This is a genomic window from Hymenobacter sp. HSC-4F20 (assembly GCF_019599275.1).
GTDB lineage: Bacteria > Bacteroidota > Bacteroidia > Cytophagales > Hymenobacteraceae > Hymenobacter.
This window is the reverse complement of the sequence record NZ_JAHZTD010000001.1, coordinates 2,233,697-2,278,206: the sequence shown is the minus strand read 5'-3', so window position 1 is coordinate 2,278,206 and position 44,510 is coordinate 2,233,697. Positions and strand designations below refer to the sequence as shown.

40 protein-coding genes (1 of these 40 cut by a window edge) are annotated in these 44,510 nt (G+C 59.0%); 15 read left to right on the top strand and 25 right to left on the bottom strand.

The features are described from left to right. Window positions 1-131 precede the first annotated feature (131 nt). Window positions 132-1,145, top strand: coding sequence for a bifunctional heptose 7-phosphate kinase/heptose 1-phosphate adenyltransferase (locus K3G63_RS09700; protein WP_220613831.1), 1,014 nt, complete (start codon window positions 132-134; stop codon window positions 1,143-1,145). Between the two features lie 149 nt (window positions 1,146-1,294). Here the strand turns inward: K3G63_RS09700 and hemE are convergent, their stop codons facing one another. From hemE to K3G63_RS09685, 3 genes are read right to left on the bottom strand one after another with little or no spacing between them, the layout of a single operon-like run. Next, on the bottom strand, window positions 1,295-2,320 hold the full coding sequence (gene hemE, locus K3G63_RS09695) for a uroporphyrinogen decarboxylase (RefSeq protein WP_220613830.1): 1,026 nt from the start codon (window positions 2,318-2,320) through the stop codon (window positions 1,295-1,297). Between the two features lie 50 nt (window positions 2,321-2,370). Next, complete coding sequence (locus K3G63_RS09690) at window positions 2,371-2,919, bottom strand: hypothetical protein (protein ID WP_220613829.1); 549 nt, start codon at window positions 2,917-2,919, stop codon at window positions 2,371-2,373. Window positions 2,920-2,946: 27 nt separating this feature from the next. Then, entirely contained in the window at window positions 2,947-3,573 is a 627-nt protein-coding gene (locus K3G63_RS09685) for a MarC family protein (RefSeq protein ID WP_220613828.1), read from the bottom strand. Between the two features lie 150 nt (window positions 3,574-3,723). On the opposite strand from K3G63_RS09685, the gene purE reads away from it, so the two are divergent. The 7 genes from purE (at window position 3,724) to K3G63_RS09650 (ending at window position 13,357) form a co-directional block, all read left to right on the top strand. Then, complete coding sequence (gene purE, locus K3G63_RS09680) at window positions 3,724-4,281, top strand: 5-(carboxyamino)imidazole ribonucleotide mutase (RefSeq protein WP_220613827.1); 558 nt, start codon at window positions 3,724-3,726, stop codon at window positions 4,279-4,281. A 66-nt stretch (window positions 4,282-4,347) separates the two neighbouring features. After that, complete coding sequence (locus tag K3G63_RS09675; protein WP_220613826.1) at window positions 4,348-5,508, top strand: endonuclease/exonuclease/phosphatase family protein; 1,161 nt, start codon at window positions 4,348-4,350, stop codon at window positions 5,506-5,508. Between the two features lie 169 nt (window positions 5,509-5,677). Then, the gene (locus K3G63_RS09670; protein ID WP_220613825.1) at window positions 5,678-6,325 is read left to right on the top strand and encodes a hypothetical protein; all 648 of its coding nucleotides are present in this window, start codon (window positions 5,678-5,680) and stop codon (window positions 6,323-6,325) included. Then, window positions 6,306-7,454 carry an AAA family ATPase gene (locus K3G63_RS09665; protein ID WP_220613824.1) on the top strand — a complete coding sequence of 383 codons (1,149 nt, stop codon included), beginning with the start codon at window positions 6,306-6,308 and terminating at the stop codon, window positions 7,452-7,454. Before K3G63_RS09670 ends, K3G63_RS09665 begins: the two co-directional genes overlap by 20 nt. Next, the gene (locus tag K3G63_RS09660) at window positions 7,451-8,200 is read left to right on the top strand and encodes a hypothetical protein (RefSeq protein ID WP_220613823.1); all 750 of its coding nucleotides are present in this window, start codon (window positions 7,451-7,453) and stop codon (window positions 8,198-8,200) included. Before K3G63_RS09665 ends, K3G63_RS09660 begins: the two co-directional genes overlap by 4 nt. Further along, a complete protein-coding gene (locus tag K3G63_RS09655; RefSeq protein ID WP_220613822.1) occupies window positions 8,184-10,622 on the top strand; it encodes a hypothetical protein in 2,439 nt (812 codons plus the stop codon). Before K3G63_RS09660 ends, K3G63_RS09655 begins: the two co-directional genes overlap by 17 nt. Window positions 10,623-10,627: 5 nt before the next feature. Beyond that, window positions 10,628-13,357, top strand: a complete 2,730-nt coding sequence (locus K3G63_RS09650; RefSeq protein WP_220613821.1) for a hypothetical protein — start codon at window positions 10,628-10,630, stop codon at window positions 13,355-13,357. A 4-nt stretch (window positions 13,358-13,361) separates the two neighbouring features. Here K3G63_RS09650 and K3G63_RS09645 read toward each other — a convergent pair whose 3' ends face one another. After that, a complete protein-coding gene (locus tag K3G63_RS09645) occupies window positions 13,362-14,510 on the bottom strand; it encodes an FAD-dependent monooxygenase (protein WP_220613820.1) in 1,149 nt (382 codons plus the stop codon). A gap of 183 nt (window positions 14,511-14,693) precedes the next feature. On the opposite strand from K3G63_RS09645, the gene K3G63_RS09640 reads away from it, so the two are divergent. Continuing rightward, on the top strand, window positions 14,694-15,122 hold the full coding sequence (locus K3G63_RS09640; RefSeq protein WP_220613819.1) for a hypothetical protein: 429 nt from the start codon (window positions 14,694-14,696) through the stop codon (window positions 15,120-15,122). An 83-nt stretch (window positions 15,123-15,205) separates the two neighbouring features. Here the strand turns inward: K3G63_RS09640 and dnaK are convergent, their stop codons facing one another. After that, window positions 15,206-17,152 (bottom strand): molecular chaperone DnaK, encoded by a 1,947-nt coding sequence (gene dnaK, locus K3G63_RS09635; RefSeq protein ID WP_220613818.1) that lies wholly within the window; start codon window positions 17,150-17,152, stop codon window positions 15,206-15,208. A gap of 290 nt (window positions 17,153-17,442) precedes the next feature. On the opposite strand from dnaK, the gene K3G63_RS09630 reads away from it, so the two are divergent. Next, the gene (locus K3G63_RS09630; protein ID WP_220613817.1) at window positions 17,443-17,823 is read left to right on the top strand and encodes a hypothetical protein; all 381 of its coding nucleotides are present in this window, start codon (window positions 17,443-17,445) and stop codon (window positions 17,821-17,823) included. Window positions 17,824-17,888: 65 nt separating this feature from the next. Here K3G63_RS09630 and K3G63_RS09625 read toward each other — a convergent pair whose 3' ends face one another. The 6 genes from K3G63_RS09625 to K3G63_RS09600 form a co-directional block, all read right to left on the bottom strand. Then, the gene (locus K3G63_RS09625) at window positions 17,889-18,926 is read right to left on the bottom strand and encodes a hemin-degrading factor (RefSeq protein ID WP_220613816.1); all 1,038 of its coding nucleotides are present in this window, start codon (window positions 18,924-18,926) and stop codon (window positions 17,889-17,891) included. Window positions 18,927-18,965: 39 nt separating this feature from the next. After that, window positions 18,966-19,802, bottom strand: a complete 837-nt coding sequence (locus K3G63_RS09620) for a heme ABC transporter ATP-binding protein (RefSeq protein WP_409070864.1) — start codon at window positions 19,800-19,802, stop codon at window positions 18,966-18,968. Window positions 19,803-19,931: 129 nt separating this feature from the next. Then, window positions 19,932-21,071, bottom strand: coding sequence for an iron ABC transporter permease (locus K3G63_RS09615; protein ID WP_220613814.1), 1,140 nt, complete (start codon window positions 21,069-21,071; stop codon window positions 19,932-19,934). A gap of 10 nt (window positions 21,072-21,081) precedes the next feature. Next, window positions 21,082-21,921 (bottom strand): hemin ABC transporter substrate-binding protein, encoded by an 840-nt coding sequence (locus K3G63_RS09610; RefSeq protein WP_220613813.1) that lies wholly within the window; start codon window positions 21,919-21,921, stop codon window positions 21,082-21,084. 98 nt (window positions 21,922-22,019) lie between these two features. Further along, window positions 22,020-22,667 carry an HmuY family protein gene (locus K3G63_RS09605; RefSeq protein WP_220613812.1) on the bottom strand — a complete coding sequence of 216 codons (648 nt, stop codon included), beginning with the start codon at window positions 22,665-22,667 and terminating at the stop codon, window positions 22,020-22,022. Window positions 22,668-22,716: 49 nt separating this feature from the next. Continuing rightward, complete coding sequence (locus K3G63_RS09600; RefSeq protein ID WP_220613811.1) at window positions 22,717-24,897, bottom strand: TonB-dependent siderophore receptor; 2,181 nt, start codon at window positions 24,895-24,897, stop codon at window positions 22,717-22,719. A gap of 196 nt (window positions 24,898-25,093) precedes the next feature. Between K3G63_RS09600 and K3G63_RS09595 the strand changes: the two genes are divergently transcribed. Further along, window positions 25,094-25,612: a hypothetical protein gene (locus K3G63_RS09595; protein ID WP_220613810.1), complete on the top strand. Its 519-nt coding sequence runs from the start codon at window positions 25,094-25,096 to the stop codon at window positions 25,610-25,612. A gap of 515 nt (window positions 25,613-26,127) precedes the next feature. On the opposite strand, the gene K3G63_RS09590 is transcribed toward K3G63_RS09595, so the two are convergent. The 7 genes from K3G63_RS09590 to K3G63_RS09560 all read right to left on the bottom strand — a co-directional run bounded on the left by K3G63_RS09590 (window position 26,128) and on the right by K3G63_RS09560 (window position 33,896). Continuing rightward, window positions 26,128-27,213, bottom strand: a complete 1,086-nt coding sequence (locus K3G63_RS09590; protein ID WP_220613809.1) for an adenylate/guanylate cyclase domain-containing protein — start codon at window positions 27,211-27,213, stop codon at window positions 26,128-26,130. Window positions 27,214-27,366: 153 nt separating this feature from the next. Further along, window positions 27,367-28,194, bottom strand: coding sequence for an AraC family transcriptional regulator (locus K3G63_RS09585; RefSeq protein ID WP_220613808.1), 828 nt, complete (start codon window positions 28,192-28,194; stop codon window positions 27,367-27,369). Window positions 28,195-28,200: 6 nt separating this feature from the next. After that, window positions 28,201-29,016, bottom strand: a complete 816-nt coding sequence (locus K3G63_RS09580; protein ID WP_220613807.1) for an oxidoreductase — start codon at window positions 29,014-29,016, stop codon at window positions 28,201-28,203. Between the two features lie 279 nt (window positions 29,017-29,295). Beyond that, window positions 29,296-30,267: an alpha/beta hydrolase gene (locus tag K3G63_RS09575; protein WP_220613806.1), complete on the bottom strand. Its 972-nt coding sequence runs from the start codon at window positions 30,265-30,267 to the stop codon at window positions 29,296-29,298. 8 nt (window positions 30,268-30,275) lie between these two features. Further along, entirely contained in the window at window positions 30,276-31,151 is an 876-nt protein-coding gene (locus tag K3G63_RS09570; RefSeq protein ID WP_259404324.1) for a pseudouridine synthase, read from the bottom strand. Between the two features lie 115 nt (window positions 31,152-31,266). Beyond that, a complete protein-coding gene (locus tag K3G63_RS09565; RefSeq protein WP_220613805.1) occupies window positions 31,267-31,671 on the bottom strand; it encodes a hypothetical protein in 405 nt (134 codons plus the stop codon). A 149-nt stretch (window positions 31,672-31,820) separates the two neighbouring features. After that, entirely contained in the window at window positions 31,821-33,896 is a 2,076-nt protein-coding gene (locus K3G63_RS09560; protein ID WP_259404323.1) for a vWA domain-containing protein, read from the bottom strand. Between the two features lie 279 nt (window positions 33,897-34,175). Here K3G63_RS09560 and K3G63_RS09555 point away from each other — a divergent pair, with 279 nt between their 5' ends. Next, window positions 34,176-35,351 (top strand): energy transducer TonB, encoded by a 1,176-nt coding sequence (locus tag K3G63_RS09555; RefSeq protein ID WP_220613804.1) that lies wholly within the window; start codon window positions 34,176-34,178, stop codon window positions 35,349-35,351. Here the strand turns inward: K3G63_RS09555 and K3G63_RS09550 are convergent. From K3G63_RS09550 to K3G63_RS09530, 5 genes are all read right to left on the bottom strand, one after another. Further along, entirely contained in the window at window positions 35,332-35,853 is a 522-nt protein-coding gene (locus K3G63_RS09550; protein WP_310794574.1) for a YiiX/YebB-like N1pC/P60 family cysteine hydrolase, read from the bottom strand. The two genes, K3G63_RS09555 and K3G63_RS09550, sit on opposite strands and share 20 nt — an antisense overlap. A 428-nt stretch (window positions 35,854-36,281) precedes the next feature. Further along, window positions 36,282-37,466 carry an MFS transporter gene (locus tag K3G63_RS09545; RefSeq protein ID WP_220613803.1) on the bottom strand — a complete coding sequence of 395 codons (1,185 nt, stop codon included), beginning with the start codon at window positions 37,464-37,466 and terminating at the stop codon, window positions 36,282-36,284. Window positions 37,467-37,613: 147 nt separating this feature from the next. After that, window positions 37,614-38,387, bottom strand: a complete 774-nt coding sequence (locus tag K3G63_RS09540; protein ID WP_220613802.1) for a DUF4262 domain-containing protein — start codon at window positions 38,385-38,387, stop codon at window positions 37,614-37,616. 5 nt (window positions 38,388-38,392) lie between these two features. Next, a complete protein-coding gene (fabG, locus tag K3G63_RS09535; RefSeq protein WP_220613801.1) occupies window positions 38,393-39,142 on the bottom strand; it encodes a 3-oxoacyl-[acyl-carrier-protein] reductase in 750 nt (249 codons plus the stop codon). Window positions 39,143-39,234: 92 nt separating this feature from the next. Further along, window positions 39,235-39,636 carry a hypothetical protein gene (locus tag K3G63_RS09530; protein WP_220613800.1) on the bottom strand — a complete coding sequence of 134 codons (402 nt, stop codon included), beginning with the start codon at window positions 39,634-39,636 and terminating at the stop codon, window positions 39,235-39,237. 241 nt (window positions 39,637-39,877) lie between these two features. Here K3G63_RS09530 and K3G63_RS09525 point away from each other — a divergent pair, with 241 nt between their 5' ends. Beyond that, complete coding sequence (locus K3G63_RS09525) at window positions 39,878-41,119, top strand: NAD(P)/FAD-dependent oxidoreductase (RefSeq protein ID WP_220613799.1); 1,242 nt, start codon at window positions 39,878-39,880, stop codon at window positions 41,117-41,119. Window positions 41,120-41,252: 133 nt separating this feature from the next. Here K3G63_RS09525 and K3G63_RS09520 read toward each other — a convergent pair whose 3' ends face one another. After that, window positions 41,253-41,987: a tetratricopeptide repeat protein gene (locus K3G63_RS09520; RefSeq protein WP_220613798.1), complete on the bottom strand. Its 735-nt coding sequence runs from the start codon at window positions 41,985-41,987 to the stop codon at window positions 41,253-41,255. 235 nt (window positions 41,988-42,222) lie between these two features. Between K3G63_RS09520 and lpdA the strand changes: the two genes are divergently transcribed. Continuing rightward, window positions 42,223-43,617, top strand: a complete 1,395-nt coding sequence (gene lpdA, locus K3G63_RS09515; RefSeq protein WP_220613797.1) for a dihydrolipoyl dehydrogenase — start codon at window positions 42,223-42,225, stop codon at window positions 43,615-43,617. A 97-nt stretch (window positions 43,618-43,714) separates the two neighbouring features. Then, complete coding sequence (locus K3G63_RS09510; RefSeq protein ID WP_220613796.1) at window positions 43,715-43,936, top strand: hypothetical protein; 222 nt, start codon at window positions 43,715-43,717, stop codon at window positions 43,934-43,936. Window positions 43,937-44,026: 90 nt separating this feature from the next. On the opposite strand, the gene K3G63_RS09505 is transcribed toward K3G63_RS09510, so the two are convergent. After that, window positions 44,027-44,510: the 3' portion of a TetR/AcrR family transcriptional regulator gene (locus K3G63_RS09505; RefSeq protein ID WP_220613795.1), read on the bottom strand. It continues 53 nt past the right edge of the window; only the last 484 of its 537 coding nucleotides appear in the window; its start codon lies beyond the right edge, outside the window; the stop codon is at window positions 44,027-44,029.

Here is a 44,510-nt window from a genome sequence, read left to right as displayed (position 1 = left end):
GGGGGGCGGGTTTTTGGGCCCCCCCCGCCTCTCTTTTTACTGGCATCTCAGGAGTCCGGAAGGACGTCATGCCGAGTTGTTTCGGGCGGTAAGTTACCTTTGCGGCCTTTACACCTCCTGAATCTGTTGTAATGCCCGCTGCCCTGCCCGCTTCACTACCCGAGTTGTTTGCCGCGTTCAATAACCTGACTGTCCTGATTGTGGGCGACGTGATGATGGACGCCTACGTGTGGGGTAAGGCAACCCGCCTCTCACCCGAGGCCCCAGTGCCGGTAGTAAGCGTAAGCCGCACGGAGCAGCGCCTGGGCGGGGCCGCCAACGTTGCCCTGAACGTACAGGCCCTGGGGGCTACCCCGCTGCTGTGCGCCGTAATTGGGAAGGACCAGGGCGGCGACCAGCTGCTGGACCTGCTGCACGCTACCGGCCTCTCTGCTGAAGGTATCGTGCGCTCAACTTACCGGCCTACCACCGTGAAGCAACGCATCCTGGCCCAGGGGCAGCAGCTTCTGCGCATCGATTCGGAGGTGGAAACCGACCTCAATGCCGCCGAAAACGCCGAGCTGACTGTTCGCTTCGAGCAGCTGCTCAGCCAGGCCGACGTGGTTATTTTCGAAGACTACGACAAAGGCGTCCTCAACGAAACCAGTATTCAGCACTTCATCAGCCTGGCCCGGCAACGCACTATTCCGACGGTCGTGGACCCCAAGAAAAAGAACTTCTTGGCTTACCGGCACTGCACCCTATTCAAGCCTAACCTGAAAGAGCTGCGGGAAGGGTTAAAGCTGGAGTTTGGTGACACCGACGCCGACCGGCCCTACTTTGAAAGCGCCGTAGCCCGCCTGCGCGAAGTGCTTACCCCCGAAACGGTGCTGGTAACCCTCTCGGAGCGGGGCGTGTTCGTGGAGGATGACGCCCTAACCCGCACTTACATTCCGGCCCATCTGCGCACCATTTCTGACGTATCGGGCGCCGGCGACACGGTCATCAGCATTGCCGCCCTCTGCGTGGCTTTGGGCCTGCCTGCGCCGGTAACTGCTGCCCTGGCGAATCTGGGTGGGGGCCTCGTGTGCGAGCAGGTAGGGGTGGTGCCTATTGAAAAGCAGCAGCTACTGGCCGAGGCCGAAGGAGTAGGGCTGGCGCTGTAGGCAGCCTGCTAAAACAACTCATTCCAAATGCCGAGCATTCTGTACAGCACAAGCAGAGACGAGGAACCTGGGCGAGCCTATGCCGGGCCTCCCGATTCCTCGTCTCTGCTTGCTGCTTAAAAGGACGGCTCTGCTGCGGGATACGCTACCTACCGGCGGCTGTACTCCTTTACTGTTTCGATGAACACCTTCACATTGTCGGGGTTCGTGTCGGGATAGACGCCGTGGCCGAGGTTGGCAATGTGGCGGTGTTTGCCAAACTGGTCCAGCATCTGGCGGGTAGCCGTGCGTACCTGCTCCGGGGTGCCGTAAAGGGCGCAGGGGTCAAGGTTACCCTGCAAGGTTTTGTCGCCCACGAGGGGACGCACGGCGCGGGCATCCTGGTTCCAGTCAAGGCCAATGGTGCGGCAGGGCAGCTGGGCAAAGTCCTCCACGGCCCAGAAGGCACCTTTGGCAAATACCGTTACCGGCACCTCAGGAATGGCCGCGCAGATTTCGGCAATGTAGCGGGTGCTAAACTCCTTGTAGTGAGTAGGGGGCAGAATGCCAGCCCAGGAATCGAATACCTGAATGATATTGGCACCGGCTTGCACCTGAGCCTGGAGGTAGGCAATGGTTGTGGCGGTGATTTTGCGCAGCAACTCGTGGGCCAGTTCCGGCTCGGCGTAGAGCATGCGGCGGGCTTTGCTAAAGGTTTTCGAGCCGTGGCCCTCTACCATGTAGGCCAGAATCGTCCAGGGCGCGCCGGCAAACCCGATGAGCGGCACCCGCCCGTTGAGGGCACGCTTGGTTACCCGAATGGCTTCGAGCACGTAGCCCAGGTGCTCCTCGGGGTCGGCCACGCGCAAGCGGGCTACATCGTGGGCCGACTTCACCGTTTCCGGAAACAAGGGGCCACGGGCTTCCACCATCTCGTAGGTCAGGCCCATAGCCTCGGGTACCACCAGAATATCGGAGAAGATAATGGCCGCGTCCACGTCCAGGGCATCAACGGGCTGAATAGTGACTTCGGCGGCCAGCTCGGGAGTTTCTACCAATTCTTTAAAGCCACTGAGGCGGGCGCGCAGGGCGCGGTACTCGGGCAGGATGCGCCCGGCCTGGCGCATCAGCCACACGGGGGTGCGCTCGGTTTCTTCGCCACGGGCGGCGCGGAGGAGGAGGTCGTTCTTCAGCATAGGAGGCGCAAAGATACGTCTCCCCACTATGTTGTCAGCCGCTCCGGTATTCAAATACTGAATCGATAGATAACAAGTGACTTCCCGTCATTCAGTAAACCGACATATAACAACTCAAATGGGCCTCTCTGGGCATAACCGTGTGCGTAGCGGGTACAAGAAATAGTGCCCGCCACCTTTTCAAACGGCAAATCATCGTAGTACTCGTCACCCAAAATGCACGAACGGGGCGAAAACCGCGGGTTATTAGCCAGGTACTGCTGCAGCCGCTGATAATCCTGCGGTGCCACTTCTACCAAGGCACAGGCTCGGTAATGGCCTTGAGGAACATCGGGATAAGAAGCATCTTTCTTAATGAGGCGGCCTGACGCCGGGAAGGGAAGCAGCGTTATTTGCTCATATTTTTCCTGATAGAATTCATCGGCAGGATATAGTGCTGTGTAGAACGTATAAGAGACCAACAGACCTACCCCAACTAGGAACAGGATACTTGCGTGCTGCCCAATACGCCGCTGAAGCCACCTATATACTGCCCAGCACATGCCGAGTAGTGTCAGGATAAGCAGCAGAGGTGCAATAGGTGCAAGTGTCCAAGCCATTCAACTACTACCTACCTACCGGACTACCTACCGGCTTAATCCCGGAAACAGGGCTCCGATAGCCGTAGCCAGAAAATTCACCCCAATGGCCAGCGTGATAAAGCCCATAATGCGCGCCAGGGCGGCCATGCCGGGGCGGCCCAGAAAGCGCGTGAGCCGGAGGGACGACATCAGGATGAGGTAGGCGGCCAGGGCCACCAGTACGAAGCCCAGGAAAATCAGGGCCATATCTACATACGTCAGGCGCTCCGTGAACAGGCCAATGCACACGGCCATAGAGCCGGGCCCCGAGAGCATGGGCATAGCCAGGGGCGTGAAGCTGATATCGTCCTTGTGGCGGCTTTCGTCGAGGGTCGCGTCGGATACTTTGCTGCGGTTGCCGCCAGGCGTGAGCAAATCGAAGGCCGAGCGCATGAGCAGAATGCCGCCCGCAATGCGCAGGTGGTGGATATTGATGCCGAAAAAGTTGAGCACGTACTGGCCCGCGAAAAAGGAAACGGCCAGTACCCCCACCATATACATGCACGCCCGCAGGGCAATGCTGGCCCGGTGAGCCGGCGTGTCTTCCTCCGTCAGGGTCAGGAACACGGGCATGGCACTGAAGGGGTTCACCACGGAGAAGAGGGTAGTGAACGTAGCAAGCAGGATTTCCATAGGCAATAAGCACACCGGCGACGGGTAAAGGTACGAGCCTTTAAGAATCAGCAAGCAGGGAAAATGCTATGTTTATAGGCTCAACCGCCGTTCTGAGGGACCGTAAAAGCCAATCCTAGTTAGGTTGATCCTGTTTCTTTGTTTTCTCCTATGCCTACCACTCTTCCCGCCGCTGCGGCGGCCGATGTTCCTGCTCCCCACGATACTCCGCTGGTGGGGATTATCATGGGCTCCCAGTCGGATCTGAAAATTATGTCGACGGCGGCCGAGCTGCTGCAGCAGTTCGGCATCACCTATGAAATCACCCTGGTTTCGGCGCACCGCACCCCGCACCGCCTAGTGGAGTATGCCGAATCTGCCCGCAAGCGGGGCCTGCGCGTTATAATTGCCGGGGGTGGGGGAGCTGCCCATTTACCGGGTATGCTAGCTTCCTTTACTACCCTACCCGTTATTGGGGTACCCATCAACTCCACTACCTCCTTCCACGGCCTCGACTCCATCCTGTCTATGCTCCAGATGCCGGCGGGGGTGCCCGTAGCCACGGTAGCCCTGGACGGAGCCGCCAACGCCGCTGTGCTGGCTACTCAAATCCTGGCCCTGCATAATGCCCGCCTGGCGGATGTATTGGAAAAGTACCGTACCTCCCTTAAAGACAAGGTGATGCGTACCATTGAAGAGTTGCGCAAAGGCGGCTTCAATGATGATTGAGCCTGCCTGTCCCTGTTCCACCCCTTCTGCTCCCGCCTGATTCCCCACGCCTACTCTCTCCCTTCTGTGCCTGACCTTGATGTTCCGCTCTGGCTGCAAATTGCCCACGGCCTGACGCTGCTGTTGGCAGTAGCCGCGCTGGTTGCCACCTGGCTTCCTCTGCTTCGCCAAACGGCTTGGTGGATTCGCATTTTTGATTTTCCCCGCTTGCAGATTGTGGGCGTACTGGTGGTTGTCTTAGCCACCGGCATACTGCTGCAATGGCACCGCCCCGCCGATAACACGTACTGGGGGCCGGTGGTCTTGCTGGCCCTGGCGGCGGCAATCGTGTACCAGACGCTGCGCATTATGCCCTATACCCGCCTGGTACGCAAACAGGTGGGCGACAGCACCCTCAAGGACGAACGGCGCCGTCTGAGCCTGACCATGATGAATGTGCTACAATACAACAAGCAAGGGCAGAAAGCCTTACAGGTGTTGCAGCAGGCAGATTCCGATTTGATAATGGCGGTAGAAACTGACCTCTGGTGGCTGGAGCAACTCAAACCCCTGGAGCAAACCCACCCCTACACCTGCCACGAGCCGCTGGACAACACCTACGGGCTGCTGTTCTTCTCGCGCCTACCCCTGCACGGCTGCGAAGTAAAGTATCTACTGGACGATGATGTGCCTTCCATCCATACCTTGGTGGAGCTGCCCGACGGCAAAACCTACGTGCGCGTGTACGGCTTGCACCCCAAGCCACCGGCTCCGGCTGAGGCTAAAACCAGCACCAAGCGCGACGCCGAGCTGCTGCTGGTAGGCAAAGCCATCGACCAGAAAGATGAGCCCACGATTGTATTTGGCGATATGAACGACGTAGCTTGGTCACATACTTCCGAGCTGTTTCGCCGCATCAGTGGCCTGCTCGACCCACGGGTGGGGCGCGGTCTGCTCCCCACATTTCACGCCGAATATGCCCTGATGCGTTGGCCCCTCGACCACGTATTCGTCTCGCCCCACTTCAAGGTTGATGACATGGAGCGCCTACCCTACGTGGGCTCCGACCACTTTCCCATCTATATCAGGCTCAGTTACGAGCCCCACGACAAGGAGGAGCAGGAAGAAAACGCCGAGCAAGCGGATGTAGAAGACCATCAGGAAGCCATTGAGAAAATTCGGGAAGGCTTTGAGGAGGAAGACGAAGAAGAACAGGAGGAAACCAGCCGGCAACGTACCGGAAATTAACCCCTAACTCAAGGCTCCGGGCAACATGGCAGGGCCATTTTCAGCAGCTCCGACAGAGGTGAGCGGTATGGAATGAGGACCAAAAAAGGCCTGCCGGGGCTGTTTGCGCCTACTCCGATTTAACGGTGTATAATAGTTTGCGAGCATATCCTGTACGGTATAAGAAGGCATGACGCTGGCTGATTTTATCGAAGAACTACTGACGCGGGGCGACGTAACGGTGACTTCTGAGCCCATGCCGCCAACCGAAGAAGCGCAGCCCGTGGTCTTGGCCCTGCTGCAGCGCTACCACACCCAGGACGCGCAGCAGCAGCCCTATACTGCCCCGGCCTTCGATCCTGATGCTGCGCTGTGGGCCGCCCGTTACCTCTACCGCGCCGCGCAGCTGGCCGTGGTCCGGGAGCTGGACGAAACCGCCGTGCAGGTGTGGCTGCAGGACTATGCCGGGGCCCTGACCCCCGAGGCTGTTTACTCCGCCGACCTCACGCTGCGCTACCTGCCCGACTTGCTGCACCTGGCCAAAGGACTGGCCCCCGGCGACGCCCTGGTAAGCCACCTGCAAACTACTGCCCGGCAGTGGCCCCTTTCCTTCGTGGGAGGCGACATCGTGGGGGAAGTGCCCGTAGCGGTGCTAGCTCACCCCAGCCTCCGCGCCGCCTACGTAGACCGCATCATAGGTGCGCGCGACCTGCGCCGGGCCCGGCAACCGGAGGTAGCTGAGCTAGTGCGGGCGGCTTTGGGCCGCTACGCCGCCGAACTGTGGCCTGAATTTGAAGACCTTTTCTCAACCCCGACGAATGCAACCGAACCTGACTAGCGAATGGCTGTTGGTGGATAAACTCAATGCGGTAGCCCGCCACCTTAAAAGCACCTTTGTGGGCAAAGATGACATCATTGACCTGATGAGCATTTGCCTGGTAGGCCGCGAGAACCTGTTTATGCTAGGGCCGCCCGGCACGGCCAAAAGCGCCTTGGTGCGCGAGCTGGCCCGGCTGGTGCAAGGCCGCACCTTTGAGTACCTGCTGACCCGCTTTACGGAGCCCAACGAGCTGTTCGGCCCCTTTGATATTCGGAAGCTGCGCGAAGGCGAACTGGTGACCAATACGGAAGGTCTGCTGCCCGAGGCTAACCTTATTTTCTTGGATGAGCTGCTAAACGCCAACAGCGCCATCCTGAACAGTTTGCTGCTGGTGCTCAACGAGCGGGTGTTCCGGCGCGGCCGGGAAACGCGCGCCCTGCCCGCCCTGATGATTGTGGGGGCCAGTAATCATCTGCCGGAGGAGGAAGCCCTGCAGGCACTGTTCGACCGTTTTCTGGTGCGGGTGCACTGCGACTACGTGGCCCCCGACCAACTAGCCGAAGTACTGGAAGCCGGCTGGACCCTGGAGCGCAAAACAGCGGCCGAAGCGCCCACCATTACCGCCGAGGAAATCCTGCAGCTGCAGCAAGCCATTCCGGCCGTAGATCTGCAAGCCGTGCGCCCGGCCTACGTCACCCTGATTGGGCAGCTGCGCAATGCGGGCGTGCCCGTCTCCGACCGGCGGGCCGTGAAGCTGCAGAGGCTGTTGGCCGCCAGTGCTTTACTGTGTCAGCGCACCGTGGCTACCCCCTCCGATATGTGGGTGCTGCGCTACAGTTGGGATACCGACGAGCAGCGGGAAGTTATTGCCGGCATAGTAGATGCCGTGGTGGCCGCCGACGAGGAGCCCGGCCGCCACCCCCGCGCCGCCGGTAGCACCCTGCCCGATGCCGATGCCCTGTTGCAGGAAGTAACCGCCCTCGGCATCCAGTGGGACCAGCCCGAAACCTCTCTGGCCGAGCGCACCGCCATCAAAGACCAGCTCCGCTACCTAAACGGCCGCTGCCAGTGGATCGGTAGTGAAGTGCAGCGGGCTTACGTGCAGCAGCCGTTGGATGCGCTTTGGCAGAAAGTATTGCAGGCATGAGTACTACCGAGCGGGTTCTTCTGCTGAGTGAAACCGGCGGCCTGGCTTTGGCCGCCGTGCGCAGCCAGCCCGGGTTGCGCGTAGCCCGGGAGGCCGCCGGGGCCGAAAGCCGCCTGTGGGTGCGGGGCCTGCCGCCTACCGGGCAGTTGGCCCTGGCCGTTCGGCAGCTGCCCACCATCAGCACGTTTGGCCTGGATGCGGAAGGACGCTTGTTTCCGGTGGCCAGCCTGACGCCCACCACCCAGTTGCCAAGCGAACTTGAGTGGCAGCCTATCCAGGAGTTTCTACGCCTGGAGCTACCCACCGCAGCCCTGCCCGGTCAACTGCCCGCTCCGCACCCGCTTCGGCTGGTACCGGCCAGCCGCGCAATGGAAGGAGCCGCGTTGCTCACCACCCTGGCTGCCTGGCAGACCTACGCCAGCTCGGCCCCGGAAATACGCCTGCAGCGCCTACGCTTTGCCGTGGCTGGGCCTGAGCGGGTCCTGGTGCTGGGTACGCCGCTGCCCTCCGTGCCCGGCCAGGAGCACTGGCTGCATCACAACGTGCTGCTGCCCGCCGGGCTTGAGTTCGAAAGTCCGCTGCTGGCTTTGTTAGTAGCGCAAAAGTATAACCCGCACGGCAACGCGCTGCTGTTGTTTGCCGCTGATGGCAGCCTGGAGCGAATCCCGCATGCTTACCTGGTGCCTGCTACCCGTAGCGCCGCGCGCCTGACTACTGGAAGCTCAGAACATGACAAGCACGTTTAATCCGGTCCCGCTGGCCCTCACGTACTTCCGGGCACCGCAGGAGTATTTCTGGCACTGGGTAGAACAAGGGGAAATACTGGAGTGGCGTAGCGGCGCTACCATCTGCTACCGCGCCGAGCTGGTGCAAGTGCTACAGGCACTAGCTCCTTCCGGCCTACCTTCCCTCGGGACGCTGCTGCTCCTGCTTGCGGCCTGCCAAGGCGGTTGGCCCGAAGCCAGCGGTGGAGTAGGCCTTCTGCACGGGCTGCTCCAGGGGCTGCCCCCCGATGACACCGACACCATTGAGGTAGCCCAGATGCTGGAAGAGGCTCTTGAGTTTCTCCACACAGTAGGGGGCCTACCCCAGGAGCTGCGCTCCGGCCCACGCAAGCCGCATCTGCTGCACGAAGTTCTGCGGGGCGAGTACCGGCAGATAACGGCCGACTGGGCCGGCAGTGTCGTAGACGAGTGGACCAGCGGCCGCCTTGATGCCGGACTGCTTACGCCGGGACCACCCCCCACGCGCCAACGGTTTCTGGTCGATATTGGGCTGCTGGCCCGCGCCGCGCGCCGGTTCCCAACGGTAGCCAGCTTGGAGCTGCGCGTGCGTACCGGCCTCAATCAGCTACCCGAGCCCCTGGCCTTAATCGTGCCCAATCGGCCCACAGAGCTGTTCGAAGAGCTGGCTCTGGATGAACGCACGGCCGGGCTAGCCCGCCTGGCGCAACGGTTAGGGGCCGCCCTGCGCATTCCGCTGCACGCCCACGGAGCCAGCAACCAACCCTTCGGCGGCGTGTCCGACGTAACCAACCGCGGCAGCTTCGACCGGCTGCTGCTCAGCGAGCTAGCTTACGACGACCTGACTTTTACGGCCCGCTTAGTAAACAATGAGGCGCTGTACCTGCGCCGCGAGGAGCCCCCGCACAACCAGCCGCGCCCGCGCACTATTCTGCTCGATACCAGCCTGCCCATGTGGGGACTACCTCGGCTAGTTGCGCTGGCGGCAGCGTTGGCCTGGGCTCGTCAGTCTGCTCTCAGCCGGCCACCGGCTACCGTGGCGGCTTATGCCTTGGGAGGCCAGGCTGCCGAGGTACTTACTCTGGAAACCAAAGCTGGCGTTATACAAGCCCTGACCCTGCTTGACCCTGCCCTGCACTGTGGGCTGGCGCTAGAGCGGCTGATGAGCGAAGTGCCAGCGGCGGCGGAAACCGATACCCTGCTGATTACCGATGCGGGGCAGCTGCATCAGCCTGCCTTTGCGCCTTACTTGGCCGCAGCGCGCCCCAGTTTACGGTTCCTGCTCACCGTAGACCGCGGCGGACAAGTACACCTCTACGAGTACGTAAATAGTCACCGGGTGCCTGTCAGCACCAGTTGCTTGGAGCTGGATGAACTGCTATTCCGGTCTGCTACTACCCCGGTGCGGCCCGCGGCGCACCCCGCTGGTACCCCCGCTTTTCTGCTGCGCCACCCCAGCCCGCTGTACTTTCCTACGGTGGGCATGTACAACGTTACAGGCTACACCTTCCAACACGCCCATCTGGGAGTAGTCGGAATTACCGAAAAACGAAGGGTGCTGTTCTGGCCCAAAAAGGAATGTGGGGCGCGGGAACTGCTCCCCCTCATTGAGGAAGGGGAATACCGCTTCGGCTCAGATGAAAAGTCGTGGGTGTTTATTGTGGTGAGCAACCCCAAACAGAAGCGCTTAGTGTTTTACCGCCTGCCCCTGGGCGGACCTAACGAAGCCGCAACGACCGTTGACCTCTCCCCGGAATTCGGTACGCTGACAAAGATGCCCCCCATCACCTGGCGCGACACCAGTCTTGCCCTGTGGATCAACGGAGAATCGGTAGTCTTTGACTACTTGGCGGGCACTATTGTAGAGCGGACTCCGGCGCCTCTTCCTACCAGCCCTGCCCTAGCTGCTTGGCAGCTGAGTAGTGGCGTCGTGAAGCGCCATATCAACAACGGCTACAACGTGTTGCGGCGGGTAAATCGGCTCGGAATAAGCAATGGGCAACTGCTGATAGAAGGCTATGTGGTGCAGGTGGTAGAGAACGTGCACCTGAAGCTGCACGCTCATCAACAGCAGCTTCCTAACCTCCACCTGGCCACCTTGGAGTTGGATACCCTACAGCTTACCGGTAACCCGCGCCTGCTGTTTCGGCGGCTGGCCTGGCCCGATGGCAGTGCAGCCATTGTTGACCCACGTGGCCTGCTGCACCTGCGCAGCTCCGACGCATCCATCCCGGAAATAACCCTGGTTCTGGTGCTAAACAAGTCGTCGGCGGCCTGGGCTGCTGATGAGGCCGTGTGCGGTTCTTCGTACTTTACGGGGGTAGACCAGCCGGCCGGCAACGGCCTGGAGCAGAGCCGGGCTATGCGGGTACCGGACTTTTATACGCATTATCTTCAGCGCTTCATTGACCGCATTATCGCCTAGCCGTTATGCAACTCACTCTCCGCTACACTACAACTGCCCAGCGCCCCGCCTGCGCGGCCTTTCTGCGCGGCCCCGACCCAGGGGCGTGGCTGCGGGAACTGGGCCGCTGGAATGTAGCGCCCGAGCAACTGGCGTGTTACGTGGTGCCCCAGTCTATCCGGAATTTGCGGGCTGCCGGGCTGCTAGTCGTGTTCAAGGAAGGCCCGATGCCCACCGACTGCCTGGAGCCTTACGGGGTGGTAGCCAACCGGCTCTACGTACCCGTAACGGCTGAGCTATGGCCGGAAACCACCCCCGCGGAATTAAGCTCCATGCTGCTGTGGCCCCGCCAGCTGCTGCATCCCAGCATCGGTATGGTCGGGTTTGGAGCCGCAGACGAGGTAGCTCTGCTGGATCTGTTGGACACCCCTGCTCCCCGCGCCACCCGCTGGGACCTGGCTCATCCGGGCCTGCCGGCGCGCCCTCGCCTGCAAACCATCCGGGTACAGTCCCGCCCGCCCGCCGACCTGCTGGAATCCATGCGCGAAACCATCGGTACGGAACCGCTTACGGAGCTAACTAAAAAGGAGAAGGAGCAGGACACGCCCGTGCAGAAAGCTCTGGACTACCTGAAGGAAGGAGCATTGAAAACGGGGCTGCGGGTAGTGCAGGGGGTAGGAGGGGCGCTGGCGGGCCTGGCCGATATGCGGACAACGCACAGTGCCGGTGCGGGTGGGGCAGACAATGCCGGCCCCGGTTTGCTGCAGAAGCTGGAAAACTGGCTGGCCGGTAACTTAGCCAACCTGGAGCAAAAGCGCCAGGGCGAAATTGAGCGGCTGCTACGCTTGTTTGGCGACAACCCGGAGGAAGCCCTGAAATACGCTATTCCCCTCGGCGGGCCGTACCTCAACCGGGGTGCGGCGCCGCCTTCGGCCCGATTGGGTTCCCGTAACACCACCTTCGACCTACGCCGGCTGGGGGGCGGGCAGCGGGTGGATAGCTGGGACCTAGGGCCTTACGAACACCAGCTACGGGCCCAGTATCAGCGGGCGGCCCAGCAGGAATTGGCCGCGGGGCACTGCAAGAAAGCGGCCTACATCTACGCGCAGCTGCTGGGCGACTACCATTCCGCAGCCAAGGCGCTGGAGCAAGGCCAGTTCTACCGCGAAGCCGCCACCCTTCACAAAGAACACCTGCACAACTCCGTCGCCGCAGCTGGATGCCTGGAGCGGGGTGGTCTGCTGCTGGAAGCTGCCGAGCTATACACCACCCTGAACCACCACGAAAAAGCGGGCGACCTATATGATCAGCTTCAGCAGCCCGGAGCGGCAGCTCAGCAGTATGAGCTAGGTGCCGCTGGCTTTCTTACGCAGGAGAACTACTCCGAAGCGGCGCGCCTCCTGCACCGCAAACTGCACACTTCTGGCCGGGCCAAGGCCGCCCTGCTGCAGGGCTGGCACAACTCTCGCCAGCCGGAAACCTGTTTACGGCACTATTTTGAGGTAGTGGCCGCCGACTCCGCCGAGGAAGTTAGTGCCCACGTACGGGAGCTATACCGGGAGCACACGCCGGCTACCCGGCGGGCTGCGTTTCTGCACGTGCTTGTGAGTGTGAAGGAACGGTACTCCACCATCCCCGATTTCGTGGCTACCTCCCGCGAGGTGGCCTACGAAATCATCAGCCAGGAAGCTCAGGTCGGTAATCAGAAACTCCTTTCCCTGCTGCCAAACTTCCTGCCCAACGACCCGTTGATAGCCGCCGATTGTAGCCGGTTCCTGACTACGCAGGCCGCCGGGCCAAAGCCAAGTGTGCCATCAACACCTAAAACAGCAGCCTGGCAGCTTACCCCTGAAGTGACTTGGTACAGCGCTACTGCGCACCGCAACCAGTTCCTGGCACTGGGCCGCCGCGACAACCACCTGCACCTGGCCCGGGGCAATTGGTATGGCCACATCGAGTACTACTCCTGGCCCGACGTACTCTCGGCACACAGTCAGCCTGTGCTGTACGCCGATGCGTTTCATACCACCAACATTATCTTATTTGCCCCGCATCAAACGGGCTTTGCTACCCAGTACTTAGCCCGAAACAAGCATTTCGAGGAGGCCTTGTGCATCTTCAGCCCCAACCTGCCTTCTAATGTTATGGGAGTGGGGATGCTGCCCGACAATGTAGTGGTAACGCTTCTGCCCGACGGGGCAGCGCTGCAACGCAGGCACTACACCATGCAGGGCGGGCTTATCCAAACCGTGCCATGCCCAACCCCAGAAGGGGTAGTAGATGGGGTGAAAGGGTACGGTGCAGCGCCAATTTTTGCGCGCGGACAGCAGTACTACACCTACCTGAATGAGTACCTGCTGAAAGTAGCGCCCGATGACACAGTGCAGCTGGAACACCTGTACGAGGGTTCTGTTGGCGACTTGGTCATTTCTCCCTATCAGGCGAGCCCACTGTTTGCCGCTGTAACCAGCAAAGACATCTGCCTTATCAGTAACCTGGGCAAAGAGGAGGAGCACATCTTGCTTGATACCGATCCGCAGGATGACCTGCTGTGCTTTGTTGGAACTGGCCAGCTGGTAGTAGCGGGCGGCAGAGCGGCGGCTCTGTACGCCGCCACTAAGGCAAGCAAGAAGCCGCTGCAAACTTACACTAGCGCAAGCCGGATCGTCGCCGTGCTGCCTACCCTTGACCGCCAGCGGTTTGCCCTCTTAGATACAACGGGCCTGATTACCCAGTACGCCATTCCAAGTGAGTAAGCCGCTATAGCTCTTGATACAACCACGCCATCTGGCTTCGACTCACGGCCGGGGGTAGCAGGCGCATCACGGAGTTGCGCAGCGTAGCCAGCCAAGGGGTTTCAAGCTGTCCGACGCGGCCTAAGTGCCAGGAAGTAGTGACAATGCGCCTAGTGCGCAGGAGGCGACGCTGCTCAAAGTGGCGGAAGGCAGCTGGCACATCGGTGGTTGCGGTAAGGCACTGGGCCAACACGGCGGCGTCTTCCACGGCCATGCCGGCTCCCTGGCCCATGTTGGGGGTAGTAGCGTGCGCCGCGTCGCCGAGGAGCAGCACGTGCCCGTAAGCAAAATGGCGTAGCGGTTGTAGGTCGAGGATGTCATTCCAGAGCAGTTGATCGTCGCGGGTAAGCGCCAGCAGCTCTGACACGGGCGCGTGAAACCCGGCAAATTCCCGCTCTAGGTCCGCCACCCGAAACGCCCGCAGCCTCGGGTTCTGAGGGTGGGGGCTGTTTAGGCAGGCAAACCAGTACACCCGGCCCCCGCCTACCGGCACGTAGCCGAACCGCCGACCCCGCTCGCCCCACGTCTCGCACGATTCGCCCACGGGCAACCGGAGCCGACTGGCTTCTACTACCGCTCGCCAGCAGGTGTAGCCAGCATAGCGGGGCTCGGTCTGGGGAAGTAGTTGGCGCCGCACCCGGGAGCGTAAGCCATCGGCCCCAATTAGGGCGTCGGCCCGCGCAACGTGGCCATCCGCGAAGTAGGCCACTACCCCTGTTGCCTCTTCCTCAAACCGTTCAAAAGCACAGCCCAGCTTTATCAGCCCCGACGGCAGCCCGCGGGCGAGTGCCTGGTGCAGGGCTGCCCGGTGCACGCCCAGATTCGGGAAGCCCAGGCGGGTAGTAAACGCCGACGTATCGGCGGCTTGCAGCAGATGACCCTGCTGGTCGCGTAAGTCCAGGCGCGTTACTGCCGAGCCATGCGCCAGGACGGCCTCCTGCAGGTGCAGCTGGTGCAGCGCCCGCATGGCATTGGCTCCCAGCACCACGCCGGCCCCAACCTCGCGCAACTCCGGCGCCGCTTCGAACACGCGCACTTGGTGGCCCTGTTGCAGCAGGGCATGCGCCGTAGTGAGCCCGCCAATGCCGGCCCCGATAATCAGAAAATCAGCCATGTTGTTTCCTTCTAGGTGCTACCGGAACGAGGCTGCGCAAGGTCAGGAGTATACGCGGATTTTGTATAAAAAATGCGTATACAGTTCTGCTACGCAATTTTTACATGAAAAAAATGAGTAACTAGCTTACTGCCCCCGAGCCGGTGTTGGCACATCCGCCCTTCTTTCCCTTCTGTGCGTCTTATGTCTTCTTTCCATGCTGCTGGTCAGGTACAGCTATATTTTGAAAACCCCGTTGGGCGCTTGCTAGAGCACCCGAGCGGATACCTGGTTGTGCAGTATGGTGCTGGCAAGCGCAAGTTTGAAGACATGCAAGTATACCTGACGAAGGCACGGGAGCTGTTGCAGCGCCGAGGGTGGTATAAGGTGTTAGGCGACCAGCGCAACATGACGGCTTTCACGCAGGAGGAGCGTAGCTGGATTACCGAAAACTGGCTTAACAAAGCTGCCTCACCCGGCCAGCCGTACTACGGAGCCGTCCTGTTGTCCCACGACGTGTTCGCCCGCCTCTCCATGAACCTGGTAATGAACGAGGCCCGCGAATCGGGGCTAGTCTATCGACTGTTCGAGGATGAGGCCGCGGCCGATGCATGGCTCCGGCAACTATCCTAGCCTCGGCTTATTGGCCGAGCAATACCTAAAAAGGCCCGGAGCGCAGCGCTCCGGGCCTTTTTAGTAGTCAAATGTTCCGGCACTTACTTGCCTACTTCTTCGTAGTCAACGTCCGTCACGTTGTCGTGCGGCTGGCCTTGCTGGCCGTTGCCGCCGGGCTGGCCGGCTCCACCGAAGGGGTTGCCACCGTCAGCACCAGGCTGGCCGTCGGCGCCACCTTGGGTAGCGGCGTACATTTCCTGCGAAGCAGCCTGCCAAGCAGCGTTGATAGCGGCCATGGCGGTGTCAATCTGGCCGAGGTCTTTGCTCTCGTGGGCCTTCTTCAGGTCGGCGAGGGCATTTTCAACGGCTGTCTTGTTGCCAGCGCTCAGCTTGTCGCCGTACTCGTTCAGCTGCTTCTCAGTCTGGAAGATCATCGAGTCAGCTTGGTTAACTTTCTCAATGCGCTCCTTCTCCTGCTTGTCAGCTTCAGCGTTAGCAGCGGCTTCGTTGCGCATACGCTCGATGTCGGCGTCGGTGAGACCCGACGAAGCTTCGATGCGGATTTTCTGCTCCTTGCCGGTGCCTTTGTCTTTGGCCGAAACGTGCAGAATGCCGTTGGCGTCGATGTCAAAGGTTACTTCGATTTGCGGAACACCACGGGGTGCTGGCGGAATCGAGTCGAGGTGGAAGCGGCCAATGGTGCGGTTCTGCGAAGCCAGCGGACGCTCGCCCTGCAGTACGTGAATCTCTACCGAAGGCTGGTTGTCGGAAGCTGTCGAGAAGGTCTCGGACTTCTTGGTCGGAATGGTCGTGTTCGACTCGATGAGCTTGGTCATCACGCCACCCATCGTTTCGATACCCAGCGAAAGCGGGGTTACGTCGAGCAGCAGTACGTCCTTCACTTCACCGGTCAGTACACCACCCTGGATGGCAGCACCTACGGCTACTACTTCGTCGGGGTTAACACCCTTCGAAGGCTTCTTGCCGAAGAACTTCTCTACTTCTTCCTGAATGCGGGGGATACGGGTCGAGCCACCTACCAGGATTACTTCGTCGATGTCGGAAGTGCTCAAGCCAGCGTCTTGCAGAGCCTTTTTGCAAGGCTCCATCGAGCGGCGCACCAGCGAGTCAGCCAGCTGCTCGAACTTGGCGCGGCTCAGCTTTACTACCAAGTGTTTCGGGCCCGAAGCGGTAGCCGTTACGTAGGGCAGGTTGATTTCAGTTTCGGTCGAAGAAGACAGCTCTACTTTGGCTTTCTCAGCGGCTTCTTTCAGGCGCTGGAGGGCCATAGCATCTTTGCGCAGGTCGAGGCCTTCGTTCTCGCTGGCGAACGTTTCAGCCAGGAAGTTGATGATTACTTGGTCGAAGTCGTCGCCACCGAGGTGGGTGTCACCGTTGGTGCTCAGTACTTCGAACACGCCATCACCCAGCTCCAGAATCGAGATATCGAAGGTACCACCACCCAGGTCGTACACGGCAATCTTCTGGTCTTTGTGCTTTTTGTCGAGGCCGTAAGCCAGGGCAGCAGCAGTAGGCTCGTTGATGATGCGCTTTACATCGAGGCCAGCAATGGCACCGGCTTCTTTGGTAGCCTGGCGCTGGGCGTCGTTGAAATAAGCCGGAACCGTAATAACGGCTTCGGTTACCGTCGTGCCGAGGTAGTCTTCGGCGGTCTGCTTCATTTTCTGCAGAACCATGGCCGAAATTTCCTGGGGCGTGTACTGACGGTCGCCGATTTGTACCGCTACCGTGTTGTTGGAACCGCGCACCAGCTCGTAGGAAACGTGCTTGGCTTCTTCGGTCACTTCGCCGAAGCCGCGGCCCATGAAGCGCTTAATCGACTGCAGTGTATTCTTGGGGTTGGTAATGGCCTGACGTTTGGCGGGGTCACCGACTTTCCGTTCGCCTTTACCGTTATCGAGGAACGCCACGATTGAGGGAGTCGTGCGGCGGCCTTCGCTATTCGGAATTACCACCGGCTCGTTGCCTTCCATTACGGCCACGCACGAGTTGGTGGTGCCGAGGTCAATACCGATTATTTTGCCCATGTGAATGGTTGTATATTAGGAGTTGAGGTGTCAGATACTGGTTGCGAATCACTCGCACCGGGGGAATTACAAGACGCGTACCAGCCAGGGAAATGCCTTTATTTCGTGACAGATTGTCATTTTGGAATATCTCGTGGTATCGTTTCGCGACGGTCTGACTTCTACGATAAAACCAGGGGTAGGATATGCTGACAGCCGGGCAGGAGTGAGAGTTCTAATTATTCGGTTATCAGTAACTGATACTAGTTTGTGCACCTTCTTTTCATCGTCGGGCATGATTCAATAGCTATATGAATACAGATAAACCATCACCTCAGATTATTGAACAGAGGATAAGAAATCTGCTTATTGAGTACGTCAAGATGGTTTCCGAATATCAGGCGGATGAGATGCCGGGGTTGACAGAAATAATTTATATGTGGCAGGATTTCGTTTTGTCTCCGTCCACTTTATATGTGTATCAGTTTCAGCCTCCTGTCTATACGCTAGATGAAAAAGTAGCGCTTAATGCGGTTGATGATGCGTGGAGCCTCTTTAGCAGCGTTGTAACTGATCAAATGATAGAGAAAGAATCAATAGGCTTAGCTACTTCTGAATGGTTGATGTTTGTTGAGGCGTCTAGTGTAGCGTTGGATGTGTTGATGAGGCGTGGCAAATTACCAGAGGACTAATCAGGGGGGCACAACAAAAAGGCCTAACCTAGCCGGTTAGGCCTTTTCAAGAAGAACTTCAGAATTTATAGCGCTGCCACCAGCTCCCGCCAGGCGCTTAGCTCCGGAACGCCCGGCTTGCGCTTGCCAAACAGGAGTAGCAGGTTGTTGCCAGCCGCGTCGTAGAGTTCAACACTGGTCACAATGCCGTCGGCGGTGGGCTTTTGCACAGCCCAGGCCTGGGCAATGTCGCCTACCTTCAGGTGCAGGTTGAAGTCGGGGTCGAGGACGTTGAGCCAGGAGCCAGTGGGCACAATGCGCTCCGTGGGTCCCGTATGGATTTGGATGCACCCCCGGCTGGCCACGAAAATCATGACGGACAGTTGCTGCTCCGAGGCCAAGCGCAGGGCCTGGTCGATGGCCTGCGGATCGAGCTGGCGCAGCAGTTCTGGTGGTCCCAGGCGCAGAGCCTGGGTGCGCGTAACCCCATATTGACGCAGCAGGCCGAAAAACTCGTGCGTATCCGTCATGGTGCGCCAGGCCGCACGGAAGCCTTCCGCATCAATGGCGTCGTCGTCTGCTTCAGTGGTGGGCGAGGAGGTAGGATGAGCGGTGAGCGTGGCGGGCTGGTAGCTGGCCCGGTACTGCGCTACCAGCGCCTCATACGCCGCCTGGTTGCTTTCTTCCAGCAAGTAGATTTTGTGCACGGCCTCCCCATCGGCGGCGAAAAACTGCAGGCTGCGGCGGCCATTCTCCTCCACGGCAAAGCCGAACTGCCAGTGGCTCATGAACAGGCGCAGGTCGATGTCCTCGCCCAGCACCAGGCCCATTTGGCCATTGAACGATACTTTTTGGTATTCCCCCTTGCGCTCATGAACGGCGCTGTCGTTGCGGGTGAGGGCCATCACGCGGCCGAGGGTGGGCACTTGCTTGAGCAGCTCCCGGAAGTCGCCGCTCAGGAAGGTGACGGGCGAGTTGGCATGACCGGTGCAGCGGGTAGCCAGCAACTCGGCTTCGCTGACGCCCAGGGCGCGGGCTGCGTCGCGGATGCGGCTTTTGGGGTTTTCCTGCTGGTAGGTAAGCCAGCGTTCGGCCAGCGAGAGGGGGGAGGTGAGCGTTTCCATGAGAAAGGAGAAGCGTTGGATGAGAAGATGAGAAAAGCGCTACACGGCCCGGCGGGGGCAGGGCACAATGAGCGGGCAGCTAAGGTGAGGGTGCGGCAAAAGCTGCACATCAATCTGAAAGCCGCGGTGAATATTCTCGCAGGTGAGCACCTGAGCCGGTGCCCCGTAGGCTACCGGTTGGCCCTGGGCTAACAACAAAATACGGTCAGCGTACTGGGCCGCCAGATTCAGGTCGTGCAGCACAGCAATGACGCCAAAGCCGCGCAAAACCAAGTCGCGGGCAATATCCAGGGTGTGGTGCTGGTGGTGGAGGTCCAGGCCGGTCAGAGGTTCATCGAGGAGCAGAAAGCCTTGTTGCGCTTCCCACACCTGAGCCAGTACCCGCGCCAGCTGGGCCCGCTGCTGCTCCCCACCCGAAAGCGTGGGGTAGCTGCGAGCTGCCAGCGCGGAGAGGCCTACTGTGCTCAGGGCGGCTTCCACAATCCAGTGGTCGTGGGCGGAGGGTTGGCCCTGAAAGTGAGGGTAGCGGCCCATCATGACCAACTCCGCCACCGGAAAAGCCAAAGACAGTGTGTGCTGTTGGGTGAGCACAGCCCGGCGCTTAGCCAGGGCCGGGGCAGGGCATTCCGCTAAAGGTTGCCCATCGAAGTGCACCGTGCCGTGGGTCGGCGTCAGGTCGCCGCTGAGCAGGCGCAGCAGCGTAGATTTTCCCGCCCCATTGGCCCCCACCACGGCCAATAGCTCGCCGGGGCGGGCCCGAAAGGAAACCTGTTGCAGCAGGGTTTTCCGACCGGTTTGATAGGTTACGTTCTCGACATCGAACATGAAAGGTGGGGAGTGACAGGTTAGAGGTGATGGGAGGGGTAGTGAAGACAGGGGCCAATTGCAAGCGCCTGCTTTGCTTCGGCCTGAAATTGACAGGGTAGTAGAATCCGGGGGGTGAGGGAGCGGAACACCCGATGGCGGTTTGAGCAGAAACAGGGGGTAGGGCTCCGATGGGTTCGGCTACCTTGCTGCTTGGCGGCGCTGGCGCAATAAAATCCAGAGAAAAGTTGGGGCACCCAGCAAGGCTGTCAGGATGCCGATAGGAAGCTCCGCCGGGGCCACTAGGGTGCGGGCCAGCGTATCGGCCAGCACCAGTACCACGGCACCGCCCAGCGCTGAGCCCACCAACACCCGGCGGTTATCGGGGCCAGCCACCAGGCGTATCAGGTGGGGCACAATCAGCCCTAAAAACCCAATGGCACCTACCACAGCTACACTCGCACCTACCGCCAACGTTGACAAGCCGATGAGTTGGCGCTTAAGCCGGGCCACGGGCAGACCCAGGTGGGTAGCTTGGTCCTCACCCAGGGCCAGCAAGTTCAGGGGTTTACCGAGGGTAGGCAGCCACAGCAGGGGTAGGACCAGAAACGGCAGCAACCGCAGCACCGTGGGCCAGGAGGCGCCGCCCAGGCTCCCGAGCCCCCAGAATGTGATGCTGCGCAGTTGCTCGTCGGTGGCTACGTAGGTAAGCAGCCCTGTGAAAGCACCGGCCAGCGCATTAATGGCAATGCCCACCAGCAACATAGAAGCTACCACCGTGCGCCCGCCCTCCCGCGAAATGCGGTACACCAGAAACGTGGTGGCGCAGGCTCCGGCAAATGCTACCACCGGCAGCAGATAAAACCCCAAAGCCTCCCGGATGGCTGCTAAACCGGCAAACACGGCCAGCAGCTTTACCTCCAGCACAATGGTAGCTACCGCGGCCAATGAAGCGCCCGACGAAATGCCAATCAAGCCTGTATCGGCCAGGGGGTTGCGGAAAAGGCCTTGCATGCTGGCACCGGCCAAGCCCAACCCCGCCCCCACCAGCACCCCCAGGCACACCCGCGGCAACCGAATGGCCCAGAGCACGGCTTCCTGTTGGGGCTCAAACGCCAGCCCGGAGGTCAGCCCAGCTTTATGCAGCAGAATGCCCAGCAGAGCCGGCACCGGAATAGCCACGGCCCCCACTCCGGCTCCTACCAGCACGGTGCCCAGCAGCAACACCACCAGTACAGGCACGAGCAGGCGCTGGCGCTTCGAGGCGGCCAGCCGAAACACGCTAGGTTTGGGGGGAGCGGATAGGGTAGGCGCAGGTGGCGCTTGCGTAAGAGTTGTCATCGGGAAGGCCTTACTTCAGCTTGCTGGCTAGCTCCGTGGCGGCCTGGCCCAGGCGCGGCCCGAAGCCCGTGAGCAGTTGCCCATCCATTTCCACTACCCGACCCGTGCGGCCCGCCGTGGTCTGGGCTACCCCCGGAATCTGGAGCAAGCCGGTTTTGCCGCCCAGGCTCTGCAAGCCACTATCGAAAAGCAGGAGCACATCGGGGTTAGCGGCTACCAAGGCTTCGGCGGTCAGAGGCTTGAAGTCGGAAAAGCCAGTGGCGGCATTGCGGGCACCGGCCAACTGCATCACTTTTTCCACCGAAGTGCCTTGGCCCGCTACCATTAGAGTGCCTGCGCCCCGGGCATAAATAAAGAGCACTTTCGGCGCGGCGGCCGGCTTTTTCACTTTCGCTAAATCAGCATCCAGCTTAGCCGTTACGGCGGGCACCTGAGCCGTTGCCCCGAAGGAAGCCGCCACTTCTTTGATGAGCTGCTTGGTACCGGCCACCGAGTAGTCTTGCTTGAATAGCTGTACCGTGATGCCCGCGGCTTTCAGTTGGGCGGCCACTTCCGGCTTCAACGACTCCGTGGTACCTACCACCAATGTGGGGTTCAGGGCCAGTACGCCCTCAGCTGAAATGTTGCGGTTGTGGCCCACCTTGGGCAGTTTGGTGAGAGCTTCGGGGTAGGTACTGGTTACATCAACGCCCACCAGTTGCGGCTGGCGGCCGAGGGCGCAGATAATTTCGCTGATGGTGCCGTTGAGCGACACAATGCGCGGAGAAGCAGGCGCGGCCGAAGCAGCGCGCCCGGACAGCAGCAGAGCCATTACCAATGCAGCCCGCAGGAAAGAAAAAAGGCGTGTCATAGAGAAAGAGAAGCAGAAGGAAAAGTTGTGCCGACAGCGGACGACCCGGCGGGCCGCTAGCCCCGCAGGCCCGGTGGTCCGGGTCGCCCGCGCCGGACTTATTTCAGGTTGGTGCTGCCGTCGGGCTGGTACACGTAGCGGAAGGTGTAGTAGCCTCGGGGCTCGGTTCCGGTCGGGGAGGCCGGTGCATCCTTGTAGTAGCTCACGATTTCCAGCTTGGCGTACTTGCCCGCCGCCGTGCGCAGCAGAATCACCTTGCCCGCAATCGGTGACACGACGTGGGTAGTGGAGTTGTAATTGTACCAGCCCTTGCCCGAGCCCGTAGGAATAGCGTAGGCAGTGCGCGAATCCACGTTATAGCCCGTAGCGGGCGCCGCAGTTATTTCAGAAAACAACCCGTCCTGCACGATGGCGCCGCCCTGCCCGGGGCCGCTGCTGCCCCCGTTCACGAGGATGGTAGTAGTGCGCACGGCAATGTCCCACTTGGTTGTGGCCGAATCGGTGTAGGGCACCTCGCTCTTGGTAGCCAGGTTGTAGAAGGCGTAGTGCCGGGGCGTGCCGGGCTGGCCGGCGGTAGGAGGGGTAGTAGAAGTCGGAGCCGGGCCCAGGTTGCTGGCCGTTTCGGTTTTCAGCGCCTCGGCGGGCTTTACCTCGTTATCGTCGTTGTCATCGTTGGAGCAGGCGCTGAGGGTAAGGACCGCGCCCGACAGGGTTAGCAATGCGAAGCGGGAGAACAGCTGGTTCATAAGGAAAGAAGTGAAGAAATGAGGTGATGAAGTGACAAGGAGGAAAGGGCTACTTCGAACCCAGAGCCACCGTCAGGCTGGCGTAGTACAGGCGGCCGGGTACGGTGCTGAGGTAGGCCGGGTCAGTGTAGTTCAGCACGTTATCAAGGCCGGCTTGCAGGGTGTAGCGCTGGCGGAAGGCTTTGGCCGCCGACACATTCCAGAGCCAGTACCCCGCTACGTATTCGTTGCCGGTATCCAGAATCAGGTTGCCGTTGCGGTCCTGAAAGCCATAGCGCCCCCGGTACACCCCGCGCACACTGCCCGACCAGCCCGTGGCCTGATTGTCGTAGAAAAGCTTCACGTTGGCCATGTGACGGGAGCGGTTAAACAAGCCCCCGTAGTCAGCCACTTTCAGCCGGGTAGTTTCCAGTGTTTCCGGATCGCGGCGATAGATGGAGCCGTTCTTCAGCTGGGTCACCACGTTGCGGTCCTTCGCCACTAGGTATTGGTAGCCGGCACTCAGGGTTAAGTGGGCACGTAGCAGGTAGCGGGCATCGGTTTCCAGCCCCTGGGTGTAGGCCCGGCTCACGTTGCGGTAGGAGTACACCGACTGCCCATTGGTTTTCTGAGCCACGGCGGCGGTTTCAATCAGGTCGCGCAGGTCGTTGTGGAAAAAGTTGGCAGTCAGGCGGAGTTTCGGGGTAGGGTCGAGCTGCAGGCCAGCGTTATAGGCCCGGGAGCTTTCAGCCGTGAGGCTGCTGGCCTGCTCCAGCAGGGGCGCATTGATAAGTGGCTGCCCCGTGGCCGGGTCGAGGGCTAGTTGGCCCTGAGCCGCCAGTTGAGCCACCTTTTCCCGCACTTGATGGGTGCCGAACACACTGTAGCCCACGGCCGGGTTCGAGAAGTTGAGGTAAAGCTGACGGAAGTCAGGAGCCCGGAAGCCGCGCCCCGCTGAGGCCCGCACGGCCAGCCACGGCCGAAGCTGGTAGCGCCCCGAAAGCTTCGGGCTAAGTTGTCCTTGGTACTGGCTGTGGCCGTCGTAGCGCACCCCAGCCACCAGGTTCAGGCCGGTCAGCGGGCTCCAGTCATCCTGCAGATAGCCGTAGGCCGAGCGCATCTGTTGGCGCTGGTCGTAGCGAGTGGCTTCCACGGATTCCCAGAGGTAGCCCGTCCCTACTGTAAGCGTGTGTTTGGGGTGCAGGCGCCAGTCGAGTTGAGCTTCCGGGCGGGTGAAGGTCTGGTGGAAATAGCTGGCGTCGTAGGGCGTGCCGTCGGCGGTATAGGTGTAGTCTTCCTTAGTGCGGTAGCCGGCGTGGTAGAAGCGTAGCGTACCGAAGAGCTTATCGGAGAAGCAGCGCGTAACCGATGGGTTCAGGCTGAAGTCCTGCTGACGGGCCTTCAAGCCAACCTGGGCTACTTGTCCGCCTTCTGTAGTAATCGGCAGGTTGCTGGCCTGGTCTTCAATGAAGTATCGCCCCGAAACGCTCAAAGTGGTCTTGTCGTCGAGCTGGTAGGAAAGGCGACTCTGGCCGGTGTAGTTTGTGAAGGGAGGCACGGTGGCCTGCCCACTGGCGGGCTGCAAGGTGTAGCCGGCGGAGCTGTAGCGGTTGCCAAATACGGTCAGGCCTAGTTGGTTGTGCCGGTAATTGAAGGTGCCGCCCACATCAGCAGTGCGGTTGGCACCGTAGCGTAGGCGCACCTCGCCGCGGGTGCCGGGTTGGGGCTTCTGGGTGATGATGTTTACTACCCCCGCCAGCGCTTCAGACCCCCACAAGGCTGAAGCCGGGCCCTTCACCACTTCTACCCGCTCAATGTTGCCCACGGCCACCCGCGAGAGTTCCAGGGTGCCCGCCGTGCGGCCAATTAGCGGTTCGCCATCTACCAGAATCAGCGTGTACTCCGGGTTAAGGCCCTGCATCTGCACACCGCGGCCGTGGTCGGCCCCTACGTTAAGGCCGGTTTGCTCCCCCAGTACCTCCGTTAGGCGCACAGCGCCCATCGCCTGAATTTGCTGTCGGCTAACCACGGTCACCGGAATGGGCACCTCTGTCAGGGTCTTTTCGGTACGGGTAGCTGTTACTACCACCTCCCGTAGCCGCAAGTGCTGGGCGCTAGTATCAGCCAGTGCAGGCCGCTGCTGGGCCATTCCCAACGCCGGGCTTACCACCAGAACCAACAAGAAAGCTGAGGAAGAGAAGCGGTGCATTTGCCAGGGGTAGCAGCAGCCATCCGGCAATGCAAAAGACATTGGGTAGGCTGTTATTGTTTAGAAATGTTCTAAACAGTGGCAAATGTATAGTACCCCAAGTGACGTGCAAACCTTATTTAGAATTAATTCAAATAAAGTTAAGATTGTTAGGAATGCTTTTCTACCTTCGCCTTACTGCTGACTTTCTAGCCTCTTATTCAGGATTTGCGAATTCTGAATTCTTCCTTCCTCAAGTATGCGCAAGCACCACGGAATGCGGCCGCAGGACGTCGTTTTGCTGCTGAAAATCAGTTTACTGGAAAAACTTAACTGGCAAGGTAAAGCCTTAGCAGCGGCATTGGGGCTTAGTCCGGCCGAAGTATCCGACGCGCTACGCCGCTGTCAGTTTGCCCGACTGCTGCACCCTGAACACCGCACTATTAACCGGCCGCGGCTGTTACGCTTCCTCGTGCACGGCCTACCGTGCGTGTTTCCAGTCGAGCTAGGTCCGCATCAACAAGGCCTGCCCATCTTACTACCCAAACAAGGCGGGCTTGCTACCCCCGAAACCTACGTGTGGCCTACCGCCGATGGCCCAGCCTGGGGGGCTACCATTGAGCCCTTGTACCCTGGGGCCGTACTGGCTGCCCGTCAGGACCCGGCTTTGCACGAACTGCTCACGCTAACGGAGGTACTGCGGCTAGATAACCCGGTGCTACGCACCAGCGCTAAGCAGCAACTACAGGAACGGCTTTTGGTAAGCGAAGCAGGGTAGCCAAGCCTGGCTAAGCGGAGTTTTCTGCCCAATGCACGCACAATAGCAACAACCCGCATCCTGTCAACAAGCTGGCGTGAGTAGTAAAGTGCAAATAACTGTAGAACCACCTGGAATCCTGAGCAAAGCGCCGGACGACAGGGGTTGGGAAAGACATTAGAGTCCACCAACAGCGAGTGTAAAGCAGCCTCGTCCTGTACGGCGTTGAATACGCACTACCATATGCCCGAGGCCATCCAGCGCTGGAAGCGCATGTATGTAGTGTGTTAGTTGCCGCGTTCCGGTAGCAAAGCCCGCCCCTGGGCGCCGTTGCGCGCCAACCAGAGCACGGCTTCCACGAATTGGCGATTGTTGCGCCCTTGCCCAGTGCTGGTACCCGCCTAAACCACCAACCGAGCCCACGGTGCGTCCGTCAACTGCTGGTCCATGGCGCAAGACAACCACTGGTAACACTCTGGTATATTTGTCGTTATGCCGTATCCTCTGTTGAAAATGAGGACATAGCAAGGGCTTCCTCACAGAAGAGGTAGATAGACCTGCACATCGAATAGCTCCGTTGTGCTGGCTTTGCCACGCAGGGCTTGTCCGCCTAGCGCCGTAAACTGAAATTCTGGCTGCTCCCCCAGCTGTTGACGTAAGGCGGCTGAAATCAGGAAACGGCTGCCGAGGCTATTGCACTGGGCCTGAATGCGCGCCGTGGTGTTGAGCACGTCGCCATGGTAAACTACCTCCCGATGCTGCGTACCGACGAGTACGGTCGTCACTACGCCGCCGTGCGCCCCGGCCTTGAACGCGGGCACCACGCCGTATGCGTCCTGGTAGGCCTCATGCCGCGCATTAATGGCCCGCTGCATCTCGAAAAAGCACTGCAGGCAGCTGGCATACTGCCGCCCCGTCGCGGCGGGCCAACTGACCACGACTTCATCGCCCACGTACTGGTACACTTCCCCGCGGGAAGCCGCAATGGCCGGGCTCACGTCCCGGAAAAAGTCGCATACGAGGCGGCTGTAACGGTCATTGCCGAGTAGCTCAGCCAAGTGCGTCGAGTCTTTCAGATCGACGAAGAGAAAAATGCGCTCTTCGGTTTCCGGCTGCTGATAACGCCCACGTAGCAGATCCTGTAGCCGGCGGCGGCTCATACCCTGTAGTAATTGTCGTAGCAGGGTAGTCACCAAGACCGTTAGAGCATAGACAAGCGGGACTAGTAATACCCGTCGCCACGGTTCAGCAGGGGCGCTGCCTGGCTCCGTCCAGAGGTGAGGGAGTGCCAAATAGTGCGCGATGAGGCGAAAACCACCGTAGAGCAGCAGTAGTAGCAGGCCATGCCCGACGCCTTGCAGGGCCGTGGCAAGGCGCAAAGGCAGGCGTTGTACCAGCGCCGGAAAAACGAGGACCTCGAGTACGCCCAGCGCCCAGCCAATGGGCAGTCCGATTAGGGCCAGGGGCAGCAGGGCCCGAGTCGGCACCCAGAGCAGCAGGGCCAGGGTGAGCAGGACCCCGACGAACGCGCCCCCAATACTGCCAATAGTTTGCAGCACATGCCGACGGGCGGCCCAAAACCGGGCAGCACGCGCCGCAGAAACCTGACTAGAAGAGGACATGCACGAGGAGGATACCCACTGCATACAGGCAGCGGTCTGCTGAATAAGGGAGGGGCTCGTGACGTGGGGTAAATATGGCCACGTCTAGTTGGTCATATAAGCGCAGAAGTTGTGACGAGTTAGGCAGTTGGCGATGCAATAGCCTCGTTCTCGTTAGCACCCGGTAGTTCTATGCTCTTCCGTCAATTCGGTTGGCGTGAGGCCAAATGCTTTTTTAAAAGCAAAAGAAAAGTGCGACAGGTTTTCAAACCCAACTTCTAAATACACCTCTGAGGGGCGCATTTCTCTTTGCGATATGAGATAGTGCGCTTGTTCCAGGCGCTTATGCTGCAGCCACTTTTCCGGCGTCGTATCAAATATTTTTCTAAAATCTCTTTTGAAGGTAGATAAGCTGCGTCCCGCCAATTTCGCAAACGATATCAATGGAATGTTGTACTTGAAATTATGATTCATGTACGTTTCCAAATCTATCTTGTGTGGCTCCTGAAAATCGAATAAAAATTTTCGGTAGACATCACCTGTCTGAAGCAATAGTTCAATTGCTTCATAGGTTTTAAGCTCCGCAATTTTTGCACTCAATCTTTGCGGATGATCGATATACGGTAAAAGGGAATCAAAAAAACCTTTCAAGAACGCATTACTGGTTAGATCAAGCATCGCGCTGCCCTTGTACGCACTTTGCTTCGAAATACTATTTTCAGTTGCGTAATGGTGTAAGGTTTTTTGATCAAGAAAGAGGCTGATCAACGAAGGCGGCTCTCCATTCGGCCCAGCTTGTTTTCGTTTTTTAAATAATTCATTCCGACGCATCAAACAGATGGTGCCTTCTTTCATAACAAACGAACCCTCGTTTGAGAAGTACTGTGACTCACCGGATAACATAATGCCTAGCGCATGGTCTGGGAAGTAATGCTCACTACTTTGCATTTTCTGGTGACCACGCGCGTAGAGAATATTATGTTGCAGAAAGACGTTGTCCATGGTGCATTATTTTATTTGACTCATAATCAATTTATCCATCTGCTTATCGGATAAAATTCTTTTCAACCCTAGCAAAACCAAAGAGGCTAGTTGCGAAGTCGTATATCTTGCTTTTGGGCTTTTTGCTTCAATACCCTTCCTAACAAGTTTCGCTATTACGACAGGTTCCGCCACATTCTTCGCTAGTCGGGTAAATAAAGCATGGGTTTTAGACGTCAGGTCTTTGTACGCCGTGTTTCCCGATACTTTCAGAAGAATATCCGTTGCCACGGTTCCCCATTCCGATCGGGTGGCCCCCGGCTCCACCACGATTACATCAATACCAAACTCTTTCACTTCATTGCGTAGGCTGTCGCTCAACGCTTCCAAAGCGAATTTGCTGGCGTGATACCACCCACCTAGTGGAAACGCAATCTTACCGCCCACTGAGGAAATATTTACAATCTTACCGTATCGGTTTTCGCGCATTTTCGGCAATACCAGTTGGGCCAACCGCATGGCTCCGAATACATTCACTTCTAATTGATAGCGGGCGTCTTGCATCGGAAGATCTTCGATGGCCCCTTCTAACCCAAAGCCGGCATTGTTGACCAAAATATCAATGCTTTCTTCTGCTGCGAAAATTTTATTCACGCACGTCACTACGCTTTCGTCTTTGGTTACATCCAGCGCAACGGGGATGATACCGTAGCTTTTCAGATCCAGCATGTTGTCTGTTCTGCGCGCTCCCCCATACACTGTATAGCCATGTTGGGCAAGATAGATGGCCGTTGCCTTACCAATTCCAGCAGAAGCACCCGTAACTAAGGCTGTATTTTTCATGTGTTTACCAGTTGGGTTGTGTAGTATTTACATGACAAAGGTACCAGCAGGGTTAGGGGGCTGTTTTGGTGAAACGTCCAAGTTTGTGTGCTGAAAAGGTCACATCAGGGGAATCGTTTGATTGGCTTGAACTATCTGTTGGAAATGCGTGCGCCCAGAGCTTTGTGCCGGTTCTTGATGCTTAGCTGATGTCGCAGTTCTTGGAAATACTCTTCCTGGTTCCCCTGCTTAGAGAGGAGCTAGCTGCTGGCTATTGCAAGTGTGCAACAATGGCCGCACTTACTGCTTGTGCATTGTAGGTAGCTCAGGTAGGCGTTCTAATGCCTGCGCAACGGTATGTTGCCATAGCTGCTTGTGTTTCCACCAATAGGGTTCGTGGCCGGAACTGGGGAAATCCTGGCGTTGCTTGGGGCCACGCAGGGCAGCATAAATAGCGTCCGTTTCCGGGCGGGTTACGCGCGGGTCGGCTTCGCCCCACATGAGCAGGGTAGGAATAGTGATGCGAGCGGCGTACTGGGTAGCATCGAGGTCAAAGGCCCAGAAATTATTTTCTACCCCGCCCCAGAACACGAGCAGGTTGGCCATCGGGAAGGGCGGGACGTGCATGGAGCGGAAGCGGCTCTGGGCGGTTTCGAGCATGGAACCGTAGGGGCACTCCAGTAGGTTGGCCGTGGGGCGCACGCCCAACTCTGCTTCGGCCCGCAGAGTGGCTACCGCGCCCATGGAGTTGGCGTAAATGAATACCGGCCCCGGCCGCTGCTGCAGCCAGTGTACCACCGCGGCCACGTCGGCGGCTTCGTGGTGGCCCACGGTGCAGATGTTGCCCTCGGAGCCACCGTTGCCGGCAAAATCCGTCAGCACAACGCTGTAGCCCAGGCTGCGGAAGTAGCTGGCCTCGGTGAGCAGTTTTGCTTTCGAACTGGTATAGCCATGAAATAGCGCTACCGTGCCGCGCGCGTTCGGGACCTCGCCGTGCCACACCTCCAGCCGCCCATTGGGGCTTTCGATGTAGGTAGTGACGTAGGGAAAATCGGGGGTGGCTTGGTTGACGGGCTTGGGATTTTTGATGCCCGTGAGCAACACCCACAGCTTTTGCGGAAGCGTCAGCTGTTCGGGGTTATCGGTATGGGTACTTATTTCGGTAGTGAAGTGCGTAAACCGCCAGGCATGGAAGGCAGCTACCCCATTCAGCAGCACAAAGGCCACGGCAGCCAGCGCCGCTACCCACCGCAGTTTTCGGGCGTGGCGCATACGCTGGCTTAGCTACGCCCTGAGCGGCCACCCGCCGAACCTGGTTTGCGGGGCGCGCTACCCCGTCCGGCCGACTTAGGGCCAGGCTTGCTGCCGGTTTTGCCGGGGGTAGCGTTGCGGCCGGCGCCCCGGGTACCAGCAGCACGCGGGGCGCCGCCGGCTGCTTTTCCACCTCCGGGGGTAGTGAAACCACTTCGGTTGGTGCTACGTGGCTTTTCACCAGCAGGCCGCACGCCACCGGGCCAGTATTCCGAGCCCTTGCCGGGCGTTTTGAAGGTGCCGGCCGCGGCGGTCTGGGCGGCCATGTCTTCGGTTAGGGCTTGCACTTCTTCCTTGGTCAGGTCGCGCCACTCGCCGGGCTGCAACTGATCTACCCGCAAATCGGCAATGCTGACGCGCACGAGGCGCAGGGTGGGGTAGCCCACGGCGGCCGTCATCTTGCGTACCTGCCGGTTCATGCCCTGCGAAATCCGGATTTGTACCCACGTGGTCGGGATGTTGGCCCGGAACCGTACCGGTTTGCTACGCTCCCACAGTTCCGGCGCTTCGGGCAGCAAAGTTACCTCGGCGGGGGTAGTAAAACCGGTTTTCAGGTCTACGCCACGGCGCAGGTTTTCCAGGGCTTCCTCCGTCGGCACGCCTTCTACCTGCACCCAATACGTTTTTGGCACCTTGAAGCGCGGTTCCGACAGGCGATGCTGGAGCTGTTTGTCGTCGGTGAGCAGTACCAGCCCTTCGGAGTCGTAGTCGAGGCGACCAACGGGGTAAATGTTCGGGACGTTGACGAAATCCTTGAGCGTTTTCCGGCCGGTTTCGTCGGTAAACTGGGTCAGGACCTCGTAGGGTTTGTTGAGCAGAATGTAGCGCATGACGGGCATGAGCATTCCAGCTCATGTAGAAGCAATAAAAAGAGGATTCCAGGCCGATGCCAGCAAACCAGCGTGCTCACCAAGGAGCATCCGGGCTTGCGGCGTGAGGCCGGAACAGCAAAGGTACGGTTTACTTCTGCAGCCGCTTCCGGCGCAGGCTTTCGGCCATTAAAATGCGTACGTCGCCGCTCGGGCGCACTACATACTCGCCACTGTCGCGCACCATAACCCCGTTGCGCATCTCGTCGCGGTAGTCGTGGTATACCAGCGTGCCAATACGCACGGAGTCGGCGGGGGTAGGGGCGGGCGGGGCAGGCTGGCCGTTGATCTGGGCCATCTGGGCCAGGTACAGAAGGGAGTCGCGCTTAGTGTAGGGCTGGAAGCGAAACTTGCCGGGAAAGTAGTTTTTAGCGTCAGAAATACGGTTGCGCACGAAATCCTGCACGGCTAGCTCGGCCTTTTTTTCGGTGTTTTTGGCGCAGCCAACCAGCAAAAGGAGAGCAGAGAAGAGAAGAGGAAGAATCAGGCGGTTCATCGAATGAGCGTGGTAATCTTGAGCCTCCGCACGGAGAGGCCGGCTACGGAAGTAGTTGCAGCAACAAGTATTTTTTCGCGGAGAAAAGTTCTGAAGTATTTGTGCGAAGCAGCACAGCTTGCCAACGGCTGCTGTCCTTACACGCCCCGTTATATTCCTCCAGAATACTTCCGGGTGGCCCATTCCACTGTCAGCAAAGCCAGCAGCACAAAGAACAGCCACTTCAAATTGATGAGGTCTTTCAGATCTTCGTGCGCATAAATCACGGGCTTGTAGTTAGCCTTCTCAATGTCCTGAGCTAGTTGGGCAAACTGGGTAGGGTAGTAGAGCCGCTGCCCACTGCGACGGGCCAGCTGATGCAGCAGGTTGTGGTCGGCCCGCGACTGAATGGCTTCCAATTGCTGGTCTTGCACCAGCACCTCGCCCCGGTCCTGCTGAGGTTGGCCGCCTAAGGTAGCACGCGCCACGTAGCGGTATACGCCGGCCGGCAGTGGGCCCAGGTGCAGGGGCGCCCCATCGGAGGTAGTGGTGTAGGTGAAGGTGCGGTTTTTCTGCTGCTCGTTGGTGAGCGTAAGCGTGATTTGCTGGCCGTAGATGCGCTCAAAGATGGCATTGTAGGTTTCGGCCCCAAAGGTCACATCGTCGTGGGCGTTGAAGGCATCCTGGGTAGGGTACACGTCGAGGCGCTTCTTGTTGGCATTCTGGGTCAGGAGCTGCAAGGTGCGCAGCATGAGACGGTCGTAGGCTTCGGGCCGGTCGTCGTGTTCTACGGCTTCCTGCAGGCGCCATTGCCAGCTGCCATCGGTAAGCAGGGTGGCCTGGCGCTGGGCCGGCGTACCCCCGAATACCAGCAGCGGCTTCTGGGTTTTTACGCGGCCTACCTGCTGCCATAGCGCAGCTTCGGCACCCGCCCCCAAGCGTACATCCCCGAAGGGAACGGGGGCAGGCGGGTACGCCGAAAACCGGCGCAGCGCATCGTCTTCAAAGGAAAAGCGGGTGAACGTGGCATTGGGCACGGGCGTCACCTCATCGGTTTGGCTACCCCGGGGCGTTACGGTCAGGCCTGCGCCCAGCCCATTGTAGGCCCCGAAATTAGACTGCGCCCCCAGAATATACAGGGTCGGTACGCGGCGGGCTTTCACCTGGGTCAGCACCTCGGTGCCTACCCCGCTCTGGGCCGGCAACTGGTGCAGAATGGCCACGTCGAAATCCTGGGTTTTCAGCGGGTTGATGCCGGGTAGGTAGGTAGTGAGGTCGAAGTTGTCGTTTTGCAGAATGGCGGCGCGCAGGGCCTTCAGGTCGGGGTGGGGGGCGGCGCCGGCCAGCAGCACCCGCAGCTTGCCCTTCACAATGTCGAGGTAGGCAAACTTCTGGTTGTTGAGCCCCGTGAACTCGCCGGGCAGCTTCTCTACTACCACTTCGTAACGGCGCTTGCCAGGGGCCGGGGCCGTAACGAGGAAGGTGGTTTTCGTGCGCCGCTGGCCGGCGGGCAGGCTCACGCGCTTGGTTTGCAGCACCCGGCCATTCTCGCGCAGCAACACGGTAGCGGTGGTGCCAGCCGGGTAGCCATCGTAGCCGATTTCCGCTTCAATGGGGAACTGGTTGCCGCTGAATGCCACCCGGTTGTACGTCAGGGCCGGCAGGCTCACGTCTTTCTTGGGTACGGTATCCCCCACGCCAATGGCGTAAATCGGGAAGCGGTAATCGGTGTACTGGGGCGCGCGGCCTTGGTTTACTACCCCATCCGACACCAGCACCACGCCCGCCAAATTCCGTTCCTGGTATCCTTCGCCGATGCCCGTTAGCAGCCCGTCGAGGTCGGTGGCCGGGGCCTGAAACCGCAGCGAATCGGGCCGCGCCGCGCCGTTGCTGGAGGAAAGCGTGCGGGTTTCCACCTGAAAGCCCCGGCCGCGTAGGGTTTCGGTGAGCTGCGCCAGCCCCTGGGTGGCCTGGGTTAGCACGGTGGGCGGCGTGAACAGTCCTACCGACTGCGAGTTATCCACGGCCAGCACTACGGTAGGCGCTTCGGTAGTGGTAGTGGTGGTTTTGATGAAGGGGGAGAGGAGCAGGAAGCACAGAAAGCTCACCACTGCAAAGCGTACGAAGGCCAGCGCGTAGTTGATGGTCCGGCTCCAGGGGGCCTTGGCCGAGTAGAGCAGGGCCGCGTAGCCCGCGCCCACCAGCAGGCACAGCAGTATAAACCAGGGAGAAGCAGATAGTAGCAAAGGCAGAACGATATAGCAACCGCACTAAAGAACCCCGGTCGGCCCCGCATAGTTGCGTGGGGTAGGGCAGGGGCGGGTAGCGAAGGTAGGGAGTTGCGGGAGAGAAGCAGATATAGAAAAAACTGATAGCTTAGCTGCGTAAGTAGTTAGAACGCCATCAAGGGGCTTTATCTTCCAGTAGTGATGCATCATTATTTCTCCCAAGCACTAGTTGCTTTGGGACTAACCTGGGGCAGCCTTGCGGGCTATCTGACTCAAGGACAGTCTGCAAACGGGGTTTTGGAGGTAGCAAGCCAGCAACTGCCGGAGCCGGAACACGTGGCCGCCAGTGCAGCCTGCCAGCCCGCGCTTAGGCAGCAGCCCAGTACTGCCCGCAGCTACTACCAGGCAGCTCAAGCCGCCGCTCAGAAGCAGGAAACCAAAATAGCGCTTCAGCTGCTGGAGAAAGCCGTATCAATGGGTTTCTTTCGGGCACAGGAAATCCAGACCGATGCAGCTTTTGCTTCTCTCACCGGCCAACGCGACTGGAAAAAACTTCTACTCAGCGCGCAACGCAAGCAACAGCAGCACGAAGCAGGCTTCAATCAGCCGTTGGTAGCCCTGCTGGAGAAAATGCATTACCAGGATCAGCACTATCGGCAAGTGGCCGAAGAAGCCGACCGCAAATCTGGGCCAAACTCACCTGCTGCCCGGCTGGCCATGCAGCAGCAAGATGCATTGGATCTGCGCCTTATTCGTCAGGCCGACAGCTTGATTGCGCGCCATGGCTATCCGGGCAAAGCGATGGTAGGCGAGTATCAGAAAGAAGTAGTATTCTTTGTGATTCAGCATAACCCTGACGAAAAGTACCTGCCTTTGCTCACGGCCGCCGCTGACCGCGGAGACCTATCCTGGTCGGCACTCGCCTTGTTGATTGACCGGGTAAGGACTGAAAAAGGAGCAAAGCAAGTGTATGGTTCTCAGCACAGGGTTTCCCCCGAAGGCCGTAAGCAAGTATTTCCCATCGAGGATGAGCCCAACGTAAACCGGCGCCGGGCCGCTATTGGCATGATGCCCCTGGAGCAATATCTGCAACAGTATGGCATCATCTACCAGGTCCCTGGCCCCACGCACAACCCAAATCCGCCGGAGTTATATCTGTCGACGCAGGGTGCTGAAGAGCACAAGTCGCCGGTGGAGTTAATTGGCAGCTACGAAGAGCTAACCGCTCGAATCAACTATCCGGCTCAGGCTAGAAAAGATAAGGTATCAGGCAGCGTAGTTCTGCAGATGGTTATCAGCCCGAAAGGAATTCCGCAAAACGTACTGGTAGTAAAAGGTATTGGATCTGGATGTGATGAGGAAGCGCAGCGCGTAATGCGTACGGCCCGCTTTACCAACACCGCCGGGGAAGACCACGAAATTCGGATGAGCCTGCCATTCTCGTATGAAAAGGCTACGGGTTCAGGTAAGTAGTGCTACCTACCGTACCGTCACCAACTCCTTGCTTTCCAGCATCCGGACCGGCGAAATAACCTTCGTCCAGCGGAATGCGCTTGCCGTAGCGCTCCTGCAGCTTGGCCTGCACGGCGGGATGGTTCAGGTCGAACTCGCGGAGGGTCTGCAGCTTCCCGATTTCGCGGCCAGTGGCCTGGCGGTACATCTTCCAAAGCAGCTCCGAGCATGGAATCGATTCAGTGGACCAGCCGAAAGCCAACTCGTTATCTTTATTGCTGTGCTGCTCAATGATTGCTTGCAGCTGTTGGAGGGCAGCCGGAGTCAGAACGTTTTCCGCGTCGCGCAGGCGCTTTACTACAAACTGTTTGCTTTTACCTCGGTCTACCCACTCACTGCGGTTCACCCAAACGGCTAAGGATGTTTCGCTTACCAACTGGCCAGGTTCGTATACCCGCCACTCTCCGTTTCTCCGAAACAGGATGCCGCAGTGGCTGTATGGCGAACGGGTTGCTAGGTGAATAGCCCGGCTTTGCGCCGATTGGGAAGTGTGAAAGATAAGGTCGCCATTGCGGAGCTCTCCTTCAATTTCTCCTAGCTTCCTATTTAATTCGTCGAAACCCTCAATCCGCGCAATTACTGTGCGGTATTGTCAATAAGACAGAAGTGGGCGGAGCCCAGCAACTAGCAATACGGGCACTAGGAGGAGCAGTAGCAGAAACCTAAGCTTCATGTGGAGCGGAAAACGGGTTGCTGCTAAGGTAAGCGCGTTGCGGATTGATCGGGTTATAGACTGCGTGAATAGCTAAGTAAGCGGCTGTCATCCTGAGCGGAGTGAAGGGCCTCTGCCGGAGGGAATCTTACTACCCTTAGTATAGCAGTAGAGGTCCTTCGTTCCGCTCAGGATGACAGCCGGTTTTCTTGAAAGCGTATCTTTCTACCCCAGCATTCTTACCCAACCACTACTACCGGCTCCGGTGCGGCGGCCTGATTTCGCCGGCGGAAAACCAGTGCCACGCAGAACAGGATACCTCCCGTCACCAGCGCGGCGCCTACCCAGTCGGGGGAGGTGTAACCCAGGCCGGCCGCAATGGGCAACCCGCCCAGGTAAGCGCCCAGCGCGTTGCCCGTGTTAAAACCCGATTGGCTGAGCGAGGAAGCCAGCATTTCCGAGCCTTTAGCCGAGCGAATCATCAGCATCTGGATGGGCGCGGCCGTGGAAAAAGCCAGCGCCCCCGTGAGCATGGTCATCAGCACCGTCGGGAGTTGGTAGTGCGCAGCCACGGGTACTAGCAACAGAGAAGCCGTCATGGCTGCCAACAGGAAGGTGGTGGCCCGTAGCGGCGACATCCGGTCGGTGAGCCAGCCGCCCAGCAGATTGCCCAGGGCCATACCCACGCCGGCCAGTACCATCAGGAAGGCCACCGTGTTGGGGCCAAACCCACTTACTTCCGTGAACAACGGCACGATGTAGCTAAACCACGCGAAGAAGCCTCCGTTGCCCAGCACGGTTATCCCGATAATCAGCCAAGGCTCTAGCTTCGTGAAGGCGTGAAACTCCTGGCGCAGGTTGGTCTCCTTGGCCGCTAAATTGGGCATCAGGCGCAGCACGCTGACCACCGTCAGCAGGGCTACCACCACAATGAGCACAAACGGTATCCGCCAGCTGAAATGGTGGCCTAGGTAGGTACCAATGGGCACCCCAATGATGTTGGCAAACGTAAGACCCGCAAACATGATGGAAATGGCCTGGGCTTCCTTCCCCGGCTGAGCCAGCCGGCCTGCCACCACGGCGCCTACCCCAAAAAACGCCCCATGCGGCAGCCCGGAAACAAAGCGAGTCAGCAGCATCAGATGGTACGACGAGGCCAGCACCGACAGCCCGTTGCCCACGGCAAATAACACCATCAGCAAGGCCAGGATCTTGCGCGGTGGCAGCTTACCGGTGAGGGCCACCAGCAGCGGAGCACCCACCACTACCCCCAGGGCATAGGCCGAGATAAAGTGACCCGCATCCGGGATGCTGATGCGCATGGCGCGGGCAATATCCGGCAGAATGCCCATCATGACGAACTCCGTCATGCCAATGCCGAACCCGCCCAGCATGAGGGGTAGCAATACAACTTTCGATTTCATAGCAGGGGTAGGGGCAGTGCGGCGGGCGCAACAAAAAACGTGTCGGGCTGGCAGGCCCGCTTTGCAAGCCCGTACAACCCGACACGTACTGTTCTTGTTTAAAAAAGCTGCTCTAGGTCAGCAGAGTCTGCGCGAGAGTGTTCAGCTTCAATCCGCAGCTCCAGACTCATCGGTTTCCTTTTGCCACGTTTCCCAGTCCTCATCCGGGGTTTCTCGCCAAGCAGACCACCCGTACCTGAGTTGATACAAGCTGTTCACGCTTGGATCACGCTGTGTAATTTCTTCTAGCGCGACAATTTTCAGGTCAGCCACGTCAGAGGTAGTATCACAGAGAAACTGCCAGTCGCCATCAGTATCGTGGGAAACGCGCAGAATGGGTTGTCCTTCCAAGACCTGCCGTGTGGTGAAAACGCCAAGGTCCCGTTCCTCCCGAAACTTGAAAGTCTGGTTTCTATCTAGTAGAGGCTGAGCAAATTTCCAGTTGGGATTAAAATTATCCTGCCAAGGAAAGAGAGCTTGCTTATCAGGCCACACTATTTGGAGTGTAGGAAATTCCCAGCTTTCGTAAAACCAGCCAGCATATCCAAAGTAATCCGGATAGTACGCTTTATCTACAGTAAGCAGCCGAACGTCAAATCCTTCCAAAAAATCAGGGTGCCCAATGCTTTGGTCAAGTAGGGGCTGTTTATCCAGCAACTCTTTACCTGACCAAAGCATAGCATGTAGTAATTCTAGGCTCAGTCCAAAGCAAATCAACTCCGGATATCCGAACGTTTTGAACAGCCCGATGGTGTAGGCAAAGCTTGGAGAATATCCGTCGCCTTCAACTAGGGCAACGTGGAATCCATACTCTTCCACATCATGACGTATTCTTTGCTCAGCCGCTGCGTTGTGAGCGGCGTGTTGTTTGGACGTCGCCATGCTTCTTAAGTCAGCATGCCGCCATCAACTTGCAGCACCTGGCCCGTGATGTAGGCCGATTCTTCGGAGGCCAGGAAGGCGGTGGCTTTGGCCACGTCCTCGGGCGAGCCGCCGCGACGCAGCGGAATGGCTTTGCGCCACTCATCTACCTGCTTCTGGTCGAGGGCGTCGGTCATTTCCGTTTCAATGAAGCCGGGCGCAATGGCGTTGCAGCGGATATTGCGCGAGCCCAGCTCCAGGGCCACCGACTTGGTAAAGCCGATGATACCGGCCTTCGAAGCGGCGTAGTTGGCCTGGCCGGCGTTGCCCTTAATGCCTACTACCGAGGTCATGTTGATGATACTGCCGGTTTTGGCGCGCATCATGGGCTTGGTGGCGGCTTTGGTCAGGTTGAATACCGATTTCAGGTTCACGGCCAGCACCTGGTCCCACTGCTGCTCGCTCATGCGCATGAGCAGGCCATCCTGGGTGATGCCGGCGTTGTTGACCAGAATATCCAGCTTGCCAAACTCGGCAACTACCTCATCCACCAGCTTTTCCGCTTCGGCGTAGATGGAAGCGTCGGACCGAAAGCCCTTTACCTTGGTGCCGAAAGCGGCAAGCTCCTGCTCCAGCTGCTGGCCTTTCTCCACGCTGGAGAGGTAGGTGAAGGCCACCTGCGCGCCCTGCTGGGCGAAATACACCGCAATAGCGCGGCCAATTCCTTTGGAAGCACCCGTGATGAGGGCCACTTTTCCGTCAAGCTGTTTCGTCATGCCAGCGAAGGTAGCAACGAAAGCCTTACGCGCTACCCTCGGTTTACCCCGAACTCCGAAGCCGGGGCTCTGGTGGTGCCTCGCGGCAGGGGCTACATCAGCTGCAGCCAGTTGGTAGCCAACTCCTGGCTGTCGAAGGCCAGCACAATGGGCCGGGTAGTAGGCTGCTGCTGCATGGAAAGGTCGGCGGAAAGGCGGCTGTACACGTTAGGCGAATACACCCAGGCAAAGTACTCCAGCCCCGCCTCGGCCAGCAGCGGAAACCAGGTGGCCCCTACCCACTCCGAAGCATCGCTCCACATGCTGGTCACTTCGGTGTTGTCGTTCAGTACCTTGGTGCAGCGCTCAAAGCGCAGGTGGTCCAGCAGGCGCAGGCAACCCGTCTGCACCGATTCCAGGCTTTGGTCGCCGGTCCAGTTGGCATATAGCCACTCGTGCTGGTAATCGTAGGAAATGGTGAGGGTAGAATCCTGGTGTAAAACTCGAAGTGCCATCGGCAGGTAAGAGAGCGTAAAAAGGGAAGCAAAAGTACAAGAAGTCAGCTAGAAAAGGACTTCTGGCTCGTGCAAACGAACTTAAGAAACGGCCGCAAGATGATACGTCGGGGGCGTTCGGAATTTCGGGCCGCACTCGGGCGTGAAAATGGAAGCAGCGTGTAGAAGGCAACCGCTACGGTGCGTGAGCACTAGCAGGCATGGCTGCCCAACGGCGGCAGCTCGTATCTTCGCTGCCCCTATGCCCGACACCGATATCTGCATTCTGGGCGCTGGCCCGGGCGGGGCCACGGCGGCCCTGCATCTGGCCAAGGCCGGCCACCGCTGCCTGCTGCTCGACCGCGCCACTTTCCCCCGCGACAAAGTGTGCGGGGATGCCCTCAGCGGCAAGGTGCTCAGCGAGCTGCGCCGAATAGGAGAAGAGCTTCCTGCCCGCCTGGCGGCCGAGCCCATTCAACTGCCCAGCTGGGGAATTGATTTTTACGCGCCCAACGGCCGCCGGCTGGCCGTACCCTTCAAGCCGAAGTACAACCCTGCCACTGACCGCAGCGCCGGCCACATCAGCAAGCGTCTGCATTTCGACAACTTCCTGATCGAAGAAGTGCGGCAGCGGCCCGAAATAGACTTTCGGGAAAATACCGACGTAGCCCGTTACGAGCAACTGCCCGGCGGCCAGTGGCGCGTGCTCTCCGCCGATGGCTCGGAAATAACTACCACACGGTTGTTGCTGGTGGCTAATGGGGCTCAGTCGAGCTTTGCCCGGCAGGTAGGCGGCCACGAGCTGGAGCCCGCGCACCACTGCGCCGGCTTGCGGGCCTACTACCGGGGTGTAACCGGCCTGCACCCCGATAACTTCATTGAACTCCACTTTATCCGGGATTTTCTGCCGGGTTACCTCTGGGTGTTTCCGCTGCCCAATGGGGAGGCTAACGTAGGGGTAGGCATGCTCAGCGAAGCCGTATCGAAAAAGAAGGTGAAGCTGCGCGAGCGGCTAGATGAAATACTGCGCACCCACCCGGCCCTGAGGGAGCGGTTTGCCACTGCCGAGCGGCTGGGGCCAGTGCGTGGCTTCGGGCTGCCGCTGGGGTCAAAGCGCCGCTCACTATCCGGCAGCGGCTACCTGCTGCTCGGCGACGCGGGCTCCCTCATCGACCCGTTCTCGGGCGAAGGCATCAGCCACGCTATGGTATCAGGCCGCCACGCCGCCGACTGGGCCGGTCGGGCCCTAGCGGCCCAGAATTTTTCCGCCGACTTTCTGCGGGGCTACGACCAGGCCGTGTATAACCGCCTCTGGCAAGAGCTGCGCCTGAGCCGGGCCATGCAGCGCCTGTTGAGCTACCCCTGGCTGTTTAATTTCGTGGCTAACCGTGCCGCCAACAACCCCACCCTGGCCGAAACCATCAGCAACATGTTCCTGGACCTGGACCTGCGCGAGCGGCTGCGTCAACCCAGTTTCTATGTAAAGCTGCTGCTGGGGAAGTAGGATGGCGGTGAGTGAGTAAATGAGTGGATAAGTAAAGTGAACATTCACCGGGTCTTGGCAGGTAGCCCTAGTGAGGCTACCCAGCAGGCTCAACCGAACAACTACTTCACTCAATCACTCATTCACCGTTTCACTATTTACCGGCGTACCGGCGTAAGCTTTTTTCGGCTTCCGGGTTCAGCATGGTGGCTTTTTCCAGGTCAGCTTTAGCCTCGTTCGGTTTGTTAATGGAAGCGTAGCTGATGCCGCGGTACTCGTAGGCGTCGGCATAGTTGGGGTCGATGCCGATGGCTTTGGTAAAATCCGGAATAGCACCCTTGAAGTTGAAGAGCTGCATTTTGGCGGCACCCCGCCCGAAGTAGGCCTCCTTGTCCTGGGGGTTATACTTCACGGCTTTGCCGAAGTCGGAAATAGCAGCGTTGTACTCTTTGAGCTTAAGACGGTTAAGCCCTCGGTTGTAGTAGGCTTCTGCATTGGTAGGCTTGAGCCGCAGGGCCGCGTTGTAGTCGGTTACGGCCTCGCGGTAATCTTTGAGGTGGCTCTTGGCCTTGGCGCGGACCAGGAGAGCATCGAAATCCCGGGGCTTGGCTTTGAGGGCGGCATCAGCGGTGCGGATTTCGGCCCGGTAGTCGGCATTGGTTTTACGAGCGGCCGGCTCTACAGGCAGCACCGGGGTAGGGGCCGTGGAAGCTGTAGCCGTGCCATCCGTGGCTCGGGCGGCCGTATCAGCCGAGCGGGCAATGGCCATTTCGCGGGCCGCATTGCGGGAAGCCGAAGTCGGGCGCTCCACCTCCGTGGTGCTGCGGGCGCAGTCGGTTAAGGAAAGTAAAGCCAGGCTGGCGAAAAGCGAAAGTATGGGTGCTTTCATGGGAAGTCCGGAGAAGAAAAAGCGGTGGGAATGACCCCAAAATCAGGTAACGGCTCTTGTACGGGCTACCTGAAGCAAAGGCTGGAGCCCGCGCCAAAATTTTGTCGGGAAGCGGTAAGCTCGGGCGTAGCGGGGAAGCGTGGCGGAGTAGCGCAGCCTGCCTATCTTTGCCGGGCCACCTGCCCGCCCGAAGCGGCGGATGGCCCTTCTTTCCAAACCTTCAACCGAACACAACATGGCATTGCAATACGACCTGGTCGTTATCGGCAGCGGCCCCGGCGGCTACGTCGCGGCTATCCGGGCTTCGCAGCTGGGCTTGAAAGTAGGCGTGGTGGAGCGCGAGTCGCTCGGCGGCATCTGCCTCAACTGGGGCTGTATCCCCACCAAAGCCCTGCTCAAGAGCGCTCAGGTATTTGAGTACCTCAACCACGCCGGCGACTACGGTCTGAAGGCCGAAGGAGTAGGCTACGATTTCGGCGCCGTTATTCAGCGCAGCCGGGGCGTGGCCGATGGCATGAGCAAGGGCATCAACTTCCTGTTCAAGAAAAACAAAATCGACGTGGTATCGGGCACGGGCAAGCTGCTGGCTCCCGGCAAGGTAGAAGTGACCAAAGCCGATGGCGGCAAGGAAACCGTAGAAGCCAAGCACATTATTCTGGCTACCGGTGCCCGTTCGCGCGAGCTGCCCGCTCTCCCCATCGACGGCAAGAAAATCATTGGTTACCGCCAGGCTATGGTGCTGCCGGCCTTGCCTAAGCGCTTGGTAGTGGTAGGCTCCGGGGCTATTGGGGTCGAGTTTGCGTATTTCTACCGCACCATGGGCTCCGAAGTGACGGTAGTAGAATACCTGCCCCGCATCGTGCCCGTGGAAGACGAAGAGGTGTCGCGCCAGATGGAGAAATCCTTCAAGAAAATCGGCATCAACGTCCTGACAAGCGCCGAAGTAACCAAAGTGGACACCAGCGGCGAAGGCTGCAACGTAACCATTAAAACGGCGAAAGGCGACCAGCAGATTGCCTGCGACGTGGTGCTGAGCGCCGCCGGGGTAGTCACCAACCTCGAAAACATCGGCCTCGAAGAACTAGGCATTAAAGTAGAGCGCGGCCGCGTACTCGTGGACGACTACTACCAGACCAACGTGCCCGGCATTTACGCCATCGGCGACATTATCCCGGGTCCGGCCCTGGCGCACGTGGCTTCCGCCGAAGGCATTATCTGCGTAGAGAAAATTGCGGGTCACCACCCCGAGCCGCTCAACTACCAGAACATTCCAGGCTGCACGTACGCCTCGCCGGAAATTGCCTCGGTAGGTCTCACCGAAGAAGAAGCCAAAAAGCAGGGCTATGATATTCTGGTAGGCAAATTCCCCTTCTCGGCCTCCGGTAAAGCCTCCGCTGGCGGCGTGAAAGATGGCTTCGTGAAGGTTATCTTCGACAAGAAGTATGGCGAGTGGCTGGGTGCCCACATGATTGGCTCCAACGTAACCGAAATGATTGCTGAAGTGGTAGTAGCCCGCAAGCTTGAAACCACGGGCCACGAAATCATCAAAGCCGTGCACCCGCACCCCACCATGTCGGAAGCCGTGATGGAAGCTGCCGCTGCCGCCTATGGTGAGGTAATCCACTTGTAATAAGTGCAGCCACCGGCATTACAAAAAAGCCCCAGCCGAGAGATTGGCTGGGGCTTTTTTGTAGGTTTACAAAGAGCACGTTATCCGCTGTTAGTCTATGCCTAAGCTCCCTTCCTTTACTGCCTTATTTCTGATCGGTACCCTTGGTTTTGCGCTCTACATGGGAGCTACGATCTGGTCGTTCGAGAACATCGGGCGCTTGCCTGGTTGGCTTAGCCAAGTCTTGGGTATTGCCCAGCTAGTAGGGCTAGGGATGGTAGTAGTAGCGCCTTTTCTGATGCTGCTTAAGTTTTTCCGTCGGCTAGACCAGAAATCCTAACGAGCACTCACTAGCAGCAAACAGAAACGCCTCGGCCCGCAAATGCATCCGAGGCGTTCTTGTTTCCCTTATAAGTCAATACCTTGGCTACTACTGAGCCTGGTATTTGCCTTTGATAAAATCCAGCATGCCGCTGCTGTGCGCGTCATCGTCGGTTTTCGTGGCTTCCTGTTTCCAAAGGGCTTCCACTAGCAGCAGCAGTAGCTCTGTTTCCTTGTCCGGATCGGTGTAGCCAAGTTTCTGAAATGCCTGCCGGAGCAAACCGGGCACAGGTTTCATAAACCGCTCGTGCTGCTGCCGCGCCATTTCGGAGTCAGCTAGGCGGTATTGTAACTTCCAGAAGTGAGGCTCGGCCTGCACCAACTTAAAGGGCAGTTCAATTACACTATGAATAAAAGCCAGCGGGTCGGGTTCAGCCAAGCCTCCGCGGTTGTCTTCAATAATGCGCTTATACCCATTGCGGATAACAAATTCAAGCAACTGGTCTTTTGAGCCAAAATGCTTGAAAATGAGAGCTTCTGAAACACCTGCTGCCTTCGCAATAAGCTGGGTAGAAGTGTTTTCAAAGCCTTTG

What these genes read in the sequence shown, in the direction of transcription:
- K3G63_RS09700 (WP_220613831.1), top strand. Translation starts at nt 132, where the DNA reads ATGCCCGCTGCCCTGCCCGCTTCACTACCCGAGTTGTTTGCCGCGTTC.
- hemE (WP_220613830.1), bottom strand. Translation starts at nt 2,320, where the DNA reads ATGCTGAAGAACGACCTCCTCCTCCGCGCCGCCCGTGGCGAAGAAACC.
- K3G63_RS09690 (WP_220613829.1), bottom strand. Translation starts at nt 2,919, where the DNA reads ATGGCTTGGACACTTGCACCTATTGCACCTCTGCTGCTTATCCTGACA.
- K3G63_RS09685 (WP_220613828.1), bottom strand. Translation starts at nt 3,573, where the DNA reads ATGGAAATCCTGCTTGCTACGTTCACTACCCTCTTCTCCGTGGTGAAC.
- purE (WP_220613827.1), top strand. Translation starts at nt 3,724, where the DNA reads ATGCCTACCACTCTTCCCGCCGCTGCGGCGGCCGATGTTCCTGCTCCC.
- K3G63_RS09670 (WP_220613825.1), top strand. Translation starts at nt 5,678, where the DNA reads ATGACGCTGGCTGATTTTATCGAAGAACTACTGACGCGGGGCGACGTA.
- K3G63_RS09665 (WP_220613824.1), top strand. Translation starts at nt 6,306, where the DNA reads ATGCAACCGAACCTGACTAGCGAATGGCTGTTGGTGGATAAACTCAAT.
- K3G63_RS09660 (WP_220613823.1), top strand. Translation starts at nt 7,451, where the DNA reads ATGAGTACTACCGAGCGGGTTCTTCTGCTGAGTGAAACCGGCGGCCTG.
- K3G63_RS09655 (WP_220613822.1), top strand. Translation starts at nt 8,184, where the DNA reads ATGACAAGCACGTTTAATCCGGTCCCGCTGGCCCTCACGTACTTCCGG.
- K3G63_RS09650 (WP_220613821.1), top strand. Translation starts at nt 10,628, where the DNA reads ATGCAACTCACTCTCCGCTACACTACAACTGCCCAGCGCCCCGCCTGC.
- K3G63_RS09645 (WP_220613820.1), bottom strand. Translation starts at nt 14,510, where the DNA reads ATGGCTGATTTTCTGATTATCGGGGCCGGCATTGGCGGGCTCACTACG.
- K3G63_RS09640 (WP_220613819.1), top strand. Translation starts at nt 14,694, where the DNA reads ATGTCTTCTTTCCATGCTGCTGGTCAGGTACAGCTATATTTTGAAAAC.
- dnaK (WP_220613818.1), bottom strand. Translation starts at nt 17,152, where the DNA reads ATGGGCAAAATAATCGGTATTGACCTCGGCACCACCAACTCGTGCGTG.
- K3G63_RS09630 (WP_220613817.1), top strand. Translation starts at nt 17,443, where the DNA reads ATGAATACAGATAAACCATCACCTCAGATTATTGAACAGAGGATAAGA.
- K3G63_RS09625 (WP_220613816.1), bottom strand. Translation starts at nt 18,926, where the DNA reads ATGGAAACGCTCACCTCCCCCCTCTCGCTGGCCGAACGCTGGCTTACC.
- K3G63_RS09615 (WP_220613814.1), bottom strand. Translation starts at nt 21,071, where the DNA reads ATGACAACTCTTACGCAAGCGCCACCTGCGCCTACCCTATCCGCTCCC.
- K3G63_RS09610 (WP_220613813.1), bottom strand. Translation starts at nt 21,921, where the DNA reads ATGACACGCCTTTTTTCTTTCCTGCGGGCTGCATTGGTAATGGCTCTG.
- K3G63_RS09605 (WP_220613812.1), bottom strand. Translation starts at nt 22,667, where the DNA reads ATGAACCAGCTGTTCTCCCGCTTCGCATTGCTAACCCTGTCGGGCGCG.
- K3G63_RS09600 (WP_220613811.1), bottom strand. Translation starts at nt 24,897, where the DNA reads ATGTCTTTTGCATTGCCGGATGGCTGCTGCTACCCCTGGCAAATGCAC.
- K3G63_RS09595 (WP_220613810.1), top strand. Translation starts at nt 25,094, where the DNA reads ATGCGCAAGCACCACGGAATGCGGCCGCAGGACGTCGTTTTGCTGCTG.
- K3G63_RS09590 (WP_220613809.1), bottom strand. Translation starts at nt 27,213, where the DNA reads ATGTCCTCTTCTAGTCAGGTTTCTGCGGCGCGTGCTGCCCGGTTTTGG.
- K3G63_RS09585 (WP_220613808.1), bottom strand. Translation starts at nt 28,194, where the DNA reads ATGGACAACGTCTTTCTGCAACATAATATTCTCTACGCGCGTGGTCAC.
- K3G63_RS09580 (WP_220613807.1), bottom strand. Translation starts at nt 29,016, where the DNA reads ATGAAAAATACAGCCTTAGTTACGGGTGCTTCTGCTGGAATTGGTAAG.
- K3G63_RS09575 (WP_220613806.1), bottom strand. Translation starts at nt 30,267, where the DNA reads ATGCGCCACGCCCGAAAACTGCGGTGGGTAGCGGCGCTGGCTGCCGTG.
- K3G63_RS09570 (WP_259404324.1), bottom strand. Translation starts at nt 31,151, where the DNA reads ATGCTCATGCCCGTCATGCGCTACATTCTGCTCAACAAACCCTACGAG.
- K3G63_RS09565 (WP_220613805.1), bottom strand. Translation starts at nt 31,671, where the DNA reads ATGAACCGCCTGATTCTTCCTCTTCTCTTCTCTGCTCTCCTTTTGCTG.
- K3G63_RS09545 (WP_220613803.1), bottom strand. Translation starts at nt 37,466, where the DNA reads ATGAAATCGAAAGTTGTATTGCTACCCCTCATGCTGGGCGGGTTCGGC.
- K3G63_RS09540 (WP_220613802.1), bottom strand. Translation starts at nt 38,387, where the DNA reads ATGGCGACGTCCAAACAACACGCCGCTCACAACGCAGCGGCTGAGCAA.
- fabG (WP_220613801.1), bottom strand. Translation starts at nt 39,142, where the DNA reads ATGACGAAACAGCTTGACGGAAAAGTGGCCCTCATCACGGGTGCTTCC.
- K3G63_RS09530 (WP_220613800.1), bottom strand. Translation starts at nt 39,636, where the DNA reads ATGGCACTTCGAGTTTTACACCAGGATTCTACCCTCACCATTTCCTAC.
- K3G63_RS09525 (WP_220613799.1), top strand. Translation starts at nt 39,878, where the DNA reads ATGCCCGACACCGATATCTGCATTCTGGGCGCTGGCCCGGGCGGGGCC.
- K3G63_RS09520 (WP_220613798.1), bottom strand. Translation starts at nt 41,987, where the DNA reads ATGAAAGCACCCATACTTTCGCTTTTCGCCAGCCTGGCTTTACTTTCC.
- lpdA (WP_220613797.1), top strand. Translation starts at nt 42,223, where the DNA reads ATGGCATTGCAATACGACCTGGTCGTTATCGGCAGCGGCCCCGGCGGC.
- K3G63_RS09510 (WP_220613796.1), top strand. Translation starts at nt 43,715, where the DNA reads ATGCCTAAGCTCCCTTCCTTTACTGCCTTATTTCTGATCGGTACCCTT.